We start from the raw sequence: 57671 nt of genomic DNA, 5'->3' as shown, positions 1-57671 counted from the left end.
CCAGTTTGTAGGCCAGATGGCAAAAACCGCAAATGCTACTATTACTGCTTCATTGTTTGAGAAAGAGGGCTATAACACGGCAGTCGCTTTCGATAACAAGGGTGAGTTAATAGCTGTCACACGTAAACAACACATCCCTAGCGGCGAAAAATACCATGAGGATTATTATTTTAAACCGGGAGATTCTGACTATCCGATCCACAGGATTGCCGATCATCAGGCCGGGCTTCCGACTTGTTATGATCAATGGTTTCCCGAGTTGTCCCGTATTTATGGCCTTAAAGGGGCAGAACTTTTAATTTATCCTACCGCCATTGGCGCCGAACCCACTGCACCGGAATTTGACAGTCAACCGATGTGGCAGAAAGTGATGATTGCTCAGGGTATTATGGCTAACTGCTTTATCATCGCCGTCAACCGGATTGGCACAGAAGAAGGCCTGGAATTTTACGGCAGCAGTTTTATTTCAAATCCCTTTGGTGAAATTATTGCCGAGGCTCCCCGCCATGAACCCGCAGTAGTGGTTGCAGAACTCGATTTTAATCAAAGAGACTTATGGGGTCGATTATTTCCATTCCCAAAACAAAGACAGCCAGCAACTTATCATGACTTGTTGAAACCTCATCAACCAACAGGATGCCCCTGATGCCTATCCAACCATCTTCCGAGAATTTTTATAATATCTCCCATTGGGGAGAAGGCTATTTTTCAATCAATAACAAGGGCAATATTGAAGTCAGCAAACATCCGCATAAGCCGGGTGTAGAGCTTCAAGCCATTGTTAATAGTGCCAGCCGCGCCGGTCTGCAACTACCTTTACTTATTCGATTTGTCGATATTCTGCATGATCGGGTCGCAAAACTTCATGAAGCCTTTTATGAAGCGATTGAGGAAATTAATTATCAGGGAAGATACAAACTGGTTTATCCAATCAAGGTCAACCAGGAGCAATGCGTGGTCCGCGAACTGCTTAAATCGCCGCATTTCAGCGTAGGCCTTGAGGCGGGAAGCAAACCGGAGTTAATGGCTGTTATCGGTATGCTTAGCCATCAAAGAACAACCATCGTATGCAATGGCTATAAAGATAGCGGCTATATTCGTATTGCGCTTATTGCTCAGCAAATGGGGCATCAGGTTTTTATAGTCATTGAAAAACAATCCGAACTTGAGATTTTACTCAAAGAAGCTGCTCGTCTGGGTGTTAAACCCAGCATCGGCATCCGCATTCGACTGGTTACCAAAGGCGCTGGCAAGTGGGAAAATACAGGAGGAGCAAAGTCAAAATTCGGGCTGAATGCCGAACAGGTGCTCGAGGTAGTCAGCAAGCTGAAAGCGCATAACGCATTAGACTGCCTTCAGCTTATGCACTGTCATTTAGGCTCACAAATTGCCAATATTCATGATATTCGCCACTGTATGCTGGAAGTTGGCCGCTATTATGTTGAATTAAGACGGCTCGAGGCCCCAATTGGCACTATTGATGTCGGCGGCGGATTAGGAGTGGACTACGAAGGCACTCGCTCGAGTACCGGCTGCTCAATGAATTATACCGTCAATGAATATGCGACCAATATTCTGCTGGCACTTCGGCACATGTGTGAAGAAGCCAATATGCCAGAGCCGGATATTATCTCTGAATCTGGCCGTGCCTTGACGGCACATCATGCGGTACTGATATCCAATATCACCGATGTGGAAATTATCAGAAAATCGTCTTCTTTACCTAAAATCGACGCCAATGATTCACACGTCATCCGGGATATCTGGGATACCTATCAATCCATTAGTGACAGCTTACCGAGTGAAATTTACAATTATGCCCGGCATTCGCTTGATGAAGCCCACTCAATGTTTAAGCATGGCGTGATAAGCCTTCAGGAAAAAGCGAAAGTTGAGCAGCTTTTTACTGTAATTTGTCTGGAAATTCAGAATAGGCTCGATCCGGAGAGTCCAGGAGATAATGAATTAATTGCTTTAATTCATGAGCAAATGGCCGCCAAAATTTTTTGCAACCTTTCTTTTTTTCAGTCACTGCCAGATGCCTGGGCCATTGGCCAGATTTTTCCAGTAGCGCCTATTACTCATTTAACCGAAGCGCCTGCAATGCACAGTATCTTACAGGATTTAACCTGTGACTCTGATGGCACTCTTAAACAGTATACAGGCAGTTCACGTATACATCCGACATTAATGCTGCCCCATTTTGACCCGCAAAATCCCTATGCGATTGCTTTTTTTATGGTAGGAGCCTACCAGGAAATTCTCGGTAATCTGCATAATTTATTTGGCGATACCAATTCCCTCGATGTAAAATTGTCAGATAATCAAGGGTTTGAAATTAATGATTTGGTCAGCGGGGATACTGTAACCAATGTGTTAAATATGGCTCATTATGATACAAAAAGATTGCTGCAATCTTATGAGAAACAATTGTTAAACACGGATCTTCCTGAGGAAAGCATTAACACCTATTTAAATGAATTGCGTAGTGTATTTTCACAACTGACTTATCTTAACAGCAACAAAACAAAGGGATCTTTATGATTACTCCGCGACAAGCCGGATATTACATGCCCGCCGAATGGTATCCTCATGCAGCTTGCTGGATGGCCTGGCCACGCCATTTACAAACCTGGTCAGCAATTGGGCTGGAACGCGCCCGAAAAGCGTATGCAAAAGTCGCCAAGGCTATAAGTCAATACGAGCCAGTGATGATGCTGGTTCAGCCTGGTGAAGAAGCGCAGGTGGCAGAATACTGTAATGACAGTGTCCGCATAATCCCTTTGCCCCTGGATGACTCCTGGACACGGGATACCGGAGCGACTTTCCTTCTTAATGATCAATATGAGCTGGCAGGAATTGACTGGATCCATAACGCCTGGGGTGGAAACTATCTCGAGTATGAACTGGATCAGGAAATTGCCAAAGCCCTTATTCATTATACTGAGGCCCGCTATTTTAAAGCACCGCTGGTTATGGAAGGCGGCTCGTTTCACGTCGATGGCGAGGGCACTGTTCTGACTACCCGTGAATGCCTGCTCAACAAAAATCGTAATCCTCAGCTCGGCCAGCATCAGATCGAAAGTTATTTACATGAGTTTCTGGGAACAGAACAAGCGATTTGGCTAAATAGAGGATTAATTGGCGACGAAACTGATGGACACATCGATGAAATCGCCTGCTTCATTGAGCCAGCCAAAGTATTAGCCCTGACCACCAGCGACAAAACGGATGCTAACTATTACCTGCTTCAGGAAAACCTGGAAATTTTAAAAACCGCTCGTGACGCCAAAGGACGTGCACTGGAGGTAGTCACTGTCGAACAGCCCCCCGCCACTTATATGAATGATGAGCGTCTCACCTTATCCTATATTAACTTCTATCGCGCCAACCAGGGTATTGTAATGCCTTCTTTCGGCCATGCAAGTTACGATGAAGCCGCGTTTGTTCTGTTTAAACAACTGTTTCCCACCTGTCGGATCAGCCAAATCGACGCACTGGATGTGTTTGCTGGCGGCGGTGGAATACACTGTATAACTCAGCAGCAACCCGTGTCCAGATAAACTATTGTTTCAAGAAAGGAAGCATTATGAACATTCCTGTTTGGCAGCCCAAGCATTCTGAAGAAAGCAGAATGTGGCAATTTATGCGCTACGTTGAAAAATCCTTCTCATTGGATTTTAATCACTATGAGCAATTATATGACTGGTCTATCCAGGAACCTGCACAATTCTGGCAAGCCATAGCGGATTTTTTCGGCATAGAATGGGATGATTCAGCTGAAGAGGTTTTAAATCATCATGAGCATATGCTGGAAGCCAGATGGTTTGAAGGAGCACGCTTTAATTTCGCCAGCCAATTATTGAAACGCAATGACGATTACCCCGCCATTGTAAGTATTGATGAAAATGGAAAACGTGAACAGCTAAGCTATAAACAATTACGACAGCAAGTGGCCTATTGTACCCAGGGTCTTCTCGATGCCGGCGTTTGCAAAGGCGACCGAGTGGCCGCTATTATGCCCAATGTCGCCCATACCATCATCGCCATGCTGGCAACCAGCTCAGTGGGTGCAATCTGGTCGTCCTGCTCCCCCGATTTCGGCGCTCAGGCGGCCATTGACCGGCTTGGCCAGGTTGAACCCAAAGTTTTATTTGCCTGTAATGGCCACCAGTATATGGGCAAAACACATCTCGCCGAAGACAAAATTGCAGAATTAAAAAAAGCGATTCCCTCTATACAGCAGGTCATTATTTCCCCGATCATCAATGAGCCTTTTAATATCGACGCAATCGATAAGGCCGTCTGGTGGCAAGACTTTCTTAAGCCTGCTGCAGATTGCCAGTTTACCTCCCTGCCTTTTGCGCATCCGCTTTATATTCTTTTCTCATCAGGAACAACCGGTAAGCCCAAATGTATCATGCACGGCGCTGGCGGCACTTTATTGCAGCATATTAAGGAACTTGGGCTGCACAGTAATATTTCAGAACAGGATAACCTTTGTTTTTATACAACCTGCGGCTGGATGATGTGGAACTGGATGGTTTCTGTGCTGGCCTTAGGCGCGACATTAACCCTTTATGAAGGGGCTCCCAATTTTCCTGACGCCTATCGGTTATTTCAATTGGCAGATGAAGAAGGGGTTACCGTGTTTGGAACCAGTGCCAAGTTTCTCTCTGCTGTTGAAAAAGCGGGAGCCACTCCAGGCTCGCGCTATTCCATGCCCTCATTAAAAGCTATTTTATCGACAGGTTCCCCGCTGCTGCCCAAAAATTATGATTTTGTCTATCAGCAAATCAAATCCGATGTGCAGTTAAGTTCAATTTCCGGCGGCACAGACATCGTCTCCTGCTTTGCATTGGGTAACCCGATACTGCCCGTTTACCGCGGCGAACTGCAATGCCGCGGTTTAGGCATGGCAGTGAAAATTTATAATGAAGAAGGTCAGGCGGTACAGGAAGAATGCGGGGAGCTGGTATGCACTCAGGCATTTCCCTCAATGCCCATAGGCTTTTGGAATGATCCTGATAAAAAAGCCTATAAGCATGCTTATTTTGAACGATTTGAAAAGGTATGGGCTCATGGTGATTTTGCTGAACTTACACCGCACAAAGGCCTGATTATTTATGGGCGTTCCGATGCAGTATTAAATCCCGGCGGCGTAAGAATAGGCACCGCTGAAATCTATCGTCAGGTCGAAAAAGTGGAAGAGGTGCTGGAAAGCATCGTAATTGCCCAGAAATGGGAGGACGATGTACGAGTCGTTTTATTCGTCAAGCTGCGTAATGGTTATCAATTGACTGAGGAATTACAACATAAAATACGGGATATTATCCGCAAAAATGCCTCACCTCGACACGTGCCGGCCAGGATTTTGCAAGTGGCGGATATTCCGCGAACGATGAGCGGGAAAATTGTTGAAGTCGCGGTTAGACAGGTAGTTCATGGTGAGACAGTCAGCAATTTAAGTTCTCTGGCAAACCCGGAAGCACTGGAGTATTACCGGAATAGAGAAGAATTAAAGCAGTAATGGTCAATAACCTTGATGCGCAATGCATCAAGGTTAGTTTCAGACCACTATTAGCCCGCGGTAAAAATATTCAAACCATTTCCCAGATGACATTGGATGCTATATTCCTTAACCTTGCTGTAGTCAGCAGCACGCATTAATGTAATTTTCAATGCAGCCTTACCGTCCGCTGTCAGCTCAAATTTGCTATAGCCAAAGGCAGGTGTTCCAGGCAGAAATGGGTCGTTCAGGGTAAAATGACGATCTGAAGCGGTGACCAGTTGACCTGCTATCAGCATTACAGCGTTGGGTTGTATAGAGGTTGTGACATCAGGTAAAGGCATTTCCGAGACACAGTTTTTAACCGACCAGACAAAACTTAAGACTTGTCCGTGACTCACTGCATCGGCAACCTCTGGAAAACTGGTCAGCTCAGCTGCCTGAACAGAGAAAGCGGCTGCTGCCATTAAAGAGAGGACTGTTTTCTTCATTACTGCTCCTTGCTAAAAAAGCGTTAAGATGCCAAGAACTTTAATGAAAGTCAAATTCATATGAACTTCTTCTCTCTGCTATCTTGCTCAAAAACATAGCAAAATTTAAAAAATATATTCCCCTTATTGAAAAAATAGCGTATTATTAATCCATTGCGCCGATTTGAAATTTCAGCTTGCGGGCGCACAAGACCAGTCTCTGGTTTTTGTAAAACGGCTAAAGCGGATCACACATCCCATCCTGCCCTATTCCCGCCTGCTGTACTCCTCGTAGGTAATATAGACATATGATTGAATTAGTTGGGCTTCACAAATCTTACCATCAGGTAACTGCTCTGAATAACGTCAGTTTATTCATTCAGGAAGGTGAAATATTTGGCATAATTGGCCGCAGTGGTGCTGGAAAATCTACTTTACTGCGCAGTATCAATTTGCTTGAACGGCCAGATTCAGGCGAAGTTCTCGTTGACAATAAAGCAATGACTTCACTGACCGAATCTGAGCTGCGACAGGCCCGCCATAAAATAGCCATGATTTTTCAGCATTTTAATCTCCTGCAATCAAAGACCGTGTATGACAATATCGCACTGCCCATGCGGATACAGGGCATCAGCGAAGATGAAATCGCCATAAAGATTGAAGAATTATTACCACTGGTCGAATTGCAGGACAAAAAACATGCCTATCCAGCCCAATTAAGCGGAGGTCAGAAGCAACGGGTCGCCATTGCGCGTGCTTTGAGCTGTTCACCCAAAATCCTTCTTTGTGACGAAGCAACCTCGGCCCTGGATCCTGAAACCACCGAGTCCATTTTATCGCTGTTAAAAAAAATAAATGGAGTCTATGGGATTACCATCGTTCTGATTACCCATGAAATGGATGTAGTAAAGCGAATTTGCCATCGCCTGGCGGTTATGGAAAAAGGCCAGATTATTGAGGTTACTTCGCTGGCCAGTGCATTTAAGGATCCCCAAAGTCTGGCAAGGAATATGTTATATTCCCAATTAAGCCCGCAATTACCACCATGCCTGGCTGGCACACTGACTCAGAAACCCAATAATAAACCTCTGCTGCGTTTACTCTTTCAGGGCGACAATGCCACCGTACCCTTCATTAGTAAAACCAGTCGGGAATTGCATATTGATATTAACATTCTGCTGGCTAATATTGATCGTTTCGATACGGTGACCTGTGGGGTGCTGGTTGTAGAACTGATAGCGGATGACAACTTGTTAACTGCTTTTATTGAGCGTTGTGAGAAAGCCAATTTAACTGTGGAGATTTTAGGTTATGTCACTGAACCTGCTTTATGATGTTGTTCAAGCCAGTCTTGAGACAGTTTATATGACGGCAGTAAGCACTATTCTGGCAACTTTACTGGGTCTGCCCCTGGGTACCTTATTATTTACTTCCTCCAGAATAAGACCGCATGCCTGGATTAATCGTTTTACCGCCGGCCTGATTAATTTTACACGTTCAATTCCCTTTATTATATTACTGGTCGCCTTAATTCCCTTCACACGCCTCTTGATAGGCACGTCCATTGGAATCAATGCCGCTATTGTTCCCTTAACCATTGGTGCTATCCCTTTTTATGCACGTCTGGTGGATAATATTTATCAGGGACTTCCCGCTGGCCTGATTGAAACCGGCTTTTCCATGGGCGCAAATACCTGGCAAATGATTAAACACATTTTACTACCCGAAGCCTTCCCATCGCTCATCCAGGCCACCACGGTGACTGCTATAGCGCTGGTTAACTATACCGCAATGGCCGGTACAATCGGCGGAGGCGGTCTTGGAGATCTGGCTATCCGTTACGGCTATCAGCGCTTTAATTCGACCGTAATGATCGTCACCGTAATCATTCTTGTCGGTATCGTCCAGTTATTACAAATGGCAGGTGACCGATTGACCAGACGCTACACTCATTGTTAACAGGAGATTTTTCATGCGCTTATTTTCCATTATTTTTCTAAGTCTTAGTTTATTGGCATGCAGTAAGCCCTCCCCTAATACTCTGATTATAGGAACCATCTCCGGCCCGGAAACCGACCTGGTGGAAGCCGCCAAAGAAGTAGCACTGACACAATATGATTTAGCAGTAAAAATTGTTGAATTCAATGACTATAACTTGCCAAATGAAGCGCTACAGGATGGGAGCATTGATGCCAACGTCTATCAGCATCTTCCCTATTTGAAAGCCTCCATGAAAGCCCACGGCTATACGCTCGAACCTATTGGCAAAACCTTTGTTTACCCAACAGGGATCTACTCCAGCAAACATAAAGCTATCAGCGAAATCGGCGATAATGCCATCATCGCTATTCCAAATGATCCCAGTAACGAGGAAAGAGCCCTTCTTTTAATGCAAAAAGCCGGCTTGATTCAATTAAAGAAAGACGACACTACAATGACTGTTGCGGATATTTCCGAAAATCCCAAACACCTGCAAATCAAGGAAATGGACGCAGGCCAATTGCCGCGCGTGCTGGATGATGTGGATGCAGCGATCATCAACACTACATTCGCCATTCCAGCCGGCCTTGACCCACTTAAAGACGCCATTTTTGTTGAGGATAAAAACTCACCCTATGCCAATTTAATTGTCATTAATCAAAACAGTGAAAAGAAAGTACAACTCGAAGAGTTTGTTAAGGCTTTCCAATCACCTCAAGTCAAAGCAAAAGCCAAAGAGTTATTTGGTGACGCAGCAATACCAGCCTGGGAATAAGCGTCGTCTATCTGACGCTCCAGAATCACGTCATTCCTGCGTCCGACAGGAATGACGTGGTTGAATCTAAGCTGCCAGGTCCATTCCATTTGACTGTTAATCATTAGGTCGGCGGTTCGAGCCCGTCCCGGGGAGCCATATCCCACAAGGCTTCTAAGCTCTCTGTTCTAAATCTTAAATTTTTCGTGTCGAATATGTGTCGAAGTTTGGAGTGAAATGCCGAAAGTCATTTTCTTTACCACCTAATATTTTGTTACCTCTTTCATAATCTATAATCTGAATATTATAAAACTATTTTATTAAGGAAGATTTATAATGATTTCATATGAAATTGTTTGTATACAAAAACCAAAGGGGTTACTACTAGGAAATGACAAAATCACACATATATGTTACAGAAATGGACAATCAAAGCAAATAATAAGTATTCAACAAGCAATTCAAATGATTACAAATAAGCAATGTACTTTCTATGTTAAAGATCAAATCACCCAAAATCCCATAAATGTAATTGTAGTAAATCGCGGATATGGGATATTAACACCTAATGATGCATATCTCCGAACTATTGCAAATGGCATAGAAACGGACAATCTAGAGCAATTACCAGAATGCTGATCTATTTTAAAAAGATTATGGATGGGGGCTTTAAAATCACGCTAATAATCTTTTTCAAAATTTATAACAAAGATGAGTTATCAAATGACGACTAAAGATCAAAATAAGTTAGCAGCTATTTATGCGCCGCTGCTTGTATTCATTGCCTGTTTTATTGTGATTGTCTTCTCAATTAGTCAAATAATCGGTATGGCAAAATCAGTTGCTCGTTGCCAGTCAAGTACAAAGTGAACAATATAATTTCGCGTCAGTTAATTCACTCATTCAAAGCTCGTCCCCAATAAATTATAAAGAACTTAAAACAAAGCTATCAGAATCCTTTCAAAACGAATCAACATTTCAAGCAGAATTAAATATAGACCCGCAAATTGAAAAACTCTCTATTACCGAGCAAAACTATCTCATCAGATTGAAATTAGTTGAATGGAGGACAGAACAACTACAAGATCAAATATCTAAAATTTTATCCACGTCATCTGAGTCCTTAATATTTGAAACTTGGTTCTAGTTCTACAGTTTGCTTATCTGGGCTAGCTCAATTGTTGGAGGTCAAATTTTAACTTTTCATACAAACAAATTAATTTATATGTTGGGGTAAATCTAAAGAGAAAATTTATGATTAAAACAAAAAAAAGAAATCATTATCTACCACGTTTCTACCTTAAGGGTTTTTGTGATTCTAATTCTCGGGTTTGGATGTACGATAAAACAAATCCTATGCAACCTGTTGATGGTGCGCCCGGTGATATGGGATTGGTTAAAAAGTTATACCATTTAGAAAGTAATGAAAAATGCTAAAGATGAAATTGAAAATTACTTTGAAAAAACTGTTGAAACTCCAGCTTCACCTGCATTTAAAAGACTTTTAAATAAAGAATTTCCAAATGAGACTGATAAACAAAAATTATCTTTATTTTTTGGTATGTTAATGGTTAGAACACCTGTTTATATCGATAGCTTAAGTATGCAGCATTCACAAGGGCTAAAAAAAAAAAGCAAAAGCAGGTGCTTCCAATAAAAATTATTTTCATTCAATTTACAAAAAAATACATCCGGAACTTGATGAAACTGCCATAGAAAAAGACAGATATTATATTCTAAACAACGAGATTTCCGTAGAATTAAACAATGATTACACATTAGTTACTATGGTAATGTTAGGGTTAGAAATAGCCCCTTTATTACAGAAAATGAAATGGGTTCTAATTGAAACTAATAAGGAGCTACCATTTATAACCTCAGATAATTTCATGCATGTTTCTCACCCCACTCTCAGCACTGGTTATTATGGATTAAGTTTGGCAATGCTTGATGTATGTGTTTACATACCGCTCTCTAAGAATTTGAGCTTACTGATGGTAAACAGAAATAATTTTAATGAAAATGTTGTTTATGACATAAACAACCCGCCCAATTTAAATGGAAACAAAATTAATCTAAAGGAATTAATTGAATCTTATAATAAAAAAATATTTTGTGAATGCAAAAAATATGTCTTTGCAGATTCTAATTCTGAAGAATTAAAAACTTGTTTTAATGATCTTTTAAATAAAGCAAAGCTAATAGAAGATAATTTAAAATAATACAAGCCCGCTTACTTGTATACGGGAAGCCCAATTCAACACATCGCTTTTTCGGTACAACACCTTGCGACCAATTTTTAAATAGGGAACACCACCTCCCGCCCAGCGGTTACGTTCAAGTAACTGGGTGGAGCAGCTTAATACTGCCGCGATGGTTTGTTGATTAAAAAGCGCAGAATGTGGCGCAGATTCAAATTCGTTTAATAAATGTAACCGGGGATGGTTTTTGAACAGACATAAGGGACTCCGCAAGTGATTATTCATTCAGCATAATGCCGACCTGCACCGTCCTTGGGGATGAATTCAAATGCCTATCCGACTAAACTTGGACAAGTAATTGATATTCACTAGCCTTTTGGCTATGAAAGCTTCTACTTCAAGCTCGGAAAAAAGTATTGCGTATTCCTTCAAACTTTGTCAAGAAAAAAAGATCGAATTCAAAGATATGTTTATTGGTTGATAATAATATTGTTCTAAACAATCGAATGTCCCTCATGCCCCACCGAAGAAAGCAAGGTTGGGACAGCTATAATCCAGTAATGGCGCGGGTGTCTCTCTTGTCCCCTAAGTCCCCGCATAATAAATTAATAATCAATAGGCCTCAAAAACGTTTATAGACATTTTTATCAAAAAAATAATAGCTAATGTTATACTCTGTTTTACTCGCATCAAATGCATCTTCAACTATATAGTATTGCCAGGAATTAGCTGCAGACCCTGTGTCTGATAGAGGGGATAACAGACAAAGATAAGATTTCTCGTCTTTGTCAATTCTATACCATAATGGATGTGAGATAATTGGAATATCCGGCTTTACGGATGGATTCATGGAGTAGTTTTCGGCCGATTCGGTACTAAATTTTTTATTAGCAATAATTAAATATGGTTTATCATCACAGGTCGCCCAACCATAAAGCTTATTGTCAATAATACTTTCATACTGTGCACTACAATTCCTGTCTGTTTTATCTGACAAACCAGCGTCATCGAGTAATTTCATGGTGAGCGTGTCATTAGCCGGCTCCATATTTTTACAGGATTGCAGAATCTCAACAGGCACCATTGCTGATAAGCCACCACTCCATAACATACTTATAATTAATACAGCTAACGGTTTTAAATACATTGCACTCCCCCTGCAGCCAAAAATTCAGAACTTAATTTCCAAAATATAGTTTTATTAATTCCAGATGTTGATATATATGTATATTCATAATACTTCCCATTAGATCCCCTTCTATTTAATGGCCTTGGTTCTTCCACGGAAAGAATATTGTGGGTCAAATCTGAAAATTTAAATCCTCTCGCATATCTGTATGCCTGCCTTCCATTTACCTTCAAATCGATCCCATCCCAAAAACATGCTCCATTTGAATAATCGATTCCATCATCTAAGGCGTTTCTAGCCGCTTTATACGCCAATTCTACACCTGGCGAATCGATTCCACACATCAAATTATAATAACGTTCATTCCTAGATTTGGGGTCAGTGGCATAAGCAAAATTTTTATCCTTTAATATCAATTCATTGATACTCTTAAATCCCTTTGCTTTCATCCTTCTTCGAGCTGCACTAGCAATACCCGCCATTTCCTCATAATTGTTAGACCAATGCGATTCCCCGTAGGCTAAAGCAGCTAGAGCTTGCTCTTCAGATACGCTTGCCGGATCTGGAATACAAGGAAGATCACGTGTGCAATATTTACTATCTGAAGATAAGGTCCAACTTGCATCAGGACAACCAGGAAAACTCAGGCAATAATTATGTGGAATATTAAAATAAGCATTCGTTCCGTCCGAGCAATACCATGTGTCCGCGCCAATAACCATATCGTAAGAAGTTTTTGAATAACAGGCAGGTTTTTCATATTTCGAGGGTACGACACCCCAAAAATACTGTTCCCCTAATAACTCACAAGCGCCATGATAGTCTGAGCCAATGACCATTTCACCAGTTCTTGGATGGTTAATAATGTATATTGCTTCAACAGGATAGGTCCAGAGAGAAATGCTATTCACCTTTTCACTATAGGCGTTACTAGATAACAAACTGAACAAACATACCAGTACAAAAAGCACATCCAATTTAAGAAAACCCTAATAAAATACTGCGATGCATTCTATTGCAGAGTGGTTTTATTTGCAAAAAATAGAATTAATGCATCTCATTTAGATTTGTTATGGGATTATCGGTAGCAAAATAGTTGGCGGCTCACATCATTAATCCTCTTTTGCCGATTCATTTAACTCAGCTTCAATTTCTTCAACTGTCGGTAAACTGCCTTTCAAATCAGTTGGAATTGATTTAGACAATGTATATTCCGAAACACCTATTGGGGCACTAATGTTTCGCAATGCGTATTCTGCAATGACTTTATTTTTCGATTTGCATAACAAGATTCCAATCGTTTGGTTATCCCCAGGCTTTCGTAATTGATCATCAACAGCTGCAAGATAAAAACCCAATTGTCCTGTATGTTCCGGTTTAAATTTCGTATTTTTCAATTCGATAACCACAAATGCTCGTAATTCGAGGTGGTAGAATAGTAGATCAACAAAAAACTCTTGGTCATCAAACGTCAAGGGCACTTGAGAACCGACAAATGCAAAACCTTGGCCAAGCTCAATGAGAAAGTCACGTATATGCGTAATTAAAGCATTTTCAATAGATCGTTCATGGGCTTTGCCTTGAATTGTCAGAAAATCGAAGTTATAGGGATCTTTCAATATTTCATTGGCTAAATCCGATTGTAATTCGGGTAAATGATGATGGTAATTAGAGGTTTTATTGCTGGTAATCGCTTGGCGTTCATACAAACTACTCTCGATCTGCATTTCAAGAATGGTTCTTGACCAACCATTTTTTATAGTTTGTTCAGCATACCATTCTCGCTTAAATTCATCTTTAACCATCTGCATTAAACGCACAATATGCCCCCAGGGCAATTGCGAAACGGGCTGTTTCGCAAATTCAATTTGAGGATAAAGTTGTGCAAATCGCCGCATGTATTCAAGGTTTCTTTTAGAAAACCCCTGCATTTCAGGGAATACTTGCCGAATATCATGTGAGAATTGCTCAAGAAAATGCGATCCCCATTGATGATTTTTTTGTTTCTCGATTAAATCAGTACCAAGTTCCCAATAGAACTTGATCAGCTCACTATTGGCAGCCAATGCTGCACGAATCTGTGCGGTTTGTAACCTTGTTTTGATATCGGTTAAAAAATGTTTGTAATCTTGGTTTAAGCGTAATGCGTCATCTTGAACTTTAATTTCTTTACTCATGAACTGCTCCTTGTGGTTGGATTGCTACTAGTGTTGCGGATGGCTGGACACCCATACACTTTAAAAAATAATCGGTAATTTGTTGCATCGGTTTTCTCAACCGCTCAACGTCGGTCACGATGTAACCGGCTGTGATATCACCGTTCATTTTATGGTTCATCAAACGCTTTAAAGCATAAGCCGAAATATCTAGTCCCTCTGCAATGGTAATAAAGGTGCGTCTTAAATCATGAACCGTAAAATGAATGCCTGAGAGTTTGGTCACATTGGCCATTTGCTTACGTGGCTCAATAATATGACCTGCTGCTCCCATACCGGGAAAAACATATTCATTAATCCTTTTTTGGCTGCGCGATAATAGCAGTTCATAAAGGTAACTAGAAAGAGGAAGTGTATGCGATTCATGGTTTTTAGTATCAAGTACGGTTAATGTTTTAGCGCTGAGATCAACTTGATCCCAGCGTAAAGTGGCAGCTTCCTGACGCCTTAATCCAGTTAGTATGATTAACATTAGGTAATCTCGCAAAACCTCACTTTGTAATTGTTGTACGCCAAGATACCAAGCAGCCAGTTCATGAGCTTTAATAAAACTTTGACGACGCTCTACACGATACCAGGCTTAAAATCACATTTTAATGTTTCATGGTTATATGATATACAAGCACTGTCTAGTTTAAAAAAAAATTTATTAAAATTTCATGTAAATTTTTATTCTGCCACTTACTTCCATCCTTAACCATCTGCATTAGAGCTACAATGTGTTCCCATGGTAATTGTGACACAGCTTGTGTCGTAATTAATGTATGTATGATAAGTTGCTTTATTGGTTAAATTTTTCAGCAGCGCTGTAACTTTTTTACCCGCAAATGCGGGTATGTTTGATTTTACCCGCACTTAAGGGTATAGTTGGTATTATTGGCAATTGAGGGTAAAATACAGGGTTTATGATTATTCGATCAGCAAAAGATTTGGCATTATATTTAAATGACAAGCGCAAGCAACTCAAAATGAGTCAATCTGAAGTCGGGGATTTAGTGGGTTTAAAACAGGATACTATATCAAAGTTTGAAAATAGCCCTGACAATAGTCGAATTGATACTTTATTTAGAATATTGTCCGCCCTGAATTTAAATATTAGCCTTGTTGAAAAAAATCAAGAAACTCATGAAGATATAGAATGGTAATGCGTAAATTATACCTATTGATGAATAATGAACTTGTGGGTGAGCTTATACAGGATAATGCAGGAGGCTTGAGTTTTTCCTATGTTGGGGACTGGATCTCCAAGCCACATTCGCGACCAGTATCTTTATCGTTGCCGTTAATAAATCAAAGGTTTTCAGGAGAAGTTGTTTATAACTTTTTTGATAACTTACTTCCTGATAATCCGCAGATAAGAGCCAGAATTCAAGCTCGTTTTCAGGCAAAATCATCACGACCCTTTGATTTATTGGCGTTAATTGGCAGTGATTGTGTTGGTGCTATACAAATTGTTGAACGTATTCCTCAGACACAGTGCCTCCGCATTGAAAGTCACGTTGTCAGTGAGGCCGAGATAGCTCGCACTTTACGTTCTTATCAAATCTCACCACTGGGAATGGATAAAGAGGATGATGAGTTTAGAATCTCAATAGCCGGTGCTCAGGAAAAAACCGCTTTTCTATACTACCAAAATGAATGGCATAAACCATTTGGACCTACACCAACAACTCACATATTCAAATTACCTATTGGATATTTACCGCATCAAGGAATTGATTTAAGTGAGAGTTGTGAGAATGAACATCTCTGTTTACTACTAGCCAGCAAATTTGGTTTAGAGGTTGCAAAATCAAAAATCTTACAATTCGAAGATGTAAAGGTGCTGGTTGTCGAAAGATTTGATAGAAAATGGAATCGTGATAACCGCTATATACTCAGGTTACCGCAAGAAGACCTATGCCAAGCATTGGGTTATTCACCAAATTTAAAATATCAATCAGATGGTGGGCCAGGCATTAAAGAAATTATGCAGCTACTTAATGGCTCACAGCAGCCTCAAAAAAATAGAGATGAATTTTTCAGAGCACAGGTTGTTTACTGGTGCCTTGGCGCTATTGATGCGCATGCCAAAAATTTCAGTATAAGTATACAACCGCAAGGCGGTTACCAGCTCACCCCCTTATACGACATCATTTCAGCCTATCCACTCGTGGAACAAAAACAGCTATCCTTTAAGAAATTGAAAATGGCAATGGCTTTATATGGTAAAAATAGTCATTATAAGATTGACGGTATTCAAAAAAGACATTTTATTGAAACGGCAAAATACGTTCAATACTCTAAAATTAAAGCAGCTCAGATTTTTGAACAAGTGATTGACCGTATTGATTCTGCTATCGATGAGGTCTCAACACAATTACCAAACCACTTCCCAGAAAAGATTGCGGATCCAATCTTCAAAGGGATGAGAGTTTTTAAGGATCGAATGATATCCACAGAATAACTAAATGTTCCTTAATCCAAATAAATCGTCATGAAATGTGATACTTCACCAAATCGATTATTTGCCACCAGTGAATCGGGTTAATATACCTATTGTGTTACTAGTCGATGAGGGAACAGGTAGTTCTGGTGCAATTACAGCTTTTGCATTGAAAGAAAACTCAAGCACATCCCATATCCTGGGTGAACGAACCAGCCCCACTTTGTCAGTGAATGCCAGCTTGGAATTAAAGGATGGCAACTATTTCAATTTAATGATACTGCGCATTGTATCAGCGGATGGAATTGAACAACCCTTATATTTAGATATTGATACCAATGCAGAGCATAATTTTTATTCGATGTTTAAACCAGAAGATGAAAGCATCAAACTGGCTATTCAGTACTTGACTCAACCTAATTACAAACGCTAATCAGAAAGTAGCGTTCCTTTGGTTTGTATAAGTCCCAGTAAGCGTACAGGAGATTCTGTAGCGTTTTGTACTTTCATTGGTGAAATAATAAGAAAACTCCCGACAGAGGGAAGCTGTTCTAAGTTAGTTGCGTTTTCGATGATTATTTTACCGGCGTTTAACAACAGGTGATGTACAGGATAACCAGACTCCGGTCTGTCAGGGGATAATGTATCAATACCCAGACCGCTGATTTGGCGTGACAGCAAATATTGTGCAGCCTCTGCAGAGACGCAAGGGAATTGGTAATTGTTATGATAGCGTTCCGGCTGACTCCAGAAACGACACCATCCTGTATGGATAAGCACAAATGCTGTTTGCGGAATCAGCCCGTACAGCTCTTCAAATTTTTTAATATCTTGTACACTAAGCACAGAAGACCCATCAGCGGTTGCAGAGATATCGATAACAACTGCGGGAATAATGAGCTGAGATAAAGGAATTTGTTCAACCGAGGCACCGCCGGGAACACAATGTGCAGGTGCATCCATATGAGTACCCACTCCTGCTTCCATGTTAAAGCGTTCAACGCGAAATTTTACATCAGTATCACAATCGCTATAATCGATGATCAACGAAGAAGAAAAACCGCATTTATTTTCCCAGGTGGGGCAATTTTCAGAGATTGTCTGGGTCAGGTCAATAATATGATAGGGAAATTCATAATTCATAGTCTTCCTTGACGATTCAGAAAAACCGTCTTTGCGAGCGTCAGCGAAGCAATCCAACCCCTAACTTTGTTCAAGGTTCGATCTGGATTGCTTCACTTTGTTCGCAAAGACAACAGATTAGTTGTTTGGAATATTGATTAGTATCGATAGTGATCTGGCTTGTAAGGTCCGTTGGCCTTCACACCCAAATATTCAGCTTGCTGTTTAGTCAAGGTCGTCAGCTTTGCCCCGATGCGTTTGAGATGCAGACGAGCCACTTTTTCGTCCAATAATTTAGGCAGTACATAAACCTGCTTTTGATATTGGCTGGCATTGGTGAATAATTCAATTTGTGCCAATACCTGATTGGAGAAAGAAGCTGACATCACAAAACTTGGATGTCCAGTCGCACAGCCCAGATTCACCAGGCGGCCTTCAGCCAGGACGATTAATCGTTTGCCGTCAGGGAAAATGACATGGTCCACCTGCGGTTTGATATTTTCCCATTGATATTGTTTCAGGCTCTGGATATCAATTTCTGAGTCGAAATGACCGATATTACAGAGAATCGCCTGATTGCGCATGCGAATCATATGCTCATGGGCTACCACATGATAATTTCCTGTGGCTGTTACCACGATATCCACTTCATGTGCCACATCATCGAGGGTTACTACGCGATATCCTTCCATTGCAGCCTGGAGAGCACAAATTGGGTCCACTTCGGTAATCCACACTGTGGCTCCCTGGCCGCGAAGCGCCTGAGCGCAGCCCTTACCCACATCGCCATAGCCCATAATCAAGGCAATCTTACCGGCAATCATGACATCAGTAGCCCGTTTAATCCCGTCAAGCAAGGATTCTCTGCAACCGTATAGGTTATCGAATTTGGATTTGGTGACCGAATCATTGACATTGATAGCAGGGATCATTAATTGATTGTTTCGGGCCATTTCATACAATCTGGCTACACCCGTGGTCGTTTCTTCTGAAACGCCATGAATGTTTTTCAGCATCTCAGGATACTTTTCGTGCAGAACCTGCGTTAAATCGCCGCCATCATCCAGCAACAGATTGGGAGTCCAACCATTTGGACCGCGCAATGTCTGTTCTACACACCACCAGTATTCCTCTTCTGTCTCGCCTTTCCAGGCAAACACGGGAACTCCCACTTCCGCCATCGCAGCAGCGGCATGATCCTGAGTAGAAAAAATATTGCAGGAAGACCATCTGACTTCAGCACCCAAAGCGATGAGAGTCTCAATCAGAACTGCCGTTTGAATCGTCATATGCAGACAACCTGCAATGCGAGCCCCCTTAAGCGGCTTTTGAGCAGCAAACTCTTCACGTAAGGCCATTAAGCCTGGCATTTCCGTTTCGGCGATGGCGATTTCCTTGCGTCCCCAGTCTGCAAGTGACAAATCAGCCACTTTATAATCTTGATGTGTTTGCAGGGTACTGGCTACATTCGTTGGTTTCATAATATTCCTTGCGTTAATAACTGACAGCTTATGAATTAAAGCGCCTTTTTTAAAGCATCGACTTTATCCAGCCTTTCCCAGGGAAAATCCGGTCTGCCGTAATGGCCATAAGTGGCTGTCTGACGGTAGATAGGTCTTAACAGTTCGTGATGATCAATAATACCCTGCGGCGTTAAATCGAAATGCTCGCGAATCAGGTTGATGATGGTATATTCCGGAAGAACCCCGGTGCCAAAGGTTTCTACACTGATGGAAGTAGGTTCCGCAACACCAATCGCATAGGAAACCTGAATCTCACATTTTTCTGCAATTCCTGCGGCGACCAGATTTTTAGCCACATGGCGCGCAGCGTAGGCCGCTGAACGATCAACCTTGGATGGATCTTTTCCTGAGAAGCAGCCGCCGCCATGTCTGGCCATGCCGCCATAAGTATCCACAATGATTTTTCTTCCGGTTAAACCGCAATCCCCTAAGGGCCCGCCGATTACAAATCGCCCGGTGGGATTAATAAAATAACGTGTTTTGCTATTCAACCATTCAGCTGGAATCACTTCATGAATGATTGCGGATTTGATTGTTTCAACCAGCTCATTATAACTCACATCAGGATGATGCTGGGTCGAAAATACAACCGTGTCCACAGCAACCGGCATACCATTCTCATAAAGAAGCGTCAGCTGGCATTTTGCATCGGGTCGTAACCAGGAAATGCTGCCATTTTTTCTGAGCTCTGCCTGCTTCTCCATCAAACGATGAGAGTAAGCAATCGGAGCAGGCATGTAAACATCGGTCTCGCGACTTGCATAACCAAACATTAAGCCCTGATCCCCTGCACCCAAAATTTTTGTGTCCTGATTGTCCACTCCACGGGCAATATCAGGCGATTGCTTGCCTATTGCCGAAAGAACGGCACAGGAGGCCCAATCAAAACCCATCTCCGAACTGTTATAGCCAATCTCTTTAATCACCTGACGGGTAATTTCTTCAACATCCACCCAGGCAGAAGTCGTGATTTCACCGCCGACTAAAACCATACCGGTTTTTACAAAAGTCTCACAGGCAACTCTTGCTTTGGGGTCTTTGCTAAGAATTGCATCAAGAATAGCGTCAGAAATCTGATCTGCGATTTTGTCAGGATGACCTTCAGAAACGGATTCTGAAGTAAATACTTTTAGCTCGGTCACTTCTATATTTCCTTTTAACGTTAATGCTCTGAGTTTGCGGCAAACAACATTGCTTCCCGGACCTCTTGGTTTAAATTGTCTGATGCTTATGTCGAGACGCGATTCATCAGGATGTAAAAACAGTTTCTGGCTTTATAGTAATAGGGGTCAATTACTTGTCATTTTTCATCATCGAAATAAATTGTTCAAACAGGATTTCAATATCATGAGGCCCCGGACTTGATTCAGGGTGTCCCTGAAATCCAAAAGCAGGCTTCGTTTTGTGTCTTATTCCCTGCAAACTATTATCAAACAAAGAGCGATGGGTCACTTCCAGACAATCTGGCAAACTGGCTTCATCAATTGAAAAGCCATGATTCTGACTGGTAATGAACACGCGTTTTTTCCCATCACATTCAGCCACGGGATGATTGGCGCCGTGATGGCCGAACTTCATTTTTAGTGATTTGCCGCCAGCAGCCAGCCCTAAAATTTGAAAACCAAGACAAATTCCAAATAACGGGATCCCCTCTTCCAGAAAAATTCGGGTTGCGTTGATTGCATAGTCGCAGGCTAATGGATCACCGGGTCCATTAGAGAGAAATACGCCATCAGGGTTTAGAGCGAGTACTTCTTCTGCGCTGGTTTTAGCAGGCACAAGGGTGATGTAACAGCCTTTGTCTTTCAGAATACGAAGAATGGTATGTTTCACACCAAAATCATAAGCCACTACATGGTATTGAAGCGGGCGCGAGTCTAATGCCCATTGCCCACGGCCTTCATCCCAGCGGTCAATTGCCTGACGCGACACTTCACAGGCCAGATCCGCACCATTTAACCCGCTAAAGGCCCGGGCTCTCTCAATCGCTTGCTCGGGTTTATCTGCCTGCGTACTGATGCAAGCCCCTATCGCCCCTTGTTCACGTAAATGAATAGTTAACTGGCGGGTATCAATCCCTGAAATAGCCACAACCCCATTTCGTTTTAACCATTCAGGTAATGATAGCGTCGAGCGATAATTACTGGGATATTGAGTGCAGTTACGCATAACCAGTCCTGCGGCCCAAATTCGTGATGATTCCATATCCTCTTCGTTACAACCGGTATTCCCTACATGTGCAGAGGTCAGTGTAATTATCTGGCGGGCATAGGAAGGGTCGGTGAGCATTTCCTGGTAACCAGTCATTGCCGTATTAAAAACGAGCTCTCCAACACAGTGGCCGGAAGCACCTGCAGAGAGTCCATGATAAAGCGTTCCATCAGCAAGAGCTAATATGGCTGGTTTATTCAACATGAAGAAAATCCTACAAATGGGCAATCATTAGTCTCGCTGCCATTGCGTGAAATCCCTTTGTATGCTGCGAGGCAGCAGCCAGTATAAGCTGCTTAATCCTGTATTCGCGCACATGGCGCGAATTCCTCAATGCGCTTCCTGAATGGCAGTGCCGTACAACGGCGGAAAAATACATCAAAGCCGTAATTGTAGCTCAGACTTGTTAAAATTTCATGTCTTCAAAAAACTTTTTTACACCATCAAACCAGGAGCTTGACTTGGGAGAATGGGTTTTTTTGCTACTGTCCAAAGATTCCTGTAATTTCGTTAACAGTTCTTTCTGTTCTTTGGATAAATTCACAGGCGTTTCTACTGCCACTTTACATAGCAAATCACCAACACCATGTCCGCGTACCGATTTCATACCCTTTCCGCGTAATCGAAACACTTTAGCAGTTTGTGTTTCAGGTGGAATTTTCAGACTAACGCGCCCCTCGAGAGTCGGTACTTCAATCGTGCCGCCTAAAGCTGCGGTGGCAAAGCTAATAGGCACTTCGCAATATAAATCACTCTCATGACGTTCAAAAATAGCATGTTGCTTGACATTAATCTGGACGTACAAATCACCCGAACCGCCGCCGTAAGCGCCAGCCTCCCCTTCGCCGGACAAACGAACGCGATCGCCATTATCCACACCTGCGGGAATTTTAACGGTTAATTTTTTACTTTCTCTGACTCGGCCTTGCCCATGACAGCTCGTGCAGGGATCAGTAATTATTTTACCTTCACCATGACAACCGGGGCATGTTTGCTGAATAGAAAAAAAGCCTTGCTGAATTCGTACCTGGCCTATCCCGCCACAGGTTTCACAATTTTTTGGGGTTGAACCGGCTTTTGCGCCCGAACCACTGCAGGTCTGGCAAGCCGCATGCCGGGGCACAGTGATTTCAACCTGCTTGCCCAGTGCTGCTTCTTCAAGCGTTAACTGAATATTATACTGTAAATCCGAGCCACGCTGCCCTCTGGACTGCCGGCTATGCGTGCGTCCGCCTGAGAAAATATTTTCAAAGATATCTTCAAACACATCGCCAAACCCGAATCCACCCTGGCCGCCAAAACCGCCTGCAGCACCATCTACACCCGCATGACCAAACTGATCATAGGCAGTCCGCTTTTGCGGATCGGACAACACTGCGTAGGCTCTTTGTACTTCTTTGAATTTATCTTCAGCGACATTATCATTTGGATTACGATCCGGATGATATTTCATTGCCAATTTTCGATAAGCTTTTTTTATTTCGCCTTCATTGGCTCCACGATTAACACCCAGAACCTCATAATAATCCCGTTGATCCATGACTGCACACACCAATAACTATGCTTTTACCCGGGGTAAAAACGGAATAATACAAAAAGAACGCCTGGTTTATCGAAACCGCGACGCTCTTCCACCTATTCTATACTATTAAATTGTAGCCCTTGCGAAATAAATGACATCCGGATTTCGCATTCTTAAGCAAAAAAACCTTGATGCGCTTCGCATATCAAGGCTACATTTAAATAAATCTCTGCTTTAGCATATGGGCGTCAACCTCAAAAGAAATACCCTCTCCCAAGTTGGGAGAGGGTAAGGGTGAGGGTTCACTTTAAACCCCTCTCTCTAACTCTCTCCCCTAAGGGGAGAGAGGATTTTTGGAAACTCTTAAGTTGGCGCCTGCACCGAAGAAGAAACAACCTTATTAAGGTTTTATTTCTTATCGTCCTGAACTTCCTCAAACTCAGCATCCACAACACCGTCAGAAGACTTGCCCGACTGAGTTTCACCAGCCTGTGACTGTTGGCCGGCATGAGGCGCTTCGCCACCTTGCTGGGCTTGTCCTTCAGCAGCTTTTTTGGCATAAACGCGTTCAGCCATTTTTCCAGAAGCGTCTGAGAGAACTTTCAATTTCTCTTCCATTTGCTCTTTATCATTGCCTTTCACAGCTTCTTTCAACTCGGCTATTGCAGACTCAATGCCTTTTTTCTCAGCATCATCGAGTTCTCCTGCCAGGTCAGTCAGTGATTTCTCACTGCTGTGAATTAAGCTGTCCGCCTGGTTGCGCAAGTCGGCCATCTCTTTAAATTTCTTGTCTTCTTCCGCGTGAGATTGAGCATCCTTAACCATTGCATCAACTTCTTCATCGCTGAGACCGCTGGACGCTTTAATGACGATAGATTGCGCTTTACCGGTTGCCTTGTCTTTTGCTGATACATTCAAGATACCGTTTGCATCAATGTCAAAAGTCACTTCAATCTGGGGCACGCCACGAGGCGCTGCAGGAATATCCGTCAAATCAAATCGACCAAGCGATTTATTAGCTGAAGCCTGCTCACGTTCTCCTTGTAAAACATGCACAGTGACCGCGGTTTGCCTATCATCAGCCGTGGAAAATACCTGATTTGCCTTGGTCGGTATAGTAGTATTCTTCTGAATTAACTTGGTCATTACACCACCCAGAGTTTCAATACCCAGAGAAAGCGGAGTAACGTCAAGCAGCAGAATATCTTTTACCTCACCGGACAATACAGCAGCCTGAATAGCCGCACCCACAGCAACCGCTTCGTCAGGGTTCACATCTTTACGCGGTTCTTTACCAAAGAAATCCTGTACTGTTTTTTGCACTAAAGGCATACGAGTCTGACCGCCTACGAGGATCACTTCATTAATCTGGGAAACAGTTAATCCAGCGTCTTTAAGTGCTGTTTTACAGGGTTCAATAGTACGTTCAACCAATTTCTCTACCAGTGACTCCAGCTTGGCACGGGTCAGCTTGATGTTCATATGTTTTGGACCACTGGAATCGGCAGTAATATAAGGCAGATTCACATCGGTCTGCTGAGCAGATGACAATTCAATTTTTGCCTTTTCTGCTGCATCTTTCAGCCGCTGCAGCGCTAATGGATCATTGTGCAGATCAATACCAGTGTCTTTCTTGAATTCAGCAGCCAGGTATTCAATCAATGCCAGGTCGAAATCTTCCCCGCCGAGGAATGTGTCACCGTTAGTAGCCAATACTTCAAACTGGTGTTCACCTTCAACTTCAGCAATTTCGATGATTGAAATATCAAATGTACCACCACCCAGGTCATAAACAGCGATTACTGAATCACCGCGTTTTTTGTCCATACCATAAGCAAGAGCTGCGGCAGTAGGTTCGTTAATAATACGTTTGACTTCCAGACCAGCAATACGACCCGCATCCTTGGTTGCCTGACGCTGAGAGTCATTGAAGTATGCAGGAACAGTGATTACCGCTTCTTTCACTTCTTCACCGAGATAATCTTCAGCGGTTTTTTTCATTTTGCGCAGTACTTCTGCAGAGATCTGCGGAGGCGCTTTATCCTGGCCTTTAACCTGAACCCAGGCATCGCCATTGTCTGCTTTGACAATTTTGTAAGGAACCATTTTAATGTCTTTCTGAACAACCGCATCATCAAAGCGGCGGCCGATTAAGCGCTTGACAGCAAACAAGGTTTTATCCGGATTGGTTACTGCCTGACGCTTGGCTGATTGCCCAACTAAAACTTCATCGTCTTCAGTAAATGCGACAATGGATGGCGTGGTACGATGACCTTCGCTATTCTCGATAACACGTACATTTTTACCTTCCATAACCGCAACACAGGAGTTAGTCGTACCTAAGTCAATACCAATAATTTTTGCCATTTGCCTTTGCTCCAATATAAATTTTTATTGCAATTAGTCCAACATATGGGGGTGAATCTAATAAATTCAAGCCAATATGCCTGCAACCAGTTTTATTTTTTTGACACAATAACACGAGCCGGACGAATAATTCGGTCCGCCAATTTATATCCTTTCTGAAATACAGTGACGATTGTATTAGGCTCTGCATCAGGCACTGCCACCATTGACATGGCTTCATGTTCCTGGGGATTAAACAATTGCCCCTGCGGATCAATCTGCACAACATCCTGCTTGGCCAGCGCATCCAGAAATAACTTCATCGTAAGTTCGAGGCCTTCATACATGCCATCCTGAGCCGATTTATCAGCCAACTGCATTGCTTGTTCCAGGCTGTCAGCTACAGGAAGAAGCGAGGTGATAAATTTCTCCAGCCCGTAGCGATGGGCGTTGGCGATATCGCGTTCAGCCCGACGTCGGACATTTTCAAGCTCGGCCATTGCGCGTACCGATTTTTCCCAGTTCTCATGAGCCTGTTGCTCAGCCAGAGTCAGCTTTTCCTCGAGCGCGGTGTAGCTTGGATGATCCAGGGCAGTTTCAGATGCTTTTCCACTGCTCCCGCTCTCACCTTCCTCTTCATCCGTATCAATTGAATTTTCAGTGTCTTCATTGAGTTTTTGCTCGATTTCTTCTTTAATTTTTTTCCAGTCTTTTGTTTTTTCACTGCTCATCTGAACAACTCCTGAATTTACCGACAACAGAAAATGGGGATGATAACTATAAATTCAAGGCTTGCATGGAAATTTTTTATCATTTTTTTGAAGAATAGTAGCAATGGATATTCGTAACGCTTTGCTCCCCTGGCTGATTCCTTCTTGCTACTCCCACGCAGTTATCGCATACTTGTTGAATTATTAATGTAATCCAAGGTGCTTATGAACGCGTGGTCGCCAACTTCCTGGCAACAGTTCTCCTACCAGCAAGCAGCAGTCTATCCTGATCAAACACAGCTGGAAAAAGTCGTTGAACAGTTGAGTCAGTTACCGCCGCTGGTGACCAGCGGTGAAATTAAAAATCTCAGAAAAGAAATTGCGCTCGCAGGACAGGGAAAAGCGTTTATTCTGCAAGGAGGCGATTGCGCGGAATCTTTTAGCGAATGCCGTTCGGATATTATCAGTAACAAACTGAAAATTCTTCTGCAGATGAGCCTGATTCTACTGCATGGAATGCGTAAACCCATTATTCGAGTGGGGCGAATTGCCGGCCAATACGCCAAACCCCGCTCCTCTGATTTTGAAACGATTGAGGGGGTGACTCTGCCCAGCTATCGCGGTGATTTGGTTAACTCACCCCAGTTTAATGCGCAATCACGTATTCCAAACCCCAAGTTGATGCTTCAGGGTTACAGCTGTGCTGCGATGACGCTCAATTTTATCCGAGCGCTTCTCGACGGCGGCTTTGCAGATCTGAACCATCCTCAGCAATGGGACTTGCGATTTGTTGATCATTCGCCGCAAGCGGATGAATACCATTCACTGGTGCACTCAATTGCTGATTCGCTGGATTTTTTTCAGGCCATAAATGGTCATGATTTAAACAACTTAAGCAAAGTGGATTTTTATACTTCTCATGAAGCCTTACATCTGCATTATGAGCAGGCCTTGACCCGGCGTTTGCATGACGGACTGTGGTACGATTTATCCACTCACCTTCCCTGGATAGGAATGAGAACCGCGCAACTGGATAGCGCCCATCTCGAATTTATGCGGGGTATTCAAAATCCTATTGGAATTAAGGTCGGACCGAAAGCCACGCGGGAATGGCTGATTGATGTACTGAAAATTATTAACCCTGATTGCGAGGCAGGAAGAGTATTACTGATTACCCGGTTTGGCGCACAATCAATTTCTCAATTATTGCCTCCTTTAATTGAAGCAGTGCACTCGACTAATATTCCAGTCACCTGGTCTTGCGATCCTATGCATGGAAATACAGAAACTACTGCAGTTGGAATAAAAACCCGTCATTTTGATAATATTTTATCAGAATTGCAGCAAGCCGATCGAATTCATACTGAAATGAACAGCAATTTAGGTGGTGTTCATTTTGAATTAACTGGAGATAATGTCACCGAATGCATCGGTGGAGCCCGTGGCTTAAGTGAAGAAGATTTAAAGCACGCTTATAAAAGCCTCGTTGATCCTCGCCTGAATTATGAACAATCATTAGAAATGGCAATTCAGCTAAGCCGGCATTTTAATCCTCGCCCAATGAAGAAAACCGAGGAAGAACAAGGAGCCTGACAGGCGTTTCGGCTATGCGGCGACTAAACACCCTGGTATAACCGGATTTTATTTGGGCTTTTTCATGGGAGTTTCAAATACAGACTGGATATATTCAGGGATCCTTTCTTCCAGCCAATAGACTGGCAAACCTGGCATACTCCCGCTGATAAAGCCCACATGCCCGCCCTTCTCACTTAACTCTAAAGTAACTTTATCAGATAACTCCCCATTAGAAGGGATAACCTCCGTAGTCATAAAAGGATCATCCTTGGCATGAATAATTAAGGTTTCCGTCGCTATTTTTGATAAATAAGGCAGCGAACTCGCTTTGGCATAATAATCATTCGCACTGGAGAAACCATGCAAAGGAGCGGTTATATTTTCATCAAAACTGCGAAAACAATTGGATTGTTGCAGTCTGCTGGAAATATCTTCCCATTGATCGGCATAAATCTGCTGCTTCCTTACAACCAGTTTTTTCAATTTCTTCAGCAGATAGGCTTGGTAGAGGCGGCAAAAGCCTTTATCTATTTTTTCAGCAACAATATTTAATTTGAAAGGTACTGAAACAGCGACTGCAGTTTGGATAAGGTTCTGTTCGCCTGCTTCTCCCAGCCACTTCAAGAGCACATTGCCTCCTAAAGAGATCCCTACCGCTGCTTTCGGGACGTCATGCTCCCTATCTGCGAGGATATTCAGGAAATGAGAAAAATCACTGGTATCACCGGAGTGATAAATTCTTGGCAAACGATTTGGCTTACTGCCGCCTCCACGAAAATGCATCATTACTGCTCGCCAGCCTGCTTTATTAAATGATTGCATTAAGCCGGCGGCATAGGTCGAATTCAGATTTCCACCAAGACCATGCAACAGAACAACCACTGGTGCATTCTGTGGCACCCCCTTAGTCATCCAGGATAATTGCAGAAAATCACCATCAGCCAATTCGATGCGTTCGCTTTTATCGATAACAAATCGAATGCTGCGCGCAATAGTGGGATAGATGGTTTGACTATGTGCATTACCCAGCCACCAGGCCGGCTTAAATTGACTCTCGGTAATCACTTGCTTTCCTTATGATAAGCAGGGCTAAAGGTTTGTACAGCCTGCAATAACATACTGACATGTTCAGGAGGAACGTCCGGTGTAATCCCATGCCCCAGATTAAAAATATGACCGTGTCCATTTCCATAAGAGGCGAGAATACGTTCTACTTCTTTAGTAATGGTCTCTTCATCGCTTAAAAGCAAGGCCGGTTCAAAATTTCCCTGCAGGCTCAACCGGTCCTCAAGCAGTGCTCTGGCCTCTCCCAGATCCGCTGTCCAATCCAGCCCCAAGGCATCGCAACCGGTTTCAGCCATTTGCAAGAGCCATTGCGCTCCACCCTTGGTAAATAAAATTACGGGAATATGGGGATACTGTTTTTTTATATTTTGGACAATTTCTCTCATCGGATTGAGTGAAAAATTCAGATAATTCTCGGTTGACAGGAGTCCACCCCAGGTATCAAACAACATGACGGCGTTAACACCTGAATGGATCTGTGCAAGTAAATAGTGAGTAACCGCATGAGTTAGTTTATTTAATAACAACCTGGCAATCTGTGGCTCTTTCTCAATCAGCTGCATGCAGCGGGGAAACTGACGGCTGCTTTGGCCCTCCACCATGTAGCAGGCAAGCGTCCAGGGGCTGCCTGAAAAACCAATCAAAGGCAGATCGGCGGGCATCTCTCGACGGATTAATTCAACTGCGTTAAAAACATAGGAAAGCCCTTCGTTTAATTGCTCAAAAGGAAGCGCTTTAATGGCATTTTCAGTATGCAGCGGAAATCGGAAACAGGGCCCCTCGCCTTCCACAAAATGCAGGCCAAGCCCCATTGCATCCGGAATGGTTAAAATGTCTGAAAACAAAATAGCGGCATCCAGAGGAAACCGCCTGAGCGGCTGCAAGGTGACTTCGCACGCCAGCTCGGGGGTTTTGCAAAGGGTCATGAAGTCGCCGGCCTGTGCACGAACCCGACGATATTCCGGTAAATAACGTCCTGCCTGTCTCATTAACCAAGCAGGAGTTCTTGGTACTGCCTCTCGGCGCAGACTGCGCAGGAAAATTGATTCGTTCACACCCATTGTTTTTAACCTTCCGATAAAAATTGTATTCTATCGCAGATTAACCTGTTTCACATAGACGTGTCTGTCATTTCCGAGCAGGCTTTGTTGCATAAATACAACCAACCAACTAATCTGCCTTTGCGAACAAAGTGAAGCCAGACCGAAACTTGAATGGAGTTAGGATCTGCTTCGCTAACGCTCGCAAAGACGGTTTTTTGTGTACCTGTCTTTATTCACGCACAACGTCTTTCCGCAGAGGCTGGAATCCGATGATTCAGATTCCGAACTCCGCAGACCTTTCCTTAAGAATTTCACCACTCATCGGTACGGTAACGGCTCTGCACAAGCTTTCATCAGGGAACTGATAATCCCGGGCCAGATTGGCATTTTGTTTAAAGACAAGAACCTGTTTGTGATGTCCATCAGTTTCACTGATCGGACTTGCACCGCGTTTGAAATAACGTATCACGGGCAGTTGTCTGCCTTCATCCAGCTGTTTCAACTGCCATCTGAAATCCTGGTTAACCGATGCCAGATTAGTATACAGGCGTTGCGAGGAATCAAACATTTCTTCTTCAGAAGGGAACTCTTGCCCTTCATTAAGCTCAAGCCACATTTCCATTTTCTCAGACCCTTCATCGTCATGATAAACATAAAACGCTTTTTTGAGTACCTGTGACTTGAGTTCCTCGTCATCGGTGATTGCGCGTTCCAGCTCCGTGAAAGCCAGATTGGCCCCGTTATAAACCACGGTAGACTCGCGTCCCCAGACAAACATTAAAGGAAGATTGGTTTTAGGTTTATTGAAAATGCCGTATTTAGCCATCACTGCCTGAACGTCACTGCAGGCATAAAGGCGGCCCTCATCTCCCAATTTATAGCGCGCCCGTTGCGAGGATTGGTAATCATGAGTACAGGTAAAGATTAATTGGTTCTTTTCATCGCATTCCACATGATAGTTCATCGTATCATAATGAAATACCATCGGAATGCCTTTATTCTCTCCAAAGAGCTCACGAGCAAGGCCCGGGTGCTTTTCAAGCGCCTTTCGCAGTGCTATTTCAAATTCGGTTTCAACGCCCAGATTAATATCAAGATCTGAGGCGCCGTAAGAGGAGTAGACCTGGTTGAACCCTTTTTCTATCAACAATTCACGCATTGCCTCTGAAATGGCCTGACCTCCAACTACACCAATTGCCGAAAAATCCTCAAACTGATAGCCTTTACTTTCAACATAGGCGGTCAAATCCTTTAAAAAGGGTGGATATCCGGCAATGATGATCTGCTGCTTGTCCTTGTTTAACTCGGCAGCCATCCGTCGGATTTCAGATTTATACCGCTGAACAAGCTCAGCAGTTCGACCCTCACTTTGCTGGAATGCTTCTTTCAAAGCATCATATAAGTCCAGATCACGGTTCTTTAAAACCTTGGCCAAAGTATCCTTAATTAACTTGCCAATCAGCTCTTTATCGCCGTCTGTGATTTTTCCTGGATGTTTATTCTGCCAGCGATCTAAGGCCTGTTCGCGTAAATCCGTGTCATAACGAACTATGCGGAGTAATTCGTCCAGAATCTTTTCTTTATCGCAACCGGTAGCAAACACACTGCCGGTATTTCGCATCAGCTCATAGGTAGTTAAACCCGTTGCCCAGGGACCCAGTGCAAAAGCATCAATATAATGAAGTTTGCGATCACCAAACTGAATTTTTGCAGCTAATTGCAATGATTCTTTTACAAGCTCAACCTCTTCATGGCTGCGGACCCATGCAGTAGGCTTTCCAGTGGTGCCGGTTGAGGTATCCACTTTCGCTTTTGCAGGAAATTTACCATGACGATGCGTTCTGTTCTCATGTTTATCATTATGTTTAATATAATTTTCTTTGGTGGTAACCGGGAGGTCAGAAAATGTGGTTTCAGAATTAATTTTACAATTGAAGCGTGATAAATGCTCTTTGTATGCAGGAATCTCTTTATAGGCTTGCTTAGCTCGTTTCTTGGCCAATACTTCTCCGGCCTCAAAAATGTCTTTTTCCGTACGTACAAAAAGAAAACGGGCTTTAATCCGGTTTACGCCGCTAATCGTTTTTTTATACAACCAACTCAGAAAGCCGCCTTTAAGGCTATCGCCAATCGCATTACGCCAATTGCTGATTTTTCTCTTGTTATGTTCTCCAGCATGTCGTAAACGCTCACCAGCCATCCCCTGAGCTTTAGCAGTATCTCGATTTTCGTAGTCATCTGTCCAGAATTGCGATTGAAGAGTGGCGATTAGGTCTGCATCCTTCATCCCTTTAGGATTTTTAATACCAAGGTATTTAATAAGACTGTTTCGATTGACCCTAAATGTAGATAATTCTTCAGTACCATCCTGATTAATTTTTTTAGCATTGATTTTTATTGTTTTATAAGCTAATGAACCAAATCCGCTGTGGAGAGTAACCCCGTTTTTTCCTAATTCATTTCTGGGATTGGTAGCGCCATTTTTAAATAAAAGTCTTTTACCATATTCAGAATGAGAGAACAAAATCACGGGGCTATCGATTGAATAAGCAGCCATACTTTTTCCATTAACTTGCTAAAAGAGTGCTTATTTAATCAAAAAATTATTAACAGAATATTAAAAAGAATTTTTAGGTGAAGGACTGGAAGTTACCTACTGCGGACATCGCCCGCGGTAGGTAACATTTTATTGAGGATTAAGAAACAATCGCACAACTTATGGCCGCTGAACCATGCTCGAGCAGTCCAATGCCGTTCGTTAAACCAAGCACTGTTTGCGCTGAAGTATAGATATCCGGCGGAACAGAGGGCGGAGGTGGCGCATTCCCAAGTCCCAACTGGCCAAACTCATTTTTACCCCAGCATTGCATCTGACCATTAATCAGAAGAGCACAGGCATGCACCAGACCGGAACTCACATCAATTGCAGGTGCGCTAATTCCCAAAACCATAGTCGGGAACGGGCTATTGTCAAGCGTACCATTACCCAATTGGGCAGCATTATTTAATCCCCAGGCATATACCAAACCATTGCTGCCAAGCGCTGTAGTATGAAAGCCTCGACCTGACAAATCAGTAATGCCGGATAATACGCCAACGTTGTTAACTCCCACAACGGTTGTTGGAGTCGGTACGGACGGACTGAATTGCCCCATGCCCACCTGCCCTACATTGTTCACTCCCCAGCATTTGACCTGAGTATTTGCTAAAAGAGCACAGGAGGTAAAACTCGAGGTGGTAATGGCAATGGCATTATCAACGCCTATTACCGGAGCAGCGGGGAAAAACTGAGGCAGAGGCGCGGTTGTACCATTTCCTAACTGACCAAAGTCATTTCCTCCCCAACAGGATACCTGCCCGTTCGCGAGCACAGCGCAAGTATGATAAAAGCCGGCGCTGACTTCGACCGCGTTAGTAATTCCAGCCACAGTCACAGGCGTGCTGCTGTTCGTGGTCAGACCATTTCCTAACTGGCCTACGTTATTAGCACCCCAGCACTGTACCGTACCATTGGCGAGCACTGCGCAGGCATGCGTCTCACCCGCACTAATATCCACAGCAGTATTGATTCCAACTACGTTGACAGCTGTTAAGGAAGTAGCTCCAGGAAGTGGAGCGCCATTTCCTAACTGACCCAGGTTATTGGCACCCCAGCACTGAACCTGGCGAGTGGCCAACAGGGCGCAGGTATAGGTGGAACCGCCGCTTATCTCGGTAGCGTTAGTAATTCCCATAACTAGACTCAATGGGTCTGCCGGAGAGGTTACAGGAAGCGCTGGAGGTGTTGTTGTATTATTCCCCAGTTGTCCGGTATTATTCTCCCCCCAACATTGCACTGGGCCTACAGGGCCAATTTCAACCGACAAGGGTAAGGGACTGTTATCCGCATTTAAGCCCGTCGCAGTAATCACGAAATTATTCGAGAATACCGGTGATGGGATGTTATAGCTGATATTACAACTGCTATTGGGTAATAAGCTGGCGCCACAGCCATTAGAGAAATAAGCGTTGTAGGGCGCTGGAATGCTTATCTGTAAATTGGTAACCGTATTAATTCCGGTATTGCTTAATGTAATATTACCACTGGTATCGGTCAGTAAATCAACATTAGTTACCGGAACCCCATTATAAAGCCACAGCAGGTGTCCGCTGGTCGCAGCAACTACACTGATATTCAAAATTTCCAGAGCGCTTGGCCGGGAACACAGAAAAGGATCAGGGCTATTATTTCCAGGTCCATAGGTTTTGCAAATTACGGGACCATCATGAATACCGCTGACAGGTAATTGGCTGCCATTAACTTGCAGAGCAAGCACACAGGTTTGTCCCGGATTCAAATAAAACGGATTACTGCAAGTGCCTGCATTGACCACCTGAGCAATGCCCGGCAGAGGCTGCATGGTGAGCATACGGGGAATGCTGGTATTATTTCGTACCAGATAACTGACAGAGGATGAAGCGTTGGAAGGAACTTGTAAGACTGTAGGGCTCAGAGGGGCCAGACCAAATTTTGGAATTGCCGCATCAACCACCCCGGAAAAAATCAAACTGGTAAAAAAACCAGCTTTTAACCATTGTTTTATCACCTTTTTATCCTTAAAAAATTGGGATGAGCGATATTACCTTAAATAAAAAACTAATAACAGATCGAAGTATTCCTCCCTTTCAATGCTGCATTATTTCAAGGAGATGTCAGTATCTAGAATATTGACTTGTTAATCGCGATTTCACGGGCCGTGTGCCTAGCTATCAAATCCTGATTAACCAACTGGGTCAAATGCTGATCCAGTGTCTGCATTCCTCTGCTTTGTCCTGTCTGAATTGAAGAATACATCTGAGCCACTTTATCTTCACGAATCAGATTTCTGATTGCAGAGTTGCACATCATAATTTCCAGAGCAGCCAGTCGTCCTCCGCCTCGCTTCTTTAACAGTGTCTGCGCTATCACCGCCTGTAAAGATTCAGAAAGCATTGTACGGATCATTGATTTTTCATCACCAGGGAACACATCAATAATTCGATTAATTGTTTTGGTTGCTGAATTCGTGTGTAGAGTTCCAAACACTAAATGGCCTGTCTCTGCTGCGGTCATCGCCAGACGAATGGTTTCGAGATCTCTTAGCTCACCGACAAGAATGATATCGGGGTCCTCTCGCAGGGCAGAACGCAAGGCAGCACCGAAACTGTGTGTGTCGCGATGCACTTCCCGTTGATTGACGAGGCATTTTTTGCTGGTATGCAAAAACTCAATAGGGTCTTCGATGGTTAGAATATGATCGTAGCGATTTGAGTTAATGTAATCAATCACCGCTGCCAGTGTGGTGCTTTTTCCTGAACCTGTAGGACCGGTAACCAATACCAGCCCCTTGGGAAACGAGGCAATTTCGGTAAACACTGGCGGCAATCCCAAGTCTTCCATGCTCAGAATTTTGGAAGGAATAGTTCTGAATACCGCCCCTGCACCGCGAGCCTGATTAAAGGCATTAACCCTGAAGCGCGCCAGATTTGCAATTTCAAAAGAAAAATCTGTTTCCAGATGCTCTTCATACTCCTTGCGCTGCTTGTCATTCATAATATCATAAATGATTTTGATTACCTCTTTATGCTCCAGGGGGGGGATATTGATTTTTCTCAAATCACCGTCAACCCGAATCATAGGAGGCATTCCGGCGGACAAATGCAAATCAGAGGAGTTGTTTTTAACAGAAAAAGCCAGCAGCTCGGCAATATCCATATAGTGCTCTAAGTCATTGGAATAATTGCAAGATTAACTCAGGATGCTGCTCAGAGCAAATTCACTCATAAATCAAAATCAGTTATGATGTTGCTATTTATGAATCTGAAAAATGACTATAGCACAGCGAATTATCCGGATAAAAAATCATATTCAAAAGCTTGAAGCCGAATTCCACCGGCCATCAGGCAGCGTCACCCTGCTTGCAGTCAGCAAAGGCCACAGCAGTGAATCGATTCGCCAGGCGCAGGCAGCAGGATTAAATGAATTCGGCGAAAATTACTGGCAGGAAGCTCAAAAAAAGATCTCTGATTTACGAGATCTGCCAATCCGCTGGCATTTTATTGGAGCTATTCAGAGCAATAAAACTGCAGAAATCGCAGCCTGTGTTGAATGGGTTCACAGTGTAGACAAAGAAAAAACCGCCCGCCTGCTCAGCATGCATCGCCCGGCTTCCATGCCGCCTCTTAAAATCTGCATTCAGGTGAAGCTTGACCAGGAAGCCAGTAAATCAGGGATTACGCCAGAGGAATTAGCGCCGCTTGCCAGATTAATCACTGAACTGCCCCGTCTTGAGCTTTGCGGCCTGATGGCGATTCCCATGCCTCGTGAGAATGAAACAGAACAATATCAGAGTCTTTTACGGCTGTCTCAGCTGCTTGACAAACTCAATCAGCAAACTGGTCTTAAACTCAATACACTCTCAATGGGAATGAGTGATGACATGGACGCTGCGATTAAAGCAGGGAGCACTATGATTAGAATAGGCCGAGCTATTTTTGGAGAGCGTCAATGAAAATAAGTATCATTGGTTATGGTAATATGGCCAAAGCCCTGGCGCACAATTTAATCACTCAGCCAGACATTCAATTAGCTGTTTCCTCGCCCTCTTTAAAAAAAGAACAGTTACCCAGCGGATTATTCACTGATTTTAACAACAAAGCGATTATTGAAAACGCAGATCTGGTTGTCCTGGCGATCAAACCATTTAAAGTAAATGAAGTACTTACCGAAATTGGAGGGCATCTGCCTGAACAAGCCGTTTTACTGTCAGTGGCGGCCGGTATCAGCCTTGAGCACCTGGCTCGATACTGCCCAAAGACCCAGGCTATCGTCAGGAGCATGCCCAATACTCCGATTGCAGTTGGCAAGGGCGTTACGGCACTGGTTGCCAATCCCCAAATCAGTGAAAAACAACGTCAACGAGTTGAGCGCCTGTTTAACTCCGGAGGCTATGCTTTCTGGATTGAAAATGAGGAACTTCTCAATCCCATTACCGCCTTGTCAGGCAGCGGGCCGGCCTATGTCTATTTGTTTTTGGAAGCGCTGACTGAAGGCTCAGAAAAGCTGGGGATCAACAGAGCTCAGGCAGAATTTATCGCTAAACAGACCATTCTGGGAGCAATTGATTTGCTAAATAGCACACAATCATCTCCAGAAACCTTGAGGCAGAATGTCACCTCGGCAGGCGGCACTACAGCAGCTGCACTGGATGTACTGCAGAAAGGACAGTTTAAGCAATTACTTGAAAGCGCACTTCAAAAAGCGTCTGAGCGAGCTCAGGAATTGGGCGAATCACTCAATACCCTTTAATCTCGGAAGTGTTTATACTTAAAATCAGTGATCTCAAGGAGAATAAGATGTCTGATATTCAATCACCTCAGCTGGCGGAAATGATTTCCACTTTAGTGACTGAGGCAGAAAATAATAATACTCTGAAAAAACAACTGATTGAAAAGCCCAAAGAAACTTTAAAAAGCAGGGGAATCACAATAGAAGGTTACCGTATTGTGGTAGAAGACAATCCCGGATATCCATTGTTTTTTGCCCTGGAACCTGAAAACATTCACTCATTACCGACACCTCTTGTCGAGCCACCTGAGGATTCATTTCGTGACTCGCATTTTCTTGATTGTCAACACTATTAACCCAGGGATGGACTATGAATAACCTTCGTGACTGGCTTGACAGGCTGTTTAGTACTGAGCGTTTGATGATTTGTAAAACCGGCGCTGATCCAAAATTTGAGGTGATGACCTGGATAGAACAATTTGAAGGCAGGAAAGCCTGTTTTTTTCCAGATCCACTTGGACATTCTGTTCCTATTGTCTCTGGAACACTGGGCCAGCGTTCCTGGGCTGCAGAAGCCATGAATGTCAGAGAAGAGGAAATGCTTGGTCACATTCAAAATGCTTTGCACAAGCCTCTTCCCTGGGCAGTCGTCAATCAGGAGCAAGCCCCCGTTCATGAGATTATTCATGATAAGTCAATTGACTTGTTAAAGCTTTTTCCTATTGTAACTCATCATGAAAAAGATGTAGGTCCCTATATTACGTCTGGCCTGGTGCATGGTTTGAATTTAAAAACCGGCAAGCAAAATACCTCCATTAATCGCTTGCAGGTCCATGCCCCTGACAAGCTAGGTATTCTCATGCTGCCTCGTGATCTGCATGCCTATTATCAGGATGCAGAAAGTATGGGGAAACCTCTCCCTGTGACCATAACGATAGGCCATGATCCGGTCACTAAAATGGCATCACAAATGATTGCTGCCCGCGATCAATCCGAACTTGAAATTGCAGGCGCTTTGATGGGAAGACCTTTATCTGTTGTGAAGTCTTATACCAATGATGTGTATATCCCAGCCGAAGCCGAAATTGCTATCGAAGGATTGGTGTTACCCGGAGTAAGAGCCCTGGAAGGACCGTTTGGTGAATTTCCCAAATATTACAGCGGCAGCTCGATGCTTCCTGTTATTCAGATTCAATGCATTACCCACCGGCGTAAACCGATTTTTGAAACCAACCACCCTTCCGGGCTGGAAAATGTCGTTCTGGGCGGAGTGCCTCGTGAAGCCTCCTTGCTGGAAAGAATTCGTGTTAATTTCCCCAATGTCATTGACATAAGATTAACAACGGGCGGATTAGGACGTTACCATCTGGTGGTTAAGATGAAGAAAACCAATTTGGGTGAAGCCAAAAATGTGATTTGCTGCGCCTTTGGATGCCATTATGACATCAAACTGGTGATCGTGGTGGATGATGATATTAACATTGACGATCCTAATGACATCGAATGGGCCATTGCCACTCGCTTTCAGGCAGAGCGCGATCTGGTTGTTGTAAATGGAGCCCTTGGTTCAAAACTGGATCCTTCGATTAAAAAGCATATGATCAGTTCAAAAGTGGGAATAGACGCCACCGCCTATCTGGATGAAATAGACAAATTTTATGTCACACGCGTACCCTCACCCGCTCATTATGTTTTTGAAGAACCTGGCAGCCAGGGGATTGAAGTGTTCAAAGAATATCTGGCAAAATCGGATAATGAATCCTCATGAGTTCACTAAAAACGCTTATATTACTATTTATGATGTGGCCTGGCTTTTCTTTTGGACAAGCAGTTCCATCAACCCCAATAATTGAGCGTTTTGAATTGAAAAATCCTCCTGTCGCTGGCAAAACCCGGGCGGGCCAGATTATTCTGCTCGGTGGATTTTCAGGATTAAGATTCTTAGGAAAAACCAGTGAAGGCCAACTGCAATTTTTAAGCCATACAGATCGAGGCCCTAATCCCGAGGCCTATGAAGAGAACGGGAGCACTAAACGCCCCTTCCTTCTGCCAGATTTTAATCCTCGTCTGGTTATTTTACTGGCAGATCCTGTCGGTAAAACATTGACTGTACGCCAGCAAGTTTTTCTTAAAAGTACAAACGGCAAACCCGTTTCAGGACTCCCCCCGTCTTCTGAACGCCAGGAAAAACCGGTGGATGTGTTTGGCAATAAACTGGCTTATAACCCATCAGGCCTGGATTTGGAAAGTATTGATGTCGCCAATGATCACAGTTATTGGATGGTTGATGAGTACGGTCCGTCTATCATTCATTTTACTTCACAGGGAAGGCTTTTGGAGGGCTTTTATCCGGGTAAAGGATTACCGCTAATTTTGAAACACCGTCAACTCAATCGAGGATTTGAAGGAGTCGCCCTGCAAGGCTCAAAAGTCTATGCTATTTTACAAAGTCCCTTGCAAAATCCTGCTAAGAATCCTAAAAAAGATTCGAAAATTATTCGTCTGATTGAGTTTGACATTTACAAAAAACAAACCACCGGCCAATTCATCTATCTGCTTGATAAAAAGGGTTCGGATCGAATCGGGGATATGTTGTCTCTCGGCAATGGGCGTTTTTTAGTAATTGAACAAAACGATCAGACTGGGGAAAATGCCTATAAAAAAATCTATCTGATCGCTCTCTCTCATGCGAGCAACCTGCAATCTCCAGATCCGAAACTAAAAGAACTCAATGAAAACCTGGAAAGTCAGAGCGCTGATTCACTTAAAGCCCTGGGGATTAAAACCCTGCAAAAGGAACTGGTATTAGACTTAGCCGCTCTTGGTATTAGAGATTCTAAAATTGAAGGCATCAGTCTGGTCAGGTCTAATCAGATTGCTCTAATCATCGATAATGATTTTTATTTGAATGGAAAACTTGATAAAAAGACAGGCATTGCCGGTTTAAAACATGAAAATAGCCGTTTATATCTGATTACTTTTGATAAGCCTCTGTAGCTGTCTCAGCTCTTGTCAAATCACTGTGATGCCGTAAAATGCAGAAACAACATTCGAGACTGCTTGCCAGACTCATAAAGTGCAGGTGAAAAAATGATGACAGGACTTTTAACGGCAGCCTATTTTTTAGTGTCCGTGATTTTTACATTAATACTGTTTCTTCTCTGGGCGCGGGTGATTCTGCGTTATTTTCGTTTAAGCCCTCTTCATCCTGTCAACCAAAGTATTAATGCCCTTTTAGGTCCTGTTCTCGGCCCAATTGAGCGAATGATACAGCAGGATACACCGGGAAAAACCAGAAAACCCCTTTCCCAATATGACTGGCCAGGATTGGCCCTGATTGTCGTAGTTGAGATTATCAAGTTCATCTGTCTTGGATTGCTTGCCTATGGAGGGTTGCTGCCGGTTTCCTTCATTCTTCTTTTCGTAATAGCTGATCTTGTCGTTCAGCCGCTCAACCTGATGTTTTTTGCGCTCCTGATTCGGGTGATCATGAGCTGGGTCAATCCACATTGGGAACAGCAGAATCCAGCAGGATATGTGGTTAATTTAATGACTAATCCACTGATTCGCCTTGGCCACAGAATAATTCCCAATGTTTCAGGATTTGATTTTGCACCCTACATTATGATGGTGATGATCAAAGTCATTACTTTATTCATTAGCGCGTCCATGCCTTTACCGTTAGTGTAGGGTGCTGATGCACAGGGAAGTGCTCGCTCAATCAGCTTGAATAGCTTATTGTCGGAGCTTCATCCCCCTGCTGATCATGGTCAAACTCCACCTCCGGCGAATCATCTGCAACTTGTGCTTTCTTAAACAATTGCAATTCCTGCTTAATGCTGATCGTGCTAGCCACCGACTCTGATTTCATGGTAAAGACAAGAGGGAGCTTAAAAAATTGACAGACGGCATTAAGAAAGCCTCTGAACCCCTCGGTGCGTTTAATCGATGCAGAGGTATCGGCCACGTCGCTTACTGCTTGCTGGATCTTGCTGTGTTTGTCCGTGGAATCACTTAGTAGAATGGATGATAGCTTATTGTATAAATCAATTAATATATTCTTCTCTTCCCCTCGTAATGTTTTGCTGCTATGTACAGCGGACACCTGACTATTCAAATAGTTCAGATCTTTCGCCTGACTATTATCCTGACCAAGATCCTTTGCAATTCTTTCCCAGACTACCAATTCGCTTCTGGTAATGGGAATATTGGTTTCTTTGATAGCCTTACCCGTATCCACAATATCTTTCAAATTTTTCGTTCGGGCAAGAATGGCATTGAAAAACTCAACCTCTTCTGCATTCTTGTTTTCTTTTAATAGCGCCTCTATGCCCTGAATAATCTGCTTAAGTTCATCTCTTCCAGTACTGGCCGGTATTATGATACAAAGACCAGAGTTTTCTGATAAGAGCTGATCATAACGAGTAATAGTATTGCCAGCAGCCTTGAGCGCATTAGTATAATTCTCTAACATCTGCTCATTAGTTCCTTTATGCAGCTCATATTCCTCAGGACTGAGCCGTCCTTCTGCAAGTTCTGTGTCCAGACCACCATTCAGATCTTCTTCTACATTCCTCAGAGAATCCTGAATGCCCTCTTTTAATTCAACTACTTTTTTACGTTTAGCTGCAGTTTCCTTACTTATTTCATCAGGATTTTCAATTTTAATTGTTAGAGCCATGATTAATCTCAACTACATACATACTTTCTATAAGTATAAAAAAGAATTCTGAAGCCTTTATTAACAAAGTCGTTGAATAAAACATTTTTTATTCCGGCAGACTAAATCACTTTATTTTTCTTCACAGGGTATATACTGATTATGAGGGAACTTGAGGAGGCTGAAATGGCCGGAAAAATTGCAGTAGCAGCTGTAGTAACTGTTATTTGCCCCTGTATGCTCTGGGCAGCTGATTCAGTATATTGCCCGCAGAATCACGGGTATATCAATGTGGGAATGACTCAGGATCAGGTTATCGCCGCCTGTGGACAACCTTTAAGTCAGCAAAACTCTAACAAACCTCTGATGCAGAAAATTCCTGCGCAACAGCTTTATTACAACAATGAAGGAGCTCCAACCGCCTTTTATGGTGTATGGAAGCTGCCTGTCGGAAACAGTAATTACGGCAGCGCGCCCTTTCAGGGAACTGCGGGCGGGGTGCAGTTGCAGGTAGACGTAGTTAATAATCAGGTTCATGACATTGTTCTTAATGGTAATTCCACTAATGCTTTTTCTATTTGCGGAGGTACCAGCATTCAGGCAGGTGATCCGGTCGGTAAAGTATATGGCGCCTGTGGAAGCCCCTCTATCGTGAACAATACCTTTATCGAAGTGCCTGTGCAAAGTCAGACTAAACCGCAGATTTGGACCTACCAGCCTTCCCAGTATGGCCCGCCCATGTCCTTGACTTTTGTTGACGGCAAACTACAATCCATCGATTAATTCTTCCAAAGGTTTATAAATGAGTGAAACAATTGATGATTTGACTATTGCTTTTAGCGAAAATGGCACAGAAACTACCAAAGAATTGGATAAATATGTGTTAACCAAGGGGGCCTGGACCACTATTATGTTTAAATATCAGGATTGGGATAATGCAAAAAACGATTTCGGCCCGATCAAATATTCCATAAGACGCTATCAGAAAAGGAATAATCAATACTGGATGAAATCCAAATTTAATATTTCCAGTGAAGATCAGGCGCGGAAAATTGTTGAAGTGTTAAACCAGTGGCTGGCAGCTGAGTAATTGAAAGCTTAAGTTAAGAAATTATTATTGGTTGGGCCAAGGGCTCAACCTACACGTCTATCGATCCAACTATCAGAATTTTTCCCCCTCTAAAAACCAAGCTTTCTTTTGAACCTGTGTGCAAGTTGTTTTATAATAGCCCGATCGGCCAAACCTTCCAGGATCTCGCATGAAATCTCGATTTTCACTTTTGCTGTTAGCAATCCTGGCAGTTATTTCAGTTTTATATGTCAAATTCGCAGTATCCGGTAAACAGCATTCTCAACCGCAACCGCCGCTGATCACTGTTGAAACCGCGCATGTGACAGAGCGTGTATTAGCCGAGCAATTTGAAACGCTGGGCAGTCTGGCCAGTATGGATAGTATCGATATCAGCTCGGAAATTGCCGGGCAAATTTCAGCGATCCATTTTCAGCCCGGCGCACTGGTAAAAAAAGATACCTTGCTGATACAACTCGACAGTACTGTTATGAAAAGCCAGCTCGCCAGTGCAAAAGCCAGCCTGTCACTCAGTGAAACCAATTACAAACGAACAAAGGAATTAGCACAGAAAAGTCTGGCTTCCGAACAGGCCCTTGATCGAGCCTTGGCTGATCTGCGCGAAAAACGAAACGCGGTTAAGGTCAAACAGGCGCAATTGGAAAAATTGAATCTGCGTGCACCATTTACCGGCACCCTGGGTTCAAAACAAGTCAGTGTCGGTCAATATGTGAAAATGGGGCAGGCCCTGGTCCATCTGGTTGCCAATCAGCAATTGCGTGTAGAATATAATGTACCTGAAAGATTGCTGCCGCGTCTTCACAATGGCCAAAGGGTACGAATCAGTTCAGATGCCTTTCCTACTCAGGTTTTCATTGGAAAGGTAAATTATATTGCACCCGCCATCGATAAAGACACACGCACCATTGCGGTCGAGGCTCTGATAGATAATAGTAAAAACCAGCTTTCAGCTGGGCTTTTCGTCAGAGTTAAACACCAGCTTGGTCTGGCCAGAAAACGCTTGCTGGTTCCTGAGGAAAGCCTCATTCCAACAATTAGCGGGCAGAAAATTTTTGTTCTTCGAGGCGACAAAGCCATTACCGTTCGCGTTAAAACAGGAACTCACCATGCCGCCATGACCGAAGTTTGCCAGGGACTTAAGGCAGATGACATTATTATCGTACGCGGTCAGCATAAATTAAAAGAAGGCAGTAAGGTTATCGCTGTGAATCATATCAGGAGTCCGCGGTGACATTTCCAGAGCATTGCATTAAGCGCCCTGTTTTTACTATTGTTTTAACACTGATGATAGTAATTACAGGACTTTTACACTTTGCCAAATTGTCTCTGCGGCATCTTCCCAATATTGAAAAACCTTCTATCACTATCAATACTGAATTCGATGGCGCAAGTCCTGAACTTGTAGAAAAGGAAATTACCATTCCGGTGGAGAACATGCTGTCCAGCGTTCCCGGGGTCGATAGCTTGCGCTCAACCAGTTTGCTGGGTAAAAGCCGAGTGACCATTGATTTTCAACTGGGTGTGGATATCAATGAAGTCATTAGTGATATTCGTAACAAAATGTCTTCGCTGCAAACCCATTTACCCTTGGGCAGCCACGCACCCGTAGTCAACAAAAATGATTCTGATGCCAATCCGGTCGTGGTGCTTGGTTTTCATGATGAACGAAAAAATCCACTTGAAATTACGGATTATATTTCAAGAAATATCAAACCGGTTTTGCAGGAAATTCAGGGAGTAGGTGAAGTCAGCTATCATGGCGGCCGTAATTATGCCGTCAAAATTGCACTGGACCCGGTAAAAATGGCTGCCCGCCAGATCACAGTGGCTGAAATAAAAAAAGCGCTTGCCCAACAAAATATTGACGTACCCAGCGGACAAATTAAGAGTGCTAACCGCTATTACACAGTGGTCACCCATGCACGGCTGCAAAATGCCAGGAAATTTTCAGAGTTAGTTATTGCACAGCGAGATCACCAGCTAATTCGTTTAAGTGAAGTGGCAACAGTCACCGTCGGCAGTGAGAATGAGGATAACTTGCTGCGCATTAACGGAAAACCAGCAGTCGGTCTGGCGATTCTGGCTCAATCCAATGCCAATCCCGTCGACGTAGCCAAAGTAGTCCGTAAAAGCCTGGTGCGCCTGGAGAAAACCTTTCCTGAAGGGTTTAAATCTGAAATTGTATTTGATTCAACCCAGTTTATTAAAGCTTCCATCCATGAAGTCTACTGGACTTTTTTTGAAGCGTCTCTCTTTGTCGGACTGGTGGTTCTTTTGTTTCTGGGCAGCATCCGTGCGGCTTTAATTCCTATCGTCACCATTCCCATTTGCCTGATTGGAACCTTTTGGCCCATGTACTGGATGGGATTTGAACTGAATTCATTAACCCTTCTGGCAATGGTTTTGGCGATTGGCCTTGTCGTTGATGATGCCATTGTTGTGTTGGAGAACTGCCACCGGCACATACAAAACGGCTTATCTCCCATTCGAGCCGCTATAAAGGGAAGCAATGAGATTGTTTTCGCTATTCTGGCTATGACTATTACCTTAGCGGCAGTCTATGCCCCGATGGGTTTTGTGGATGGCTTTACCGGGAAACTGTTTTTTCAATTTGGCGCGACTTTGTCAATCTGCGTTTTACTATCCGGACTGGTTGCTTTAAGTCTATCTCCAATGATGTGCTCGCAATTGCTGAATCAAAAAGAAAGCCGCTACAGTCATTGGCTTGATCAGGTTTTTAGAAAACTGGGCGATTGCTATAGCCGAAGCTTAAACGCGATGCTTCATCGCCCATACCGCTTATCTCTGATTCTGGCTGCATCCTGTCTGCTTGGTTTCTTCTGTTATCATCAGTTAGGAGCAGATCTGGCTCCGGTTGAGGATCAGTCCTACATCATAGGACCCATTGCCTCACCCACCAATGCAAGCACCGAATACACCGACCACTATAGCCGGCAGCTGGAGGCTATATATGAATCTATTCCGGAAAAGCTGAATTATTTTGTTTCCGTTAAGCCCTCCTCAGCCTTTACCATTTTAAAACTGCGTCCCTGGCATGAACGCTCACGCTCACAAAAGGAAATCAGTGACGAACTCAGTGCAAAAATGCAGAAACTGATTGGGGTTAATGTGTATCCGGTAAGCCCTAATCCCTTGGGCAATCGCGGCGGCAGCAGTAATCAGTTCAGCCTGGCAGTTATGGGAAACACCAGTTACAAACGGCTCAACGAGATAAGCAACGATGTAGCCAAAACCTTAAGCGAGTTTCCTCAGTTAAGGCATGTTAAAAACAATCTCGCGCTGGATAGTGAGCAAGTTAATATTGAAATTGACAGACAACTGGCAGCCGATCTTGATGTCAATCTGGCTCAGGTTGCAGAATTATTATCAACAATGCTTGGCGGAAGTAATCCGGTTAATTTTAATTATGACGGGCAAACCTACAAAGTCATATTGCAGTTAAATCATTCTCAGCGCCGCGATATTGCCATTCTCAATAAACTTTATGTTAAAAGTGGGCGGCAAAAAATGGTGCCATTATCCACATTGATTGATGTCAGCCATTCAATAGGACCAGATAGTTTGCCGCATTTGAATCGTTTAAGAACCTCAAGTATCAGCGCTGAACTCGCACCCGGTGCTCATTTAAATGAAGTCATTGATAAAATTCAGGATATTTTGGATAAAAAACTACCTGATGACATCCAGTTTCGCTTTACCGGTACTGCCAAAGATTACCTTGAATCCTCTGGAAACAGCATTTACGCAATGCTTTTAGCCTTACTCTTTATCTATCTGGTGCTTTCGGCGCAGTTTGAGAGTTTTATCGATCCATTGATTGTACTGCTCAGTGTACCTTTATGCCTGGTAGGTGCTTTGCTCACCCTGTATCTCACCAATCAGACTATTTCAATTTATAGCAATATCGGAATGGTGACTCTGGTAGGGCTTATCACCAAACACGGGATAATGATTACTGAATTTGCCAACCTGAAAATACAGGAAGGCATGGATAAATTTAATGCCGTTATTGAAAGTGCAAAAATCAGACTCCGTCCTATCTTAATGACCACCCTGGCAATGCTGCTTGGCGCCCTCCCCCTCGCTCTGGCAACAGGAGCGGGCGCGGAAAGCCGCCGGCAATTGGGTATTGTTATTCTCGGTGGAATGTTAGTGGGTACTTTCTTTTCACTGTACGTGGTTCCTTTTGCCTATATCAAACTTTCGAGACGCAGCCGCCAGACTCTCGTCATCTGCCCAGACGAAAGGCCTACGGCCAACGCAGCCTGATCTTCGAAACTTATTACTCCATGTTCAGCGACTTGTTCGACATTGTTCTATGAATAAAGATAGGCGCACCAAAAACCGTCATTGCGAGCCTTCGCGAAGCAATCCAGCTCCTCCCTTTGTTCAACGCTCGATCTGGATTGCTTCACTTCGTTCGCAAAGACGATAGGTTTTCTATTTATCCCACAACACCGGTTAACCACGGAACGTAGGGGTCAATAGTTATTAGTCAAAATAATCATACTTAATTTTATCTTAATGAAAGTCGATTAAAATGGTTATTTTTTAGGCTACATGTAGAAGATAGGAATTACCATGCTAGAAAAGTCAGAACCCAAAGCCCCAGTTAACCCTGTTAACCACTCCCTGGCAGAGCTGTTTAAAACTGAAGAAACTTATCGTAATAAACTAATTTTTTTGGTCAGTGTTTTTTCGAGAGCTGGATTAATTGGAGCTAATCCTGTTTTAAACAGGTTCAAACAATTACTCCCAAGGCTTGTTGATATTTCGATGAGACTCGATACAAATGTGACTAAGGGCTTGGAAATATCTCAAAAAATAGCAGCAGGAGAGACTATCTCCCTTGAGGAGCAGGAAACTCTGGACTCATTAAGAGAGGCTCGCCAGCAATTATTGATAAAGTATTTCCTGCTTTATGCCGAATATGCTAAAAATTATGCAGCATTTGCGCAGCAGGCTGGAAACCCTCAGGCATTCAAAGCATTAAAAGACTACGTTTATGCCAGCAACACACAGGGTTTTTGCTTGTCAGATTATCTGATCGAACCTGTGCAGCGTGGTCCTCGTTATGACATTCTGATTAAAAATATTATTGAATATAATCAATCTGCGAAAGTAAATCCTTCGGTAAAATTGAATGAGAAGCAAATAGAACAGTTCCAGAAAATGTCAGCCCATATTAAACATTGTGCAAGTGAAGCCAATAAGGCGACTACTGAAATGACGCCCGCTGAAAAACCTGATGAAAAACCAGGATATAAATTTGGTGATATAAGCAAAGCCGGATGGGCATTTGCCGGTCAAGCTGCACAGAAAGGCTTTGGTTTAATGAGCGTTCTTCTTTCTACCCAACCCAGTGTAACATCATCACCAGCAGTATCAGTAAAAGAAAATATCAATGATGAAGAGGTTAACAGCCTCGCCGATGAATTTGAGAATCTTTATTCTGATGAAGAAATTAGTTTGGATGATTTCGAATTTTTGGGCGATGATGATATAGAAGCGCAAAGCAGCTCTTCTAATACACGCACTTAAGTTTCGAATCTGCCTCAGCGAAAGTAATGCGTTTCGCTGAGGTAATTAAAATGATCTTAAATTTCTTTACTAGGCCATTGACTATCCTTTACAATCGCCGCTGCCTCGCAAGCAAATTAAAGGATTTAAAACAATGGAAAATCAAACACTTCAACGTTATCTGCATTATCTGAAACAAGATCCGGATAACACCAATCTGCTTCTTTCAATTAGTCAAAGCTACCAAAACCAGCAAAACTGGCATCAGGCTCAGCACTATCTGGATCAGGCCAAAAAAGCCTCCAACCAGGCGCTTTGGCTGCAACAAGGCCTGCTGCACTTATCAGCTGAAAATTATGAGGAAGCTGTTGCTGTTTTTGAAAAAGCATTACAGGAGCGCGATCTGCCGCAACGGCGCTATTATCTGGCTTATTCGTATAGTTTACAAAAAAATTATGCCTATGCCCTGGAATTACTCAAGCCGCTTGAGGCCAGTAGTGAGATACTCGCCATGAAAGCGAGATTATTGCAGCGGCTCGAACGTTTTGAAGAGAGTATTGAGCTAATACGTACTGTAGAGCACCATGAGCAGAATGCGGAGCTTTTGGGTATATTGGCAGCATCCTGGTTTGAGCTGGAGAATGAGCACGAGGCTGTTTACTATGCCAAATTATGTCTGTCTTTAAATGATACGAATCGTGAAGCACAGCTGGTGATGCTATTTCTGGATGAACAAACTACATTAACCGATATCGAAGTCTTCATTGCTGTGGATTCAGCCAACTTCCGTCTTTGGTATCATTATGGCGTTAAGCAAATGGAAAAACATCAGTTGCCAGATGCACAAGCCTCGCTTGAAAAAAGCCTTCATTTGAATGAACAGTTTTACCCTACCTGGATAGGCCTGGGCTGGTGTCATTTGCTAATGAATGACTTGTCTGAAGCACAACGCTGTTATCAGTCGGCCACTCGGCTTGAGCCCTCGATTTCCCAAGCCTGGTCCGGTCTGGCCTTATTGGCTATCCTGAATCAGCAGTGGCAGGAAGTTACTAAATATATTGATGTTGCCAGGAAGCAGAATCCTCAGTGTTCCATACTCGCTCTTGCTGACGCATTATTAAGTAGTCATCAACCACCGAAGGCGGCTTAATCCCTCAGGGACATTTCAGCCTTGATAAGTATCAAGGCTGCTTATCGTTTTCTTTTGCCAGCTTAAGATACTGTTCCCCCACAACTTTTTTCAGCCACAAATACGCCGGATGGTTTCGAGAATTAACCCAATTCACCTGCATTTCCCCGCCGCGATTTTCCATATAGGTCGGCTGGTAATTTACTTTATCGATATGAGTTCCCACCTCATTTTTTTTAACATACAAGGACAATAAGCCACTGGAACGGTTTTTTAAACTGCCCTGATTTGAAATAAAATTACCCAGTGAATAAGCGACAAACACTTTCTGTCCGGATTTCGCCTTTATCCAGTCGAAGGGCTGGACACAATGGGGATGAGAACCCAAAATAGCCATCGCACCCGCATCAGCAAACTGCTGCGCTAAACGACGCTGTGATTTATCGGGTTTTAACTGATACTCAACTCCCCAGTGAGGCGTCACAATGACCGCGTCATGCGTTTTGGTCAACTCAGCTATCAGATTTAAAACCAGTTCCTGATCACGATGGCATAATAATACCTGCTGCTCTGTATCATTAATTCCATTGGTATCCTGGGTACAGGCTAACCAGGCAATTGAGATACCATTGGCATTGGTTTCTGCGAACCATCGCTCCTGACTGCCGCTTTTTTTAGTTCCGGTAAAGGCCAATTCGTTTTTACTCAAAACAGCAATTGTTTTATCAATGCCTGTACCATAACGATCCAGTGCATGATTATTGGCTGTTGAAACCACATCAAATCCGGAATCTTTTAATCCCGATACCAGACTGGGCGGATAATTAAACATTGGGAAGGCAGTGTAAGCGGCCTGAACGCTCTCAGTGGCTCGGCCTCTGGAATCTACCATTGCGGCAACAGGGCCTTCAAGATTGCCGTAGGTAATGTCAGCTTTCTTCAATTCAGGAATCAGAGAACTCCATAACTGAGTGAAGCCAAGCTTCATACCCTTGTCGCGCAGTGGTTTATGAATAAGCACATCACCAACGGCTATGATGTGAATGGTCTGTGCCTGGCAAGTGAACGAATACAGCAGGGAAAACAAGACTATCGGCAAATACCGCATCTCTGACTCCCGGAAGATTTGTTTTATGTATGTAACTCCTCAGATTGTGGCGTCATCTTGAGCGCAGTGAAGGATCTCCTGAATCTGGCTCAGTTCCAGGCAGTTTGAGATCCTTCGCTACGCTCAGGATGACGTACCTGAGGGGTTACTATTTATTAACAAGAAATTATTAACAAGAAACATGCCAGATTTCTAATGGGGTCTTTGTTTTTCCCCCTCGCTTTCGCTGTCACCCTCATTCTCCGTTTCGGCTACATTTGCAGAATCGGCGGGGTTCTGATTTTGGGTGTTTTGGAACATCTGTACATTTTCAGAAGCCCCCTCAGGCAAAACAGGCTGCGGTTCCTCTTCCGCCGCATGAGCAATCCCCTTCTGAAATAATTTAGCAGTACTGCTGGGTTCAGACTTATCCACTGGCGACAAGGAAATCTCGGAGATCAACTGATTATCTTCGATAATAGACTGCTTCATTTCGCATTGTCTGGCATTGTATTCCGCATTCTCGCGGTAGGCCTTAAATCCCAATAACAGACTGGAAAAACTGATAACTGCCAAGGCGGTAACAGTGACTGCAATAATCACGGCCAGCGGAACTCCAAACCCTGGAAAAAGAAAGGCCATACCAGCCACTGCAAGAGCAAGCCCTGTGGCGGATGATCCGTAACCTAAACCGATCACCAGCGTTTTTTCCAGCGACCATTTTTTATCGTCGGCAAGCTGCTGTTTAACTAATGCCCTAAAGTCAACGTCTGGGAGGCTTTCACCATATTCTTTCTCTAAATGTTCGATGAACTCCTGAGTAACAAGGGCAGATTTGTCCTCAGGATACAGCTCCGAATACACTTCTTTGCTTTGCTTGATAAAATCAATAACACTATAACCTACTACGGCCGCCCCGAGGACAATACCTGGCATTGCCAGAAAAGGAAAAGCGAGGCCTAGTACCGAAGAGGTAATCACTAATCCTAATCCGAGCCCCATCCAGGCAGCATCTTGCAAAAAATGCTTCCAGCGTTTATTGGGTTTTAATTCAGAAAGCCGCTGCTTACTGAACGCGCGAACCTGCCGTTCAATAACCGCCAGTGAGGCAAGGTTGGCTAAATCCATGCCAGCATCTTTTTTAAGGACCTCTTCAAACAATTTGCCTTTTGTAATTTCAAGCTCACTTTCATTTTTTAAATGGCTGAGCTGAGTCAGTCTCTGTTCCCATTCTTCATGAGCAGGATGGTCGCAAAACCACTGCGGCTGGCGGGCTAAAATACTTTCACTGTTGTGAGTATGCACAGCACCCAATAATGACATCAGATATCGGTAAAAACGATAATTGGCGAGTGAATCATCGAGATTGTCAGGGAGATCTGATTTCTTCTTTAAACTTTTTAAAAGGGCAGACAGACGTTTTTCATGTAGTAAAAAATCGTCTGCGGTCCTGGCTTTAAGCATTCCTTCAAGGGCATTGTCCGTACTTGAATGCGCCACTTTTGCAAATTGCCTCGCCCCTTCATCTTCATACTTACGCATGAAATCGTCTGTAATGGCAGTGAGCTGCTCTTTAATGACTGCGGCGGCGGAAAGCTCTTCTTGTAAGTGTTGTTCTTGTGATTTAGACATAGTCAGCGACGTATAAAAAATCCAAAATTATAATTATACAGGTTAACAAAAGTTCCATCGGCTTGAAATTGCAGTATTAAATGATTAATCAGATCCATATTCTTCTCATTTCCATAATAGCTTGCTATTCCAATTCCCTCATTAATTTTTAAATCAATATTCATGAGTTTAATTTTATCTGGATGCTGACGAACCAGATAAAGCGCACTGTATTTATTCATAAAAACAGCGTCAATATCCTGCCTGGCCAAAGCGATCGCCAGATTATTAAAATCATCAAAGGGAACCACCGTGATATTCAAGTCATTATGTTGTTGCAGATATTCATTGTAAACCCGCCAGGACATCACCCCCACCCGCTTTCCAGACAAGGATTTCAAAGTGGTCAGCGGGCTGTCTGTTAATGTGACAAATGCTCCCTCTGTAATCATATATGGAATAGAAAACAGATAATTCAGCTGTCTTGAGGGGGTAATCGCGATATCTCCAATCGCATAATCAATTTTTCGTTCGGACAAGGCAGTATACAATTGCGGCCCTTCAAGGGAAACAAATTGACATTCCCAATGCAGCTTCTCACAGATTTTTTTCATTAAATCGATATCAAATCCATTTAATAAGTAGTGGCCATCGTTTGTAGCAAAGGGAGGATCAAAAAAAGGAGTTCCGATCTTAACAGGAGTTGCGGCGATAACATTCATCATAAAGCCTAGCCAGAAAAGAAAACAAAATCCCTTAATTTTCATTTAGCACACCCGGTTTGATCTTGTTATTCTAACTATAGATGATTGTTTTTACTTTTTTTCGAAAAAGACTTTCATCATAAAATCATTTACAATATTCTTTTAAAATTAAGGATATCCCACAATGACAAAGCTTGTCAGTTTGCTAAGCGCCAGTTTATTTCTTTCCTTCCTGCCAAGCGCAGAGGCAGCTACGGTTAAACCGGAAGATCTCATCAAGGTTGATAAGGGGAATACCAGTCAATGCGTTGAATATTACACTTATCAGGATGGTTTATATTGCAGTTCAAAGATCTTGAATCCTGAAGTTAAAGTGGATCCTGAAATAGTCAGGTCTGAGCAGCAGAACCTGGTCTTTGATAATCGTGTCTGGCAGGCTGCCTGGGGAAAAAAAGATTCAGTCATGGTAACCATAGAGTACCTTCCGGCCGGTGAACGGCTTGATCATTGGCAAGAACTGGTGACTACTCAGTATTTTCCTGAACTGCAGAAACAAGCCAGCTTAAAACAATTTTCCAACGTCATTATGGAAAACCTGAAAAAAATCGCTAATCCGGAAATAACAATCCTCGAAGAAACCCCTGATCAGATTATTTTTGAATTCAGGATTAAAGAACCCAGTAATTCTGTGCAGGATGAAATTCAAAAAATTGTCCGAACAGATAATGGATTTTATGTCCTGCATTATGTTTACCGCAGCGCCGATATGGGGCAGGAACGCCGCGCTCTCTGGCTGGAGAATCTTAAGAAGAGTTCGATAAAGCAGGAAGGGGCTAAAAATTAGCCTCAGTGTCAGTCTTTGAGAGTCAAAAGCTTAGTTTCCAGGGAATGTCGGGCGGAAGCGCCCGACCTACATGGCTTTCTCAGCCGGCACTTGCCGCAGCACGCTCACGAATACGTTCGAGAGCATAATTCAAACGAGCAAGAGTTTTTTCTTTTCCGATTAAAAACAGTGTTTGATCAATCGCGGGTGACATCCCAGTACCAGTCACTGCAACACGAAGAGGCTGGCCCAGCTTACCCATATTAATTTCATACTCGCTGCAAACTTTGTCAATCGACTCATGTATTTTTTCCGCATTCCAATCGGAGAGTTCAAGCAAACTGCTATACAGTTTTTCTAAAGGCTCGAGAATGACAGGCCGCAGGTGTTTTTTAACTGCATCCTCATCATAAGCAATTTCGTCTTCAAAAAAATAACGGCTTTTATCACAGATTTCCACCAGCGTTTTACAACGTTCCGCCTGAAGAGCAACGATATTTGCAAGCTCGGGCCCTTTTTCTGTGTGGATGCCCTGTGTTTCAAAATGCCATGCAAGCGCTTTTGCCGTTTGAGCAGGGTCTTGTTCTTTCAGATAATGCTGATTAAGCCAGTATAATTTTTCATAATTAAAGCTTGATACACCGCGGCTGACATGTTTTAAGTCAAAAAACTCAATCATCTCTTTCAGAGAAAATATTTCCTGATCGCCATGTGACCAACCTAAACGAACCAGATAATTCAACAAGGCCTGAGGTAATATCCCCTCCTCTTTAAACTGCATGACGCTGACCGCACCATGACGTTTTGATAAACGCTTTCCGTCATCACCGAGGATCATTGGCAAATGAGCAAAAACAGGAATTGGCGCATTCAGGGCTTTGAATAGATTAATTTGGCGCGGAGTGTTGTTGATGTGATCATCTCCACGAATAACGTGAGTAATTTCCATATCCAAGTCGTCAATAACCACGGCAAAATTGTAAGTTGGATGGCCATCCGAACGGACAAGGATCAAATCATCCAGTTCAGCATTATCCACGTGAATATCGCCATAAACCTGATCAGAGAAACTAACCACTCCCGATTTCGGATTTTTGAAGCGAATCACATGCGCTTCATCAGTAGGCGCGAGATTCATCTCCCGGCAATGCCCGTCATACTGAGGCTTTTGTTTAGCAGCCAACTGCGCTTCTCTCAAGGCTTCGAGACGTTCTTTTGAGCAAGTACATCGGTAGGCCATGCCCTGCTCCAGCAACAGGCTGGCAACTTCTTCATAACGTTCATAACGCTCTGACTGGTAGAAAGGTCCCTTGTCAGAGTGGAGATTAAGCCATGCCATACCATCGAGAATGGCCTGTACTGATTCTTTGGTCGAACGCTCCTGATCCGTATCTTCAATCCGAAGTATAAATTCACCCTGATGATGCCTGGCGTAAAGCCATGAATACAAAGCAGTGCGAACACCGCCTACATGAAGCAGCCCTGTCGGGCTTGGGGCAAACCTTGTTCTGACAACCATCAGGCTCTCCATTAATTAGTCAATAATGAACAGTAACTCCCCAGGCACGTCATCCTGAACGAAGTGAAGGATCTCCTGAATCTAGCTCAGTTCTAAGCAGTATGGGATCCTTCACTTCGTTCAGGATGACGTACGCGGGGAGTTACTAATAACCTGCTATCATAGCTCAGTTTAGACACCCGGCACAATGACCGTCACTGCAGTAAGGCATGATAAGAGTTCTGGTTACTAATAGTTAAAATAAAATGCGGGAATTGATTGATGTTTTCACCTAAACTTTGTATTGTTTTCCAAATTTTTTCTTTTTTATTATTTATGCACAAAAACAGGATTCCCACATGAAGGGAATTGGTATTAAATACCAACTCAGGCTAACCACCTTAATTCCAGTATTTCTGGTCGCTCTTCTTTTTGCTGTTTTTTACAACGGCCAGTTCAGTAAAGATTTACATCAACACATGTCCCGTCTGGGCGAAGCTTATATCAGACAACTACTGCCAGCAGCCCAATTGGCAATGATGCGTAATGACCGTCGAACGCTGCAGGGTTTAATTAATGCCTCCACCGTCAATCCAGAGGTTCAGGCGCTGGCATTTTATAATGCTGAAGGACAATTGGTTGCCTACCGCGGGGGCAAGCATTCTATTCATAAGCCATTTAAACCGCCAGAATATACCGGGGATTATATTGAGAGTAAGCAAATCACCCCCTACTCTATTAATTTTGTCGCACCAATTACTATCCCGAAATATAATCTTTACGCGACGACTCCTTTCAGAGCCCCTTCAGATTATATTCCTCTGCAGGCTGACGATATTTTAGGCTGGCTTTCAATCGATATCGATACTCAATCGACTCTGATTAAGCAGTATAAAATGTACATCATTACCATATTTATTACCTTACTCGGCTTACTTATCAGTTTGACTATTCATTATTTTCTCTCCAAACAGATCTATCAGCCGATATCTCGTCTTCGCCGCAGTATGAAACAAATTCTCAGCAATGAATTTGAGACAAAAATTACTGTTTCAAGTCCTGGGGAACTTGGGGAAATTGAACGGGGCTGCGCGCATTTGCAAAAACAATATCTGAATATTGTACGAGAACTCAATCATCACATTGAAGTGGCCACAGCCGATTTACAGCAAGGTCTCGAACTGCTTGAAGAAAAAAATATCCAGTTATCTCTGGAGAAAAAGAAAACAGAAGAAAAAAGCCGGCAAAAATCCGAATTCATTGCCAATATGAGCCATGAAATCCGCACCCCCATGAATGGCGTTATCGGCTTCACCAATGTATTGCTGGAAAGCAAGCTGGATGCCTTGCAACTTGATTACGTTAAAACAATCAAGTCATCGGCCCAGGATTTACTGGCCATCATCAATGATATTCTGGATTACTCCAAAATGGATGCTGGAAAACTCCACCTCGATTGCATTCCACTCGATTTGAGAGGCTGTATTGATGAGGTATTGACATTGGCCGCACCCAATGCCCATAAGAAAGGAATCGACCTAATCCCCTCAACCCAAATTAATGTACCTAAAACAGTGCTTGGCGACCCTCTGCGAATCAAGCAAATCCTGACCAATCTGGTTAGTAATGCGGTGAAATTCACTGATCATGGCTATGTGCTGGTTCGCACATCCATTGAACAGGAATCAGACAAAGATTATATGCTCTGTGTTTCAGTAACTGACACTGGTATCGGTATTTCCTCTGATGATCAAACCCGTCTGTTCAATGCCTTCAATCAGGCAGATACCTCTATCACCCGACGTTATGGCGGCACAGGTCTTGGGCTTGTGATTTGCAAAAAGCTGGTTGAAGCCATGCAAGGGCGCATTGTGCTTAACAGTGAGCTTAACAAAGGCTCTACCTTTTCAGTGTATATTAAACTTGAAAAATTATCGGCCTATGAAGTGGAGAAAAATCAGAGCCACCGCTTTAACAACATAAAAGCGCTTTGCTTTGATGATAACAGCCTGCAGCTGGAGGCATTGTGTAATGGCTTGGGTTATTGGGGAATTGAATGCGTTCCAGTCACTTCCTTTAATCAACTGGAGAAAGCATTCAGCACACACCGGGAATGCACCATTGCTTTTATTAATGTGAATGAAGGCTGCGAAAAACAGGTGGCACAAATTCTTGGCAAACAAAAAATGCCCAGTGTGCTGATTTCCAAGTGGCTTATCCACAATCCACAGTCACTGGGAGCCAATGGCTTTCTGTTCAAGCCAATCAGCATTCAGAAACTCCATGAAGTCATCGAGCAGCTCTCAAGTCAGACCACCGTTCCTGTTGCGATGGATCAGGAACTCGACAATTTGCGCAAGCAATTGCGCTTGATTCATCCTGAAATATTGATTGCCGAAGATAATCCAGTCAACCGCATGC

52 protein-coding genes and 1 pseudogene (2 of these 53 running past the window's edge) are annotated in these 57671 nt (G+C 43.2%); 30 read left to right on the top strand and 23 right to left on the bottom strand.

What is annotated here, in order from left to right; all coding sequences use genetic code 11:
* The 4 genes in view from LXA66_RS13710 to LXA66_RS13695 are tightly spaced (at most 26 nt apart) and all read left to right on the top strand, a layout consistent with a single transcriptional unit that may run on beyond the window.
* Positions 1 to 646, top strand: the 3' portion of a protein-coding gene (locus tag LXA66_RS13710) for a carbon-nitrogen hydrolase (RefSeq protein ID WP_233013609.1). 218 nt of this gene lie to the left of the window's left edge; the window shows 646 of its 864 coding nt (coding positions 219–864); its start codon lies beyond the left edge, outside the window; its stop codon occupies positions 644 to 646.
* Positions 646 to 2544: a biosynthetic arginine decarboxylase gene (gene speA, locus LXA66_RS13705; RefSeq protein WP_233013608.1), complete on the top strand. Its 1899-nt coding sequence runs from the start codon at positions 646 to 648 to the stop codon at positions 2542 to 2544. Before LXA66_RS13710 ends, speA begins: the two co-directional genes overlap by 1 nt.
* On the top strand, positions 2541 to 3563 hold the full coding sequence (locus LXA66_RS13700) for an agmatine/peptidylarginine deiminase (RefSeq protein WP_255665371.1): 1023 nt from the start codon (positions 2541 to 2543) through the stop codon (positions 3561 to 3563). The genes speA and LXA66_RS13700 overlap by 4 nt, the downstream gene beginning before the upstream one ends.
* A 26-nt stretch (positions 3564 to 3589) precedes the next feature.
* On the top strand, positions 3590 to 5530 hold the full coding sequence (locus LXA66_RS13695; RefSeq protein ID WP_233013607.1) for an acetoacetate--CoA ligase: 1941 nt from the start codon (positions 3590 to 3592) through the stop codon (positions 5528 to 5530).
* A gap of 50 nt (positions 5531 to 5580) precedes the next feature.
* On the opposite strand, the gene LXA66_RS13690 is transcribed toward LXA66_RS13695, so the two are convergent.
* Positions 5581 to 6000 carry a VirK family protein gene (locus LXA66_RS13690; RefSeq protein WP_233013606.1) on the bottom strand — a complete coding sequence of 140 codons (420 nt, stop codon included), beginning with the start codon at positions 5998 to 6000 and terminating at the stop codon, positions 5581 to 5583.
* A gap of 287 nt (positions 6001 to 6287) precedes the next feature.
* Here LXA66_RS13690 and LXA66_RS13685 point away from each other — a divergent pair, with 287 nt between their 5' ends.
* The 8 genes from LXA66_RS13685 (at position 6288) to LXA66_RS13650 (ending at position 10935) form a co-directional block, all read left to right on the top strand.
* Positions 6288 to 7313 (top strand): methionine ABC transporter ATP-binding protein, encoded by a 1026-nt coding sequence (locus LXA66_RS13685; RefSeq protein ID WP_233013605.1) that lies wholly within the window; start codon positions 6288 to 6290, stop codon positions 7311 to 7313.
* Positions 7291 to 7938 (top strand): methionine ABC transporter permease, encoded by a 648-nt coding sequence (locus LXA66_RS13680; protein WP_112218289.1) that lies wholly within the window; start codon positions 7291 to 7293, stop codon positions 7936 to 7938. Before LXA66_RS13685 ends, LXA66_RS13680 begins: the two co-directional genes overlap by 23 nt.
* A gap of 13 nt (positions 7939 to 7951) precedes the next feature.
* The gene (locus LXA66_RS13675; protein ID WP_233013604.1) at positions 7952 to 8734 is read left to right on the top strand and encodes a MetQ/NlpA family ABC transporter substrate-binding protein; all 783 of its coding nucleotides are present in this window, start codon (positions 7952 to 7954) and stop codon (positions 8732 to 8734) included.
* Positions 8735 to 9049: 315 nt separating this feature from the next.
* Positions 9050 to 9352, top strand: a complete 303-nt coding sequence (locus tag LXA66_RS13670; protein WP_233013603.1) for a DUF3892 domain-containing protein — start codon at positions 9050 to 9052, stop codon at positions 9350 to 9352.
* Between the two features lie 84 nt (positions 9353 to 9436).
* On the top strand, positions 9437 to 9583 hold the full coding sequence (locus LXA66_RS13665) for a hypothetical protein (RefSeq protein ID WP_233013602.1): 147 nt from the start codon (positions 9437 to 9439) through the stop codon (positions 9581 to 9583).
* A gap of 384 nt (positions 9584 to 9967) precedes the next feature.
* Positions 9968 to 10150: a DUF4238 domain-containing protein gene (locus tag LXA66_RS13660; protein ID WP_233013601.1), complete on the top strand. Its 183-nt coding sequence runs from the start codon at positions 9968 to 9970 to the stop codon at positions 10148 to 10150.
* On the top strand, positions 10137 to 10370 hold the full coding sequence (locus tag LXA66_RS13655) for a DUF4238 domain-containing protein (protein WP_233013599.1): 234 nt from the start codon (positions 10137 to 10139) through the stop codon (positions 10368 to 10370). Before LXA66_RS13660 ends, LXA66_RS13655 begins: the two co-directional genes overlap by 14 nt.
* A gap of 16 nt (positions 10371 to 10386) precedes the next feature.
* Positions 10387 to 10935: a DUF4238 domain-containing protein gene (locus LXA66_RS13650; RefSeq protein WP_370637295.1), complete on the top strand. Its 549-nt coding sequence runs from the start codon at positions 10387 to 10389 to the stop codon at positions 10933 to 10935.
* Here the strand turns inward: LXA66_RS13650 and LXA66_RS13645 are convergent.
* The 5 genes and pseudogenes from LXA66_RS13645 to LXA66_RS13625 form a co-directional block, all read right to left on the bottom strand.
* The gene (locus LXA66_RS13645; protein WP_233013597.1) at positions 10927 to 11199 is read right to left on the bottom strand and encodes a DNA-binding protein; all 273 of its coding nucleotides are present in this window, start codon (positions 11197 to 11199) and stop codon (positions 10927 to 10929) included. The two genes, LXA66_RS13650 and LXA66_RS13645, sit on opposite strands and share 9 nt — an antisense overlap.
* 337 nt (positions 11200 to 11536) lie before the next feature.
* The gene (locus tag LXA66_RS13640; protein WP_233013596.1) at positions 11537 to 12061 is read right to left on the bottom strand and encodes a hypothetical protein; all 525 of its coding nucleotides are present in this window, start codon (positions 12059 to 12061) and stop codon (positions 11537 to 11539) included.
* Positions 12052 to 13014 carry a hypothetical protein gene (locus LXA66_RS13635; protein ID WP_233013953.1) on the bottom strand — a complete coding sequence of 321 codons (963 nt, stop codon included), beginning with the start codon at positions 13012 to 13014 and terminating at the stop codon, positions 12052 to 12054. The genes LXA66_RS13640 and LXA66_RS13635 overlap by 10 nt, the downstream gene beginning before the upstream one ends.
* A 141-nt stretch (positions 13015 to 13155) precedes the next feature.
* Entirely contained in the window at positions 13156 to 14220 is a 1065-nt protein-coding gene (locus LXA66_RS13630) for a YhcG family protein (RefSeq protein ID WP_233013595.1), read from the bottom strand.
* Positions 14213 to 14839: pseudogene (locus LXA66_RS13625) on the bottom strand (tyrosine-type recombinase/integrase); the annotation flags it as partial. The pseudogene LXA66_RS13625 and the gene LXA66_RS13630, both read right to left, overlap by 8 nt.
* Before the next feature lie 325 nt (positions 14840 to 15164).
* Between LXA66_RS13625 and LXA66_RS13620 the strand changes: the two are divergent.
* The 3 genes from LXA66_RS13620 to LXA66_RS13610 are packed head-to-tail and all read left to right on the top strand — an operon-like array spanning position 15165 to position 17117.
* Positions 15165 to 15404 (top strand): helix-turn-helix domain-containing protein, encoded by a 240-nt coding sequence (locus tag LXA66_RS13620; RefSeq protein WP_233013594.1) that lies wholly within the window; start codon positions 15165 to 15167, stop codon positions 15402 to 15404.
* Positions 15404 to 16705 carry a type II toxin-antitoxin system HipA family toxin gene (locus LXA66_RS13615; RefSeq protein WP_233013593.1) on the top strand — a complete coding sequence of 434 codons (1302 nt, stop codon included), beginning with the start codon at positions 15404 to 15406 and terminating at the stop codon, positions 16703 to 16705. Before LXA66_RS13620 ends, LXA66_RS13615 begins: the two co-directional genes overlap by 1 nt.
* 37 nt (positions 16706 to 16742) lie before the next feature.
* Positions 16743 to 17117, top strand: coding sequence for a S41 family peptidase (locus LXA66_RS13610; protein WP_233013592.1), 375 nt, complete (start codon positions 16743 to 16745; stop codon positions 17115 to 17117).
* Here LXA66_RS13610 and LXA66_RS13605 read toward each other — a convergent pair.
* From LXA66_RS13605 to grpE, 7 genes are all read right to left on the bottom strand, one after another.
* Entirely contained in the window at positions 17114 to 17827 is a 714-nt protein-coding gene (locus LXA66_RS13605; protein ID WP_233013591.1) for a cyclase family protein, read from the bottom strand. The two genes, LXA66_RS13610 and LXA66_RS13605, sit on opposite strands and share 4 nt — an antisense overlap.
* A 137-nt stretch (positions 17828 to 17964) precedes the next feature.
* Positions 17965 to 19287 carry an adenosylhomocysteinase gene (gene ahcY / locus LXA66_RS13600; protein WP_233013590.1) on the bottom strand — a complete coding sequence of 441 codons (1323 nt, stop codon included), beginning with the start codon at positions 19285 to 19287 and terminating at the stop codon, positions 17965 to 17967.
* 35 nt (positions 19288 to 19322) lie between these two features.
* Positions 19323 to 20471, bottom strand: coding sequence for a methionine adenosyltransferase (gene metK, locus LXA66_RS13595; protein ID WP_058507557.1), 1149 nt, complete (start codon positions 20469 to 20471; stop codon positions 19323 to 19325).
* A gap of 151 nt (positions 20472 to 20622) precedes the next feature.
* Positions 20623 to 21744 carry a glutamine-hydrolyzing carbamoyl-phosphate synthase small subunit gene (gene carA / locus LXA66_RS13590; RefSeq protein ID WP_233013589.1) on the bottom strand — a complete coding sequence of 374 codons (1122 nt, stop codon included), beginning with the start codon at positions 21742 to 21744 and terminating at the stop codon, positions 20623 to 20625.
* Between the two features lie 202 nt (positions 21745 to 21946).
* Complete coding sequence (gene dnaJ / locus LXA66_RS13585) at positions 21947 to 23080, bottom strand: molecular chaperone DnaJ (RefSeq protein ID WP_233013588.1); 1134 nt, start codon at positions 23078 to 23080, stop codon at positions 21947 to 21949.
* A gap of 390 nt (positions 23081 to 23470) precedes the next feature.
* Positions 23471 to 25429 (bottom strand): molecular chaperone DnaK, encoded by a 1959-nt coding sequence (dnaK, locus tag LXA66_RS13580; RefSeq protein WP_233013587.1) that lies wholly within the window; start codon positions 25427 to 25429, stop codon positions 23471 to 23473.
* A 92-nt stretch (positions 25430 to 25521) separates the two neighbouring features.
* On the bottom strand, positions 25522 to 26139 hold the full coding sequence (gene grpE / locus LXA66_RS13575; RefSeq protein ID WP_058507561.1) for a nucleotide exchange factor GrpE: 618 nt from the start codon (positions 26137 to 26139) through the stop codon (positions 25522 to 25524).
* A gap of 204 nt (positions 26140 to 26343) precedes the next feature.
* On the opposite strand from grpE, the gene LXA66_RS13570 reads away from it, so the two are divergent.
* Positions 26344 to 27711, top strand: a complete 1368-nt coding sequence (locus LXA66_RS13570; protein ID WP_233013586.1) for a 3-deoxy-7-phosphoheptulonate synthase class II — start codon at positions 26344 to 26346, stop codon at positions 27709 to 27711.
* Between the two features lie 48 nt (positions 27712 to 27759).
* Here LXA66_RS13570 and LXA66_RS13565 read toward each other — a convergent pair whose 3' ends face one another.
* The 5 genes from LXA66_RS13565 to LXA66_RS13545 form a co-directional block, all read right to left on the bottom strand.
* Positions 27760 to 28758, bottom strand: a complete 999-nt coding sequence (locus tag LXA66_RS13565; protein WP_233013585.1) for a hydrolase — start codon at positions 28756 to 28758, stop codon at positions 27760 to 27762.
* The gene (gene hemE, locus LXA66_RS13560) at positions 28755 to 29819 is read right to left on the bottom strand and encodes a uroporphyrinogen decarboxylase (protein WP_233013584.1); all 1065 of its coding nucleotides are present in this window, start codon (positions 29817 to 29819) and stop codon (positions 28755 to 28757) included. Before hemE ends, LXA66_RS13565 begins: the two co-directional genes overlap by 4 nt.
* Before the next feature lie 256 nt (positions 29820 to 30075).
* Positions 30076 to 32358 (bottom strand): hypothetical protein, encoded by a 2283-nt coding sequence (locus LXA66_RS13555; protein WP_233013583.1) that lies wholly within the window; start codon positions 32356 to 32358, stop codon positions 30076 to 30078.
* Positions 32359 to 32497: 139 nt separating this feature from the next.
* Positions 32498 to 34387 carry a hypothetical protein gene (locus LXA66_RS15935; RefSeq protein ID WP_233013582.1) on the bottom strand — a complete coding sequence of 630 codons (1890 nt, stop codon included), beginning with the start codon at positions 34385 to 34387 and terminating at the stop codon, positions 32498 to 32500.
* Positions 34388 to 34500: 113 nt separating this feature from the next.
* The gene (locus LXA66_RS13545; RefSeq protein ID WP_112218302.1) at positions 34501 to 35535 is read right to left on the bottom strand and encodes a type IV pilus twitching motility protein PilT; all 1035 of its coding nucleotides are present in this window, start codon (positions 35533 to 35535) and stop codon (positions 34501 to 34503) included.
* A gap of 112 nt (positions 35536 to 35647) precedes the next feature.
* Here LXA66_RS13545 and LXA66_RS13540 point away from each other — a divergent pair, with 112 nt between their 5' ends.
* From LXA66_RS13540 to LXA66_RS13515, 6 genes are all read left to right on the top strand, one after another.
* Positions 35648 to 36331, top strand: a complete 684-nt coding sequence (locus LXA66_RS13540; RefSeq protein ID WP_233013581.1) for a YggS family pyridoxal phosphate-dependent enzyme — start codon at positions 35648 to 35650, stop codon at positions 36329 to 36331.
* Positions 36328 to 37128, top strand: a complete 801-nt coding sequence (gene proC / locus LXA66_RS13535; protein WP_233013580.1) for a pyrroline-5-carboxylate reductase — start codon at positions 36328 to 36330, stop codon at positions 37126 to 37128. Before LXA66_RS13540 ends, proC begins: the two co-directional genes overlap by 4 nt.
* A 47-nt stretch (positions 37129 to 37175) precedes the next feature.
* Complete coding sequence (locus tag LXA66_RS13530; protein WP_233013579.1) at positions 37176 to 37463, top strand: hypothetical protein; 288 nt, start codon at positions 37176 to 37178, stop codon at positions 37461 to 37463.
* Positions 37464 to 37477: 14 nt separating this feature from the next.
* Positions 37478 to 38875: a UbiD family decarboxylase gene (locus LXA66_RS13525; RefSeq protein WP_233013578.1), complete on the top strand. Its 1398-nt coding sequence runs from the start codon at positions 37478 to 37480 to the stop codon at positions 38873 to 38875.
* On the top strand, positions 38872 to 40104 hold the full coding sequence (locus tag LXA66_RS13520) for an esterase-like activity of phytase family protein (protein WP_233013577.1): 1233 nt from the start codon (positions 38872 to 38874) through the stop codon (positions 40102 to 40104). The genes LXA66_RS13525 and LXA66_RS13520 overlap by 4 nt, the downstream gene beginning before the upstream one ends.
* Before the next feature lie 93 nt (positions 40105 to 40197).
* Positions 40198 to 40797, top strand: a complete 600-nt coding sequence (locus LXA66_RS13515; protein ID WP_233013576.1) for a YggT family protein — start codon at positions 40198 to 40200, stop codon at positions 40795 to 40797.
* Between the two features lie 31 nt (positions 40798 to 40828).
* Here the strand turns inward: LXA66_RS13515 and LXA66_RS13510 are convergent, their stop codons facing one another.
* Positions 40829 to 41788, bottom strand: coding sequence for a hypothetical protein (locus LXA66_RS13510; RefSeq protein ID WP_233013575.1), 960 nt, complete (start codon positions 41786 to 41788; stop codon positions 40829 to 40831).
* A gap of 165 nt (positions 41789 to 41953) precedes the next feature.
* Here LXA66_RS13510 and LXA66_RS13505 point away from each other — a divergent pair, with 165 nt between their 5' ends.
* The 6 genes from LXA66_RS13505 (at position 41954) to LXA66_RS13480 (ending at position 49548) form a co-directional block, all read left to right on the top strand.
* The gene (locus LXA66_RS13505) at positions 41954 to 42550 is read left to right on the top strand and encodes a DUF2845 domain-containing protein (RefSeq protein WP_233013574.1); all 597 of its coding nucleotides are present in this window, start codon (positions 41954 to 41956) and stop codon (positions 42548 to 42550) included.
* A 19-nt stretch (positions 42551 to 42569) separates the two neighbouring features.
* Positions 42570 to 42857: a hypothetical protein gene (locus tag LXA66_RS13500; RefSeq protein ID WP_058507574.1), complete on the top strand. Its 288-nt coding sequence runs from the start codon at positions 42570 to 42572 to the stop codon at positions 42855 to 42857.
* Positions 42858 to 43026: 169 nt separating this feature from the next.
* The gene (locus LXA66_RS13495; RefSeq protein WP_233013573.1) at positions 43027 to 44088 is read left to right on the top strand and encodes an efflux RND transporter periplasmic adaptor subunit; all 1062 of its coding nucleotides are present in this window, start codon (positions 43027 to 43029) and stop codon (positions 44086 to 44088) included.
* On the top strand, positions 44085 to 47147 hold the full coding sequence (locus LXA66_RS13490; RefSeq protein WP_233013572.1) for an efflux RND transporter permease subunit: 3063 nt from the start codon (positions 44085 to 44087) through the stop codon (positions 47145 to 47147). Before LXA66_RS13495 ends, LXA66_RS13490 begins: the two co-directional genes overlap by 4 nt.
* Positions 47148 to 47459: 312 nt before the next feature.
* Positions 47460 to 48419 (top strand): RhoGEF domain-containing protein, encoded by a 960-nt coding sequence (locus LXA66_RS13485; protein WP_233013571.1) that lies wholly within the window; start codon positions 47460 to 47462, stop codon positions 48417 to 48419.
* 133 nt (positions 48420 to 48552) lie between these two features.
* On the top strand, positions 48553 to 49548 hold the full coding sequence (locus LXA66_RS13480; protein WP_233013570.1) for a CDC27 family protein: 996 nt from the start codon (positions 48553 to 48555) through the stop codon (positions 49546 to 49548).
* Positions 49549 to 49579: 31 nt separating this feature from the next.
* On the opposite strand, the gene LXA66_RS13475 is transcribed toward LXA66_RS13480, so the two are convergent.
* The 3 genes from LXA66_RS13475 to LXA66_RS13465 form a co-directional block, all read right to left on the bottom strand.
* Positions 49580 to 50635: a CapA family protein gene (locus tag LXA66_RS13475; protein ID WP_233013569.1), complete on the bottom strand. Its 1056-nt coding sequence runs from the start codon at positions 50633 to 50635 to the stop codon at positions 49580 to 49582.
* A gap of 192 nt (positions 50636 to 50827) precedes the next feature.
* Positions 50828 to 52246 (bottom strand): hypothetical protein, encoded by a 1419-nt coding sequence (locus tag LXA66_RS13470; RefSeq protein ID WP_233013568.1) that lies wholly within the window; start codon positions 52244 to 52246, stop codon positions 50828 to 50830.
* A gap of 2 nt (positions 52247 to 52248) precedes the next feature.
* Positions 52249 to 52992, bottom strand: coding sequence for a transporter substrate-binding domain-containing protein (locus LXA66_RS13465; protein ID WP_133138974.1), 744 nt, complete (start codon positions 52990 to 52992; stop codon positions 52249 to 52251).
* A gap of 121 nt (positions 52993 to 53113) precedes the next feature.
* Here LXA66_RS13465 and LXA66_RS13460 point away from each other — a divergent pair, with 121 nt between their 5' ends.
* Positions 53114 to 53773, top strand: coding sequence for a hypothetical protein (locus tag LXA66_RS13460; protein WP_233013567.1), 660 nt, complete (start codon positions 53114 to 53116; stop codon positions 53771 to 53773).
* Between the two features lie 79 nt (positions 53774 to 53852).
* On the opposite strand, the gene gltX is transcribed toward LXA66_RS13460, so the two are convergent.
* Positions 53853 to 55271 carry a glutamate--tRNA ligase gene (gene gltX / locus LXA66_RS13455; RefSeq protein WP_233013566.1) on the bottom strand — a complete coding sequence of 473 codons (1419 nt, stop codon included), beginning with the start codon at positions 55269 to 55271 and terminating at the stop codon, positions 53853 to 53855.
* A 338-nt stretch (positions 55272 to 55609) separates the two neighbouring features.
* On the opposite strand from gltX, the gene letS reads away from it, so the two are divergent.
* On the top strand, positions 55610 to 57671 hold the 5' portion of the coding sequence (gene letS, locus LXA66_RS13450; protein WP_233013565.1) for a two-component system sensor histidine kinase LetS. The gene runs 665 nt beyond the window's last position; the window shows 2062 of its 2727 coding nt (coding positions 1–2062); its start codon is at positions 55610 to 55612; the stop codon falls past the right edge of the window.

Origin of the sequence: Legionella sp. 16cNR16C, assembly GCF_021297775.1 — a bacterium.
Lineage (GTDB): Bacteria > Pseudomonadota > Gammaproteobacteria > Legionellales > Legionellaceae > Legionella_C > Legionella_C quinlivanii_A.
This window is presented reverse-complemented; position numbering and strand designations above follow the sequence as displayed.

Excerpts from the sequence above, each read along its gene's own strand:
- LXA66_RS13620 (WP_233013594.1), top strand. The coding sequence starts at position 15,165 with ATGATTATTCGATCAGCAAAAGATTTGGCATTATATTTAAATGACAAG.
- LXA66_RS13680 (WP_112218289.1), top strand. The coding sequence starts at position 7,291 with ATGTCACTGAACCTGCTTTATGATGTTGTTCAAGCCAGTCTTGAGACA.
- LXA66_RS13545 (WP_112218302.1), bottom strand. The coding sequence starts at position 35,535 with ATGGATATTGCCGAGCTGCTGGCTTTTTCTGTTAAAAACAACTCCTCT.
- LXA66_RS13485 (WP_233013571.1), top strand. The coding sequence starts at position 47,460 with ATGCTAGAAAAGTCAGAACCCAAAGCCCCAGTTAACCCTGTTAACCAC.
- LXA66_RS13510 (WP_233013575.1), bottom strand. The coding sequence starts at position 41,788 with ATGGCTCTAACAATTAAAATTGAAAATCCTGATGAAATAAGTAAGGAA.
- LXA66_RS13685 (WP_233013605.1), top strand. The coding sequence starts at position 6,288 with ATGATTGAATTAGTTGGGCTTCACAAATCTTACCATCAGGTAACTGCT.
- LXA66_RS13465 (WP_133138974.1), bottom strand. The coding sequence starts at position 52,992 with ATGAAAATTAAGGGATTTTGTTTTCTTTTCTGGCTAGGCTTTATGATG.
- LXA66_RS13460 (WP_233013567.1), top strand. The coding sequence starts at position 53,114 with ATGACAAAGCTTGTCAGTTTGCTAAGCGCCAGTTTATTTCTTTCCTTC.
- LXA66_RS13525 (WP_233013578.1), top strand. The coding sequence starts at position 37,478 with ATGAATAACCTTCGTGACTGGCTTGACAGGCTGTTTAGTACTGAGCGT.
- LXA66_RS13645 (WP_233013597.1), bottom strand. The coding sequence starts at position 11,199 with ATGAATAATCACTTGCGGAGTCCCTTATGTCTGTTCAAAAACCATCCC.
- LXA66_RS13700 (WP_255665371.1), top strand. The coding sequence starts at position 2,541 with ATGATTACTCCGCGACAAGCCGGATATTACATGCCCGCCGAATGGTAT.
- LXA66_RS13665 (WP_233013602.1), top strand. The coding sequence starts at position 9,437 with ATGACGACTAAAGATCAAAATAAGTTAGCAGCTATTTATGCGCCGCTG.
- gltX (WP_233013566.1), bottom strand. The coding sequence starts at position 55,271 with ATGGTTGTCAGAACAAGGTTTGCCCCAAGCCCGACAGGGCTGCTTCAT.
- LXA66_RS13540 (WP_233013581.1), top strand. The coding sequence starts at position 35,648 with ATGACTATAGCACAGCGAATTATCCGGATAAAAAATCATATTCAAAAG.
- LXA66_RS13500 (WP_058507574.1), top strand. The coding sequence starts at position 42,570 with ATGAGTGAAACAATTGATGATTTGACTATTGCTTTTAGCGAAAATGGC.
- LXA66_RS13555 (WP_233013583.1), bottom strand. The coding sequence starts at position 32,358 with ATGGCTGCTTATTCAATCGATAGCCCCGTGATTTTGTTCTCTCATTCT.
- LXA66_RS13475 (WP_233013569.1), bottom strand. The coding sequence starts at position 50,635 with ATGCGGTATTTGCCGATAGTCTTGTTTTCCCTGCTGTATTCGTTCACT.
- LXA66_RS13570 (WP_233013586.1), top strand. The coding sequence starts at position 26,344 with ATGAACGCGTGGTCGCCAACTTCCTGGCAACAGTTCTCCTACCAGCAA.
- LXA66_RS13640 (WP_233013596.1), bottom strand. The coding sequence starts at position 12,061 with ATGTATTTAAAACCGTTAGCTGTATTAATTATAAGTATGTTATGGAGT.
- dnaK (WP_233013587.1), bottom strand. The coding sequence starts at position 25,429 with ATGGCAAAAATTATTGGTATTGACTTAGGTACGACTAACTCCTGTGTT.
- carA (WP_233013589.1), bottom strand. The coding sequence starts at position 21,744 with ATGTTGAATAAACCAGCCATATTAGCTCTTGCTGATGGAACGCTTTAT.
- LXA66_RS13670 (WP_233013603.1), top strand. The coding sequence starts at position 9,050 with ATGATTTCATATGAAATTGTTTGTATACAAAAACCAAAGGGGTTACTA.
- LXA66_RS13695 (WP_233013607.1), top strand. The coding sequence starts at position 3,590 with ATGAACATTCCTGTTTGGCAGCCCAAGCATTCTGAAGAAAGCAGAATG.
- LXA66_RS13520 (WP_233013577.1), top strand. The coding sequence starts at position 38,872 with ATGAGTTCACTAAAAACGCTTATATTACTATTTATGATGTGGCCTGGC.
- grpE (WP_058507561.1), bottom strand. The coding sequence starts at position 26,139 with ATGAGCAGTGAAAAAACAAAAGACTGGAAAAAAATTAAAGAAGAAATC.
- LXA66_RS13515 (WP_233013576.1), top strand. The coding sequence starts at position 40,198 with ATGATGACAGGACTTTTAACGGCAGCCTATTTTTTAGTGTCCGTGATT.
- LXA66_RS13505 (WP_233013574.1), top strand. The coding sequence starts at position 41,954 with ATGGCCGGAAAAATTGCAGTAGCAGCTGTAGTAACTGTTATTTGCCCC.
- ahcY (WP_233013590.1), bottom strand. The coding sequence starts at position 19,287 with ATGAAACCAACGAATGTAGCCAGTACCCTGCAAACACATCAAGATTAT.
- speA (WP_233013608.1), top strand. The coding sequence starts at position 646 with ATGCCTATCCAACCATCTTCCGAGAATTTTTATAATATCTCCCATTGG.
- LXA66_RS13655 (WP_233013599.1), top strand. The coding sequence starts at position 10,137 with ATGAAAAATGCTAAAGATGAAATTGAAAATTACTTTGAAAAAACTGTT.
- LXA66_RS13660 (WP_233013601.1), top strand. The coding sequence starts at position 9,968 with ATGATTAAAACAAAAAAAAGAAATCATTATCTACCACGTTTCTACCTT.
- LXA66_RS13615 (WP_233013593.1), top strand. The coding sequence starts at position 15,404 with ATGCGTAAATTATACCTATTGATGAATAATGAACTTGTGGGTGAGCTT.
- hemE (WP_233013584.1), bottom strand. The coding sequence starts at position 29,819 with ATGGGTGTGAACGAATCAATTTTCCTGCGCAGTCTGCGCCGAGAGGCA.
- LXA66_RS13605 (WP_233013591.1), bottom strand. The coding sequence starts at position 17,827 with ATGAATTATGAATTTCCCTATCATATTATTGACCTGACCCAGACAATC.
- dnaJ (WP_233013588.1), bottom strand. The coding sequence starts at position 23,080 with ATGGATCAACGGGATTATTATGAGGTTCTGGGTGTTAATCGTGGAGCC.
- LXA66_RS13480 (WP_233013570.1), top strand. The coding sequence starts at position 48,553 with ATGGAAAATCAAACACTTCAACGTTATCTGCATTATCTGAAACAAGAT.
- LXA66_RS13470 (WP_233013568.1), bottom strand. The coding sequence starts at position 52,246 with ATGTCTAAATCACAAGAACAACACTTACAAGAAGAGCTTTCCGCCGCC.
- proC (WP_233013580.1), top strand. The coding sequence starts at position 36,328 with ATGAAAATAAGTATCATTGGTTATGGTAATATGGCCAAAGCCCTGGCG.
- LXA66_RS13495 (WP_233013573.1), top strand. The coding sequence starts at position 43,027 with ATGAAATCTCGATTTTCACTTTTGCTGTTAGCAATCCTGGCAGTTATT.
- LXA66_RS13630 (WP_233013595.1), bottom strand. The coding sequence starts at position 14,220 with ATGAGTAAAGAAATTAAAGTTCAAGATGACGCATTACGCTTAAACCAA.
- LXA66_RS13690 (WP_233013606.1), bottom strand. The coding sequence starts at position 6,000 with ATGAAGAAAACAGTCCTCTCTTTAATGGCAGCAGCCGCTTTCTCTGTT.
- LXA66_RS13530 (WP_233013579.1), top strand. The coding sequence starts at position 37,176 with ATGTCTGATATTCAATCACCTCAGCTGGCGGAAATGATTTCCACTTTA.
- LXA66_RS13675 (WP_233013604.1), top strand. The coding sequence starts at position 7,952 with ATGCGCTTATTTTCCATTATTTTTCTAAGTCTTAGTTTATTGGCATGC.